The 50,231-nt window shown below is 40.3% G+C and carries 47 protein-coding genes, 2 tRNA genes and 4 pseudogenes; 32 read left to right on the forward strand and 21 right to left on the reverse strand.

What is annotated here, in order from left to right; translation table 11 throughout:
* Positions 1-76: transfer RNA gene (locus NO346_RS12890), tRNA-Gly, on the reverse strand.
* Positions 77-120: 44 nt separating this feature from the next.
* Positions 121-196: transfer RNA gene (locus NO346_RS12895), tRNA-Gly, on the reverse strand.
* A 189-nt stretch (positions 197-385) separates the two neighbouring features.
* Between NO346_RS12895 and NO346_RS12900 the strand changes: the two genes are divergently transcribed.
* The 5 genes from NO346_RS12900 to NO346_RS12920 all read left to right on the forward strand — a co-directional run bounded on the left by NO346_RS12900 (position 386) and on the right by NO346_RS12920 (position 3,221).
* Positions 386-694 carry a BolA family transcriptional regulator gene (locus tag NO346_RS12900; protein WP_004665260.1) on the forward strand — a complete coding sequence of 103 codons (309 nt, stop codon included), beginning with the start codon at positions 386-388 and terminating at the stop codon, positions 692-694.
* Between the two features lie 9 nt (positions 695-703).
* The gene (locus tag NO346_RS12905) at positions 704-1,096 is read left to right on the forward strand and encodes a SirB2 family protein (RefSeq protein WP_256415421.1); all 393 of its coding nucleotides are present in this window, start codon (positions 704-706) and stop codon (positions 1,094-1,096) included.
* Positions 1,097-1,176: 80 nt separating this feature from the next.
* The gene (locus tag NO346_RS12910; protein WP_004665257.1) at positions 1,177-2,019 is read left to right on the forward strand and encodes a ParA family protein; all 843 of its coding nucleotides are present in this window, start codon (positions 1,177-1,179) and stop codon (positions 2,017-2,019) included.
* Positions 2,020-2,028: 9 nt separating this feature from the next.
* Positions 2,029-2,421, forward strand: a complete 393-nt coding sequence (locus NO346_RS12915; protein ID WP_256415422.1) for a hypothetical protein — start codon at positions 2,029-2,031, stop codon at positions 2,419-2,421.
* Between the two features lie 209 nt (positions 2,422-2,630).
* The gene (locus tag NO346_RS12920) at positions 2,631-3,221 is read left to right on the forward strand and encodes a LysE family transporter (RefSeq protein ID WP_256415423.1); all 591 of its coding nucleotides are present in this window, start codon (positions 2,631-2,633) and stop codon (positions 3,219-3,221) included.
* A gap of 1 nt (position 3,222) precedes the next feature.
* Here the strand turns inward: NO346_RS12920 and NO346_RS12925 are convergent, their stop codons facing one another.
* Positions 3,223-3,861, reverse strand: a complete 639-nt coding sequence (locus tag NO346_RS12925; RefSeq protein ID WP_256415424.1) for a DedA family protein — start codon at positions 3,859-3,861, stop codon at positions 3,223-3,225.
* 253 nt (positions 3,862-4,114) lie between these two features.
* Here NO346_RS12925 and NO346_RS12930 point away from each other — a divergent pair.
* Positions 4,115-4,330, forward strand: a pseudogene (locus tag NO346_RS12930) (DoxX family protein); the annotation flags it as partial.
* A gap of 67 nt (positions 4,331-4,397) precedes the next feature.
* Here the strand turns inward: NO346_RS12930 and NO346_RS12935 are convergent.
* Positions 4,398-5,624: a DUF445 family protein gene (locus NO346_RS12935; RefSeq protein ID WP_256415447.1), complete on the reverse strand. Its 1,227-nt coding sequence runs from the start codon at positions 5,622-5,624 to the stop codon at positions 4,398-4,400.
* 443 nt (positions 5,625-6,067) lie between these two features.
* Here NO346_RS12935 and guaA point away from each other — a divergent pair, with 443 nt between their 5' ends.
* The 7 genes and pseudogenes from guaA to NO346_RS12970 all read left to right on the forward strand — a co-directional run bounded on the left by guaA (position 6,068) and on the right by NO346_RS12970 (position 11,867).
* Positions 6,068-7,636, forward strand: coding sequence for a glutamine-hydrolyzing GMP synthase (gene guaA, locus NO346_RS12940; protein ID WP_256415425.1), 1,569 nt, complete (start codon positions 6,068-6,070; stop codon positions 7,634-7,636).
* 57 nt (positions 7,637-7,693) lie between these two features.
* On the forward strand, positions 7,694-8,473 hold the full coding sequence (locus NO346_RS12945) for an aminoglycoside nucleotidyltransferase ANT(3'')-IIc (protein ID WP_004680079.1): 780 nt from the start codon (positions 7,694-7,696) through the stop codon (positions 8,471-8,473).
* Between the two features lie 229 nt (positions 8,474-8,702).
* Positions 8,703-9,230 carry a PadR family transcriptional regulator gene (locus NO346_RS12950; protein WP_256415426.1) on the forward strand — a complete coding sequence of 176 codons (528 nt, stop codon included), beginning with the start codon at positions 8,703-8,705 and terminating at the stop codon, positions 9,228-9,230.
* A 33-nt stretch (positions 9,231-9,263) separates the two neighbouring features.
* A complete protein-coding gene (locus NO346_RS12955; protein ID WP_004680077.1) occupies positions 9,264-9,569 on the forward strand; it encodes a DUF3861 domain-containing protein in 306 nt (101 codons plus the stop codon).
* A 195-nt stretch (positions 9,570-9,764) separates the two neighbouring features.
* Positions 9,765-10,712, forward strand: a complete 948-nt coding sequence (locus NO346_RS12960; protein WP_256415427.1) for a pirin family protein — start codon at positions 9,765-9,767, stop codon at positions 10,710-10,712.
* A pseudogene (locus tag NO346_RS12965) lies at positions 10,709-11,118 on the forward strand (OsmC family protein). Before NO346_RS12960 ends, NO346_RS12965 begins: the two are co-directional and overlap by 4 nt.
* Before the next feature lie 95 nt (positions 11,119-11,213).
* Positions 11,214-11,867 (forward strand): glutathione S-transferase family protein, encoded by a 654-nt coding sequence (locus tag NO346_RS12970; RefSeq protein ID WP_087536710.1) that lies wholly within the window; start codon positions 11,214-11,216, stop codon positions 11,865-11,867.
* 61 nt (positions 11,868-11,928) lie between these two features.
* Here NO346_RS12970 and NO346_RS12975 read toward each other — a convergent pair whose 3' ends face one another.
* From NO346_RS12975 to NO346_RS13005, 7 genes are all read right to left on the reverse strand, one after another.
* Positions 11,929-12,534, reverse strand: coding sequence for an SPOR domain-containing protein (locus NO346_RS12975; RefSeq protein WP_256415428.1), 606 nt, complete (start codon positions 12,532-12,534; stop codon positions 11,929-11,931).
* Between the two features lie 193 nt (positions 12,535-12,727).
* On the reverse strand, positions 12,728-14,527 hold the full coding sequence (gene argS / locus NO346_RS12980; RefSeq protein WP_256415429.1) for an arginine--tRNA ligase: 1,800 nt from the start codon (positions 14,525-14,527) through the stop codon (positions 12,728-12,730).
* A gap of 159 nt (positions 14,528-14,686) precedes the next feature.
* Entirely contained in the window at positions 14,687-16,564 is a 1,878-nt protein-coding gene (locus NO346_RS12985; RefSeq protein WP_256415430.1) for a M48 family metallopeptidase, read from the reverse strand.
* A gap of 129 nt (positions 16,565-16,693) precedes the next feature.
* A complete protein-coding gene (locus tag NO346_RS12990) occupies positions 16,694-17,614 on the reverse strand; it encodes a Dyp-type peroxidase (protein ID WP_005218850.1) in 921 nt (306 codons plus the stop codon).
* 164 nt (positions 17,615-17,778) lie between these two features.
* Positions 17,779-18,588 carry a zinc ABC transporter permease subunit ZnuB gene (gene znuB, locus NO346_RS12995; protein WP_005218849.1) on the reverse strand — a complete coding sequence of 270 codons (810 nt, stop codon included), beginning with the start codon at positions 18,586-18,588 and terminating at the stop codon, positions 17,779-17,781.
* A gap of 3 nt (positions 18,589-18,591) precedes the next feature.
* The gene (gene znuC / locus NO346_RS13000; RefSeq protein ID WP_042862439.1) at positions 18,592-19,380 is read right to left on the reverse strand and encodes a zinc ABC transporter ATP-binding protein ZnuC; all 789 of its coding nucleotides are present in this window, start codon (positions 19,378-19,380) and stop codon (positions 18,592-18,594) included.
* Complete coding sequence (locus NO346_RS13005; protein ID WP_256415431.1) at positions 19,353-19,850, reverse strand: transcriptional repressor; 498 nt, start codon at positions 19,848-19,850, stop codon at positions 19,353-19,355. The genes znuC and NO346_RS13005 overlap by 28 nt, the downstream gene beginning before the upstream one ends.
* Before the next feature lie 216 nt (positions 19,851-20,066).
* Between NO346_RS13005 and NO346_RS13010 the strand changes: the two genes are divergently transcribed.
* The 10 genes from NO346_RS13010 to NO346_RS13055 all read left to right on the forward strand — a co-directional run bounded on the left by NO346_RS13010 (position 20,067) and on the right by NO346_RS13055 (position 28,246).
* Positions 20,067-20,906, forward strand: coding sequence for a metal ABC transporter substrate-binding protein (locus NO346_RS13010; RefSeq protein ID WP_256415432.1), 840 nt, complete (start codon positions 20,067-20,069; stop codon positions 20,904-20,906).
* Between the two features lie 171 nt (positions 20,907-21,077).
* Entirely contained in the window at positions 21,078-21,476 is a 399-nt protein-coding gene (locus tag NO346_RS13015) for an ATP synthase subunit I (RefSeq protein WP_256415433.1), read from the forward strand.
* Between the two features lie 100 nt (positions 21,477-21,576).
* Complete coding sequence (gene atpB, locus NO346_RS13020) at positions 21,577-22,452, forward strand: F0F1 ATP synthase subunit A (protein ID WP_256415434.1); 876 nt, start codon at positions 21,577-21,579, stop codon at positions 22,450-22,452.
* An 82-nt stretch (positions 22,453-22,534) separates the two neighbouring features.
* Positions 22,535-22,780 carry a F0F1 ATP synthase subunit C gene (atpE, locus tag NO346_RS13025; RefSeq protein WP_000424060.1) on the forward strand — a complete coding sequence of 82 codons (246 nt, stop codon included), beginning with the start codon at positions 22,535-22,537 and terminating at the stop codon, positions 22,778-22,780.
* A gap of 39 nt (positions 22,781-22,819) precedes the next feature.
* The gene (locus NO346_RS13030) at positions 22,820-23,290 is read left to right on the forward strand and encodes a F0F1 ATP synthase subunit B (protein ID WP_004665208.1); all 471 of its coding nucleotides are present in this window, start codon (positions 22,820-22,822) and stop codon (positions 23,288-23,290) included.
* Positions 23,291-23,302: 12 nt separating this feature from the next.
* Positions 23,303-23,839, forward strand: a complete 537-nt coding sequence (locus NO346_RS13035) for a F0F1 ATP synthase subunit delta (protein ID WP_004905545.1) — start codon at positions 23,303-23,305, stop codon at positions 23,837-23,839.
* A 42-nt stretch (positions 23,840-23,881) separates the two neighbouring features.
* Positions 23,882-25,426, forward strand: a complete 1,545-nt coding sequence (gene atpA / locus NO346_RS13040; RefSeq protein WP_087544534.1) for a F0F1 ATP synthase subunit alpha — start codon at positions 23,882-23,884, stop codon at positions 25,424-25,426.
* Positions 25,427-25,503: 77 nt separating this feature from the next.
* On the forward strand, positions 25,504-26,373 hold the full coding sequence (gene atpG, locus NO346_RS13045) for a F0F1 ATP synthase subunit gamma (RefSeq protein ID WP_004665202.1): 870 nt from the start codon (positions 25,504-25,506) through the stop codon (positions 26,371-26,373).
* 30 nt (positions 26,374-26,403) lie between these two features.
* Positions 26,404-27,798: a F0F1 ATP synthase subunit beta gene (gene atpD, locus NO346_RS13050; protein ID WP_004798063.1), complete on the forward strand. Its 1,395-nt coding sequence runs from the start codon at positions 26,404-26,406 to the stop codon at positions 27,796-27,798.
* Between the two features lie 28 nt (positions 27,799-27,826).
* Positions 27,827-28,246, forward strand: a complete 420-nt coding sequence (locus NO346_RS13055) for a F0F1 ATP synthase subunit epsilon (protein WP_004905537.1) — start codon at positions 27,827-27,829, stop codon at positions 28,244-28,246.
* 75 nt (positions 28,247-28,321) lie between these two features.
* Here the strand turns inward: NO346_RS13055 and NO346_RS13060 are convergent, their stop codons facing one another.
* From NO346_RS13060 to NO346_RS13075, 4 genes and pseudogenes are all read right to left on the reverse strand, one after another.
* Positions 28,322-28,921 (reverse strand): hypothetical protein, encoded by a 600-nt coding sequence (locus NO346_RS13060; RefSeq protein WP_256415435.1) that lies wholly within the window; start codon positions 28,919-28,921, stop codon positions 28,322-28,324.
* A gap of 129 nt (positions 28,922-29,050) precedes the next feature.
* Entirely contained in the window at positions 29,051-29,596 is a 546-nt protein-coding gene (locus NO346_RS13065; protein ID WP_256415436.1) for a glutathione peroxidase, read from the reverse strand.
* Between the two features lie 116 nt (positions 29,597-29,712).
* A pseudogene (locus NO346_RS13070) lies at positions 29,713-30,485 on the reverse strand (helix-turn-helix transcriptional regulator).
* Between the two features lie 13 nt (positions 30,486-30,498).
* Positions 30,499-30,627: pseudogene (locus NO346_RS13075) on the reverse strand (MFS transporter); the annotation flags it as partial.
* A 136-nt stretch (positions 30,628-30,763) separates the two neighbouring features.
* Here NO346_RS13075 and NO346_RS13080 point away from each other — a divergent pair.
* Positions 30,764-31,672 (forward strand): DMT family transporter, encoded by a 909-nt coding sequence (locus tag NO346_RS13080; RefSeq protein ID WP_256415437.1) that lies wholly within the window; start codon positions 30,764-30,766, stop codon positions 31,670-31,672.
* Positions 31,673-32,075: 403 nt separating this feature from the next.
* On the opposite strand, the gene NO346_RS13085 is transcribed toward NO346_RS13080, so the two are convergent.
* Genes NO346_RS13085 through NO346_RS13095 form a run of 3 tightly spaced genes read right to left on the reverse strand, consistent with a single transcriptional unit; the run spans position 32,076 to position 34,974 of the window.
* Positions 32,076-32,645: a Sua5/YciO/YrdC/YwlC family protein gene (locus NO346_RS13085; protein WP_256415438.1), complete on the reverse strand. Its 570-nt coding sequence runs from the start codon at positions 32,643-32,645 to the stop codon at positions 32,076-32,078.
* Positions 32,646-32,678: 33 nt separating this feature from the next.
* Positions 32,679-33,809: a DNA-processing protein DprA gene (gene dprA / locus NO346_RS13090; protein ID WP_256415439.1), complete on the reverse strand. Its 1,131-nt coding sequence runs from the start codon at positions 33,807-33,809 to the stop codon at positions 32,679-32,681.
* Between the two features lie 13 nt (positions 33,810-33,822).
* Positions 33,823-34,974, reverse strand: coding sequence for a LysM peptidoglycan-binding domain-containing protein (locus NO346_RS13095; RefSeq protein ID WP_256415440.1), 1,152 nt, complete (start codon positions 34,972-34,974; stop codon positions 33,823-33,825).
* Positions 34,975-35,094: 120 nt separating this feature from the next.
* On the opposite strand from NO346_RS13095, the gene def reads away from it, so the two are divergent.
* The 3 genes from def (at position 35,095) to NO346_RS13110 (ending at position 38,250) form a co-directional block, all read left to right on the forward strand.
* Complete coding sequence (gene def, locus NO346_RS13100) at positions 35,095-35,625, forward strand: peptide deformylase (protein WP_005327719.1); 531 nt, start codon at positions 35,095-35,097, stop codon at positions 35,623-35,625.
* A gap of 50 nt (positions 35,626-35,675) precedes the next feature.
* Positions 35,676-36,086 carry a DUF2946 family protein gene (locus NO346_RS13105; RefSeq protein WP_087536731.1) on the forward strand — a complete coding sequence of 137 codons (411 nt, stop codon included), beginning with the start codon at positions 35,676-35,678 and terminating at the stop codon, positions 36,084-36,086.
* 73 nt (positions 36,087-36,159) lie between these two features.
* Positions 36,160-38,250, forward strand: a complete 2,091-nt coding sequence (locus NO346_RS13110; RefSeq protein ID WP_256415441.1) for a TonB-dependent copper receptor — start codon at positions 36,160-36,162, stop codon at positions 38,248-38,250.
* Positions 38,251-38,294: 44 nt separating this feature from the next.
* On the opposite strand, the gene NO346_RS13115 is transcribed toward NO346_RS13110, so the two are convergent.
* Together NO346_RS13115 and NO346_RS13120 are read right to left on the reverse strand one after the other, a co-directional pair.
* A complete protein-coding gene (locus tag NO346_RS13115; RefSeq protein ID WP_256415442.1) occupies positions 38,295-39,056 on the reverse strand; it encodes a hypothetical protein in 762 nt (253 codons plus the stop codon).
* 313 nt (positions 39,057-39,369) lie between these two features.
* Positions 39,370-42,864, reverse strand: a complete 3,495-nt coding sequence (locus NO346_RS13120; RefSeq protein WP_256415448.1) for a PAS domain-containing hybrid sensor histidine kinase/response regulator — start codon at positions 42,862-42,864, stop codon at positions 39,370-39,372.
* A gap of 185 nt (positions 42,865-43,049) precedes the next feature.
* Here NO346_RS13120 and NO346_RS13125 point away from each other — a divergent pair, with 185 nt between their 5' ends.
* Entirely contained in the window at positions 43,050-43,382 is a 333-nt protein-coding gene (locus NO346_RS13125; protein ID WP_005155260.1) for a DUF485 domain-containing protein, read from the forward strand.
* Position 43,383: 1 nt separating this feature from the next.
* On the forward strand, positions 43,384-45,099 hold the full coding sequence (locus NO346_RS13130) for a cation acetate symporter (protein ID WP_256415449.1): 1,716 nt from the start codon (positions 43,384-43,386) through the stop codon (positions 45,097-45,099).
* 51 nt (positions 45,100-45,150) lie between these two features.
* On the opposite strand, the gene NO346_RS13135 is transcribed toward NO346_RS13130, so the two are convergent.
* The gene (locus tag NO346_RS13135; protein ID WP_256415443.1) at positions 45,151-46,359 is read right to left on the reverse strand and encodes an oxygenase MpaB family protein; all 1,209 of its coding nucleotides are present in this window, start codon (positions 46,357-46,359) and stop codon (positions 45,151-45,153) included.
* An 85-nt stretch (positions 46,360-46,444) separates the two neighbouring features.
* Here NO346_RS13135 and NO346_RS13140 point away from each other — a divergent pair, with 85 nt between their 5' ends.
* The 3 genes from NO346_RS13140 (at position 46,445) to NO346_RS13150 (ending at position 49,912) form a co-directional block, all read left to right on the forward strand.
* Positions 46,445-47,041 (forward strand): TetR/AcrR family transcriptional regulator, encoded by a 597-nt coding sequence (locus NO346_RS13140; RefSeq protein ID WP_256415444.1) that lies wholly within the window; start codon positions 46,445-46,447, stop codon positions 47,039-47,041.
* Positions 47,042-47,086: 45 nt separating this feature from the next.
* The gene (locus NO346_RS13145; RefSeq protein WP_256415445.1) at positions 47,087-47,782 is read left to right on the forward strand and encodes an ion channel; all 696 of its coding nucleotides are present in this window, start codon (positions 47,087-47,089) and stop codon (positions 47,780-47,782) included.
* Between the two features lie 153 nt (positions 47,783-47,935).
* Positions 47,936-49,912: a choline BCCT transporter BetT gene (locus NO346_RS13150; RefSeq protein WP_256415446.1), complete on the forward strand. Its 1,977-nt coding sequence runs from the start codon at positions 47,936-47,938 to the stop codon at positions 49,910-49,912.
* Positions 49,913-50,231: the final 319 nt, after the last annotated feature.

Consider the following 50,231-nt stretch of genomic DNA (forward strand, 5'->3'; position numbering starts at 1 on the left):
TGGAGCGGGAAACGAGACTCGAACTCGCGACCCCAACCTTGGCAAGGTTATGCTCTACCAACTGAGCTATTCCCGCATATTGAGCAGTTTTTACTAAAACTTACACTTAAAAAACCAAACTGGAGCGGGAAACGAGACTCGAACTCGCGACCCCAACCTTGGCAAGGTTATGCTCTACCAACTGAGCTATTCCCGCGTGCCGCTTATAATACATTAAGCAAAACAAGGGTCAACAACTTTATGCAAATAAATTAATTAATTGCATAAAATTAAAGCATTTCTGTGATTAAAAAAGTTAAAAGGCAAGATTTTGTACAAAATTTTCTCTTCATCTAGGGTCATGTATACTAAGGCACTATCACAATCTGACTTTATAGAGTGGCTGATGAAATTAGAGCAACAGTTGATTGAGCGTTTGCAAACTTTAACACCGACCCATTTGGAGGTACTGAATGAATCGGCTGGGCATGGAGGCTATTTCCCAGGAAAAGAATCACATTTTAAAGTGATTGTGGTGAGTGAAGAGTTTCAGGGTCTACGTTTAGTACAGCGTCATCAAAAAATCTATGCTGTGGCGGCTGAACTAATGAGTCCTGGTAAAATTCATGCTTTAGCAATTCATGCTTATGTTCCTAGTGAATGGCAAGGTCAAGCGCCAGCCAGTCCTGAATGTGCACACGCACCTAAAAGTTAAGGATGGATCATGGACGCACATTTACTCACCAAAATTATTCATATGTCCGCTGTAAGTTTGCTGATTATTGCTTTTGTTTTTCGTGCAGCAGCTTTATTTGTTGGTGTTCAGGATCAGCAGCCAAATCCAAAGGGATTTAAAGCACTCGTTGGCTTACAACATTTATCACTGACGCTGATTATTGTGACAGGTGCTATTTTAGTGGTGATGAAAAACTTTGAGGTCGCGCCTTGGTTTTATGCCAAAGTGATTCTCTTTTTTGTACTTTGGTCATCTTTAATCAAAATTTATAAAAAAGACAACAGTGTGTTGTTACCACAGCGCCGTGCAGGTTTGTTGGTCGGTACAGTGGCATTGGTTGGTATTATTGGCTTAGTCATCATTAAACCTGTTTTTGCGTAATTGTTTGACATTGTTTTAGTAATTGTTTTTGCACTAGGTTAAACTGCGTGCAGTTTACAAAAATCTTGTAGAGGGAAATCATGTTAACTCGTGTGGTATTTAACCAAAAAGGTGGTGTAGGGAAATCAAGTATTACAGTCAACTTAGCTGCAATTAGTGCTAAACAAGGTTTAAGAACTTTGGTGATTGATCTTGATCCACAAGCAAATTCAAGCCAGTACCTTTTAGGTGAAGATGCAACATATTCTGCTGACAAAGCAGCACTAGAGCCAAACATTGAAAATTTCTTTGAAGATATTTTGGGAAGCACGCAGCAAAAGGGCCTGATTGGTAATGCAATTGGTTCAATTTTGAAAGCACCACGTGGTAAGGGTTTAGAAAGTTACGTTCATCGCTCATCTTTTGAAAACTTAGATGTAATTCCTGCAAGTCCAAGTCTTGGTGCTTTGGAGCATGCATTAGAAAGTAAGCACAAAATTTATAAGTTACGCGACTCGATTCAGTCCCTGAGTGCGCGTTATGACCGTATTTTTATTGATACTCCTCCAGCGTTTAACTTTTTTACGTTATCAGCATTAATTTCAGCAGACCGAGTATTGATTCCTTTCGATTGTGATGTCTTCTCGAAACGCGCGTTACAAACTTTGATTGAAAATGTACTCGAAACCCAAGATGATCATAATGATCGCTTGGAGATTGAAGGAATCGTCGTAAATCAATTCCAGTCTCAAGCAAAGTTACCGCGTGAAGTGGTTCAGCAATTAAAAGATGAAGGTTTGCCTGTTTTAGAAAGCATGTTACCGCCATCCGTGTTGATGAAAGAATCACATCAAAAGAATTTACCCTTGATTCACTTGGCATCAGAACATAAGTTGACCTTAGCTTACGTCACTTTATTTGGTGAGATTGAATCAAAAAAATAAGAGAATCTTATGAAACGCTTATATTGGATGCCTGTGGTAGCACTCAGTATGTTATTAGGTGCTTGCGCATCAACGGTTAAGCCGTCTTATGTTTCACCAACTCAGTACCAAGCTTTAAACTGCCAACAGTTGCAAGCTGAATATAATCGTATTCAACAATACATCGATAATGGTGTGCAGACACCTAAACGCACTGGGGTTGGTGTCGGTATTGGACTTGGTGGTGGTTGGGCAAGAGGCGGTGGTTGGGGAATTTCGCCAACAATCTCATTAAATATGGGCCAGTCGATGAACACCAAGAACACCGAGCTCGCTAACTTATTAGGTCAGCAGGATGCAATTGTGCAAGCTGCACAGTTCAAAGGTTGTACAATTGTGGTCAAGCCACGTTCAAAATCATAAGTTGAAATTCATTTATCACTGTAATTTACTACAGTGATAAATAACTAAATTTTAGCAAAATATTTCAAGATAAAAATATATAAAACAATATCTTAATAATATTTATATTCATTTCTTTAATTTTTATAGCCTAATTTTCTCCTCTAAATTTGTTTTTTTACTTCAAATTCGTTTAAGGTGACGAGCATATTTTGTCATCTGGTCTGTCTATGATTGAAAGTTGGTTTTTTGTTTTGGCGATGTTGGCGGTGTTATTAATACCCGGTCCAACCAATGCATTGCTCGCCAGTGCAACTCATCAACAAGGCGCTTTTAAGACGATAATCTTCATTCCAATTGAATGGTTGGGATATGTATATGGCATAAGTTTGTGGGCATTATTTATTCATCTCTTTGAGCCGATTTGGCCAGCTTTAGATGTGATTTTACATACGGTGAGTTTAGCAGTGGTACTTTGGATGGCATTTCATCTTTGGAAAAGTGCGCATTTGCAAAAATATGATCAACGCCATCAGAAGATACGTAAGACAAAATTGTTTAGCGCTACTTTAAAAAATCCAAAAACAGTGCTTTTAGCGGCAGGTATTTTTCCTGTTGAAACATGGAATTCGATTGAAAATGCAGTGCTGGTTTTTGCGATTTTTAGTGTGATTTTAATCCCTGTAAGTATTTTTTGGATGTACTTCGGACGAGCACTTTTGGTTGGGAGTATCAATGGAATTACAGCCGACCATTTATATAAAGGGTCGGCAATGTTATTACTGATCTGTATGTTGCCAATGATTTTTCGATTATTTTAATTTATTGAGCTTTACGCTCATTGAGTTTTTGCCGAACAAAACCAATAACACCCGGCAAGATACTGATGATAATAATGCCAAAAATTAAATGGGTGAAGTTATCTTTAACGATTGGCATATTACCAAAGATATAACCTAACGTAATAAATGATGCGATCCAACAAAAAGCACCAATTACGTTATAGGTGAGGAAAAATTTATAATTCATACTGCCTGCACCTGCCACAAATGGTGCAAAAGTACGTGCAAACGGAACAAAGCGGGCAAAAATAATGGTTTTACCGCCATGACTTTGGAAGAACTGCTGTGTTTTGAGTAAATGTTGTTGATTGATGAATCGTAAATTCATTTCGAATACACGTGGGCCGATATAACGCCCAATATGGTAATTTACGGTATCACCTAATACTGCGGCAATAAATAATAAAATACCGAGTACCCACGGATCCATCGCACCAGTTGATGCTGCTAGTGCACCCGCAGCAAATAATAAGCTATCTCCGGGTAAAAAAGGCATCACTACGAGACCCGTTTCCACGAAGATAATTAAAAATAAAATGGCATAAATCCATACGCCATAATTGGTAATAAATTCTAAAAGGTGTTCATCAACGTGCAGAATAAAATCAATAAGTTCCATGAAGCTGTTAACAGTATGAATTTGAGCTAAATCGTAGCAGTGCCTCTGGGGAAAGTCAGTATAAAAAGCAAAATAATTGGTAACTTTACAATGTGGTTGAAAAATAGTGCGGATGCGGCTAAAAAGACTTTTTTGTTGCAAATATGGAATGATGTATTCAAAAATATGCTGTTTATTGCAAAATAAAATATTCCTACACTGGTGTCATGTTAAAAAACAAACAGTATGGAACTGATCATGTTTAATCCGAATGTTATTATTTGGTTTTCAGGCACGCTTTGCAGCCTTTGGACTGGCTATTTTCAGCATTATCACTGCATTTATCTTCCACAGTGCCGATGATCAGGCGCAACACATCAACTTTATGAAAAATCTGGCCATGTCAGGTGGCCTGTTTTATTTAATGCTGCATGGCGCAGGCCGTTTGAGCCTTGACCACGCAATTGAAAAGGTTGCCCATACCCATTAAATAACTTCAATTGATATAAAAACAGGGAGCCAATTGCACCCTGTTTTTACTGGTATGGATTTTAGATTTACAGCATAAAGTGAATTTGCATTTCCCCAACAAGGAAGCCGAGTACTGCACCGACAATAATCAATGACCATTCATCTTCTTTAAATGCAGGGCGGAGCATACCTTCAAATTCTTCAGGACTGAGCTGTTGCATCCGCTCTACCAAGGTATTGCGAACATCCATGGCATCTTCAGCATAGGACTCTACATAACGCATGGTTTCTGGTAGTTGCTGTAAGATACGCTCAGCGACTTCTGCCTTGATATTTTGATATTTTTCACCACCAATCGCATAAACAACCAATGGACGAACAATACCTGCCTGTAGGTCAATTTCTTGTTTGACATGGCGACTGACAAGTTCGATGACTTTATCTGAATTTGTTCCAGAGAAAAGCTCTTCCATCATATTACGGGATGTGAGTAATTGTTTAGAAATGAGCGCTGCATAGTCTGCCGCGACTTCATTTTGACGCTTGATGAACAAACCTTGCCATGTGTAGCCCAAAATCTTCTTTGGGTACAATGGTCTAAACATCATTTGTAAAGCCATCCAGTCACTGAAAAAGCCGACAAAGCCACCGAACATTGGCAGCATCCAAGGATATTTTCCTTGAGTGACCACCCAACACAACATTTGTACAACACCGATCGCAAAACCAAAGACAAAGCCGACATTACTAAAGAACTTAAACTCTTGCTTACCGACTTTTTTGAAAATTTCGTTGAGAAGACGCTTATCTTTGAGGAGATTGCTAATCACCATGTGTTTGATGTCAAAGTATTTGATCACATCTTTTTGCACTTCGCCCATGATATGTTCAACAATCTCAGGGGCTTTGGCTTGAACTCGCTTAATTAATTTCTTTCGTGCGAACTCAGGCATACCTTCCCATAAACCCGGTTGATATTGCTGTGCAACTTCACGGGTAATGTCTTCGGCAGCAGCCATTAATGGTTTTTCAATTTCTTGAGCAATCCTTTTCGGATCCAGTCTGGCAAAAATTTCTTGGGGCTGAATTAACTTTGAGGTCATTAACTCAACGGCTATGGTCGCCATTTTTTCAGCTTTTCGCGGGACGATGCCTTGCCATCCGATTGGAAGACCAAATAACCTGAGTCCCTTAAATTCAAGTGGTGCAAACATCATTTGAATGGCAATAACTTTCGTTACATAGCCAATAAAGCCACTAATAAATGGGATCGAAATATATAACCAGAAATTCTGTTGAAAATCCGCAATCATTTCTTGAAACATTATTTTATTGGTCCTTCAAGTCCTAATTGTTGCTCGTGATAGGGCAAGCCATAGATGATAGTGAAATATTTTAGAATATTGACTGAGCCAATATCTTTTAGGCTTTTAGTTACCTTTTTATTTTTCCTCTTTCCAAGGATAGTGCAGTCGCACAAAAAGGAAACGATGATGCCGACTGCATACCTTTCCGTGGTAATGCATATTTTCGACTCATCATCTTAGCACCAATTTTTGCTTTTTGTTGATCAGAATCAGCAAGAATTGTTGATTTAATTCTCTTTTCCAACACGTGCTTGGGGAATTTTAGTTTAAATATCAGTCGCAATTGATCATACCTGCTAAAAAATAAGATAGATGATGAATTGCGGTGCGCCAAAGCGTGAAAAATGTTAGAATATGGCGCTTAATTCATTTGCCTTTAATGTTTAGCCATGACGACCAATACTCAAATTACTGAAGATCGTATCCTTATTTTGGATTTCGGCTCTCAATATAGCCAGCTGATTGCACGTCGCGTACGTGAAGCGGGTGTTTATTCTGAAATGTATGCTTTCGATATGTCTGAAGAAGACATTCGTGCGTTTAATCCGAACGGGATTATTTTGTCAGGTGGTCCTGAGAGCGTACATGAAGAAGGTAGTCCACGTGCGCCACAAGTTGTATTTGAACTTGGTGTACCAGTATTGGGTATTTGCTATGGCTTACAAACCATGTCTGAACAGCTTGGTGGTAAAGTAGAACCAGGTACGGTTCATGAATTTGGTTATGCTGCTGTTGATGTATTGGTACGCGATCAATTGTTGGGTGATCTCAATGATGGTGACGACAAGCTTAATGTTTGGATGAGTCATGGCGATAAAGTCAGTGTGATTCCTGAAGGTTTCTCTGTTACTGCAAGCACACCAAGCTGTCCATTTGCCGCGGTAAGTGATGAAGCACGTCGTTTCTATGGCGTTCAATTCCACCCTGAAGTGACCCATACGGCGAAAGGTGAAGAATTACTTTCTAACTTTGTTCATAAAATTTGTGGTTGTCGTGGTCTTTGGACACCTGAGCACATCATTGATTTACGTGTAGAACAATTACGTAAACAAATCGGCGATGAAAAAGTTCTTTTAGGTTTATCAGGTGGTGTTGATTCATCTGTAGTCGCAGCATTGTTGCATAAAGCGATTGGCGATCAGTTAACGTGTGTATTTGTAGATAATGGTTTACTTCGTTTAAACGAAGGTGATCAAGTTATGCAAATGTTCGCAGAGAACATGGGTATTCGTGTGATCCGTGCTGATGCTGAACAGCGTTTCTTAACGGCATTAGCGGGTGAAGTTGATCCTGAGAAAAAACGTAAAATTATTGGTCGTGAATTCATCGAAGTTTTTGCTGAAGAAGCACGTAAACTTGATGGTGTAAATTTCCTTGCACAAGGTACGATTTACCCAGACGTGATCGAATCTGCTGCAACTAAAAATGGTAAAGCACATGTGATTAAATCACACCACAATGTGGGCGGTTTACCAGAAGATTTAGCTTTTGAATTGGTTGAGCCGATTCGTGATTTGTTTAAAGATGAAGTACGCCGTCTAGGTACAACTTTAGGTTTACCACATGAAATGCTTTATCGTCACCCATTCCCAGGTCCAGGTTTGGGCGTGCGTATTTTGGGTGAAGTGAAAAAAGAATATGCGGATATTCTTCGTCTTGCGGATGACATCTTTATGCAAGAGCTTCGTGCAAGCGGTTGGTATGATAAAACTGCGCAAGCATTTGCGGTATTCCAACCTGTAAAATCGGTGGGTGTTGTTGGTGATGGTCGCCGTTATGCATGGGTGATTGCGCTTCGTGCGGTTGAAACAGTTGACTTTATGACAGCTCGTTTTGCACATCTCCCTTATGATCTTGTAGATAAAATCTCAACGCGTATCATGAATGAAATCAAAGATGTTTCACGTGTTGTATATGACGTTTCATCTAAGCCACCAGCTACGATTGAGTGGGAATAAGACCAAGGGCAGGATGAAAATCCTGCCTTTTTTATGCGATTAGCAAAGAGGTAAAGCATGTCCGAAACCTTGCAACTGGAACAGTTAACAGGATATTTACAGCAGCTTTTGGGTGAATCTCTCTTTGCCATTTATCTATATGGATCAGCTGTTGATGGCGGGCTAGGTCCAGAAAGTGATCTGGATATTTTGGTTGTGGTGAGTCAAGCACTGACACTTCCGCAACGACAGCAACTGGCAGAAACCTTATTACAAATTTCGCATCCGATTGGTGCTGCGCAACGTGCACTTGAAGTCACCATCGTACGCAAAGACCATATTCTTTCGGGAAGTTATCCACTCAGCTATGAACTACAGTTTGGGGAATGGTTGCGGGATGAGTTAAGCCAAGGCGATATGCTTAGCGAACATGCAGACCCAGATCTGAGTATTTTACTGAAGAAAGCACAACTACATCATCGTAGCTTGTTTGGACCAAGTTTGACGCAGTGGTCAGTTGAAATTCCGGATCAGCAACTCTGGCAGGCGATGGCAGATACCTATCCATCGATAGTGGCACATTGGGATGAAGATGCGGATGAGCGTAACCAGATTCTGGCCTTATGCCGTATTTATTTTAGTTTGGTGACGAATGAGATTGCGCCTAAAGATCAGGCTGCGCAATGGGTGATTGCTCAGTTACAACCGCAACATCAGCCTGTTTTGCAGCGAATGGTGCAAGAATATAAAGGTGAGATTGAAAAGCAAAACTGGCAACAACAGCATCATGCTTTACAGCCTGTTGTTGATTTCCTGTCTTCAAAAATTGATGAACGGTTTAAACAGAAAAAAGTTTGATCAAATAATAAGATTTGAAAAAATGAATCTTATTGGAAGTAAAGTCTATTGTTAAAGAGTGCTGATGCACTCTTTTTTATTACTTAATCTTTCTGAAGATCTATTTAAAAAAATAAATAAATTATTCAGTATCAAAAGCTTAAAAATTAAAGATATATCTTAACTTGCTATAAGACTATTTAAGATATATCTTAATATGCATAAATTGTGCAATATGAGAAAAATAAAGATGAGACATCAATCAAATCATCATGAAAGCGAACGTGATACACATCATCGGGAACATCACCGAACAGGCCGTCGTGGACGTTTGTTTGAATCAGGGCGAATGAAGCTTTTGGTTTTACATTTAATTCAGCAAAGCCCCAAACATGGTTATGAAATTATTAAAGAAATTAGTGATTTAGTGGGTGATGGCTATACACCGAGCGCAGGAACAATTTACCCAACTCTCACCAGTTTACAAGAAATGAACTATATTTCTTTGCTCGATGCCGAGCGTAAACAATACCAAGTCACTGAATATGGCGAAACCTACCTGAAAGAGCAGCAAGAAATGTTGACAGCCTTATTGGAAAAACTACGGATTCGACGTGAAATCCATAACAACGATCAACTGATAGAGATCCATCGAGCAATGGAAAATCTAAAAACAGCATTACGATTAAAACTCAATATCGCCGATCTACAGCAAGAACAAATTTATCAAATTGCTGAAAAGATTGATCAAGCCGCAATTGCGATTGGACGTTTATAAACACCTTATCCAATATTAATTTAGAGAAAACTTATGAAACAACATCAATACCATGTCACCGTACAACATTTAAAAGATGCGAAAGGACAAGCATCAACTTATACCGAACGTTTAGAGTTTTATACTGGAAATCATGATGATATTTTTCAGATCGTTGGGCGTTTGAAAAAAGCTGAGTTGTTCGATGATCAAACCACAAAATCTTTTGCGGTGGGGCTAAAACTTTTTAGTGAAGTGATGCTCGAAAATAAAGATCATCCACTATTCGAAGAATTCTTGCCGCAGTTCGGCCAATTTATGAAGAATCTAAAGCAGCATGTAAAGAAACAGGCTGAATGAGTATGGGGACAAATGGCATGCAACAAACAAAGAAGAATTTCTTTACTAAATTACCCGCAAAAGTTGAATAATAATACAGATTGTCTCATGCATAGCACTCTGCGTATTACCAAAAGACTATATTGAATACTGTTGATATTGTTAAGATCAATAAAACAACTCATTGCAATAGCATAGGTAAAAGAGAGTAATATCATGAGTAATAATAACAATTACGATATTTCTGATTCAAAAGATTGTGAAACTTATATCAATCAGTTTATTCAAGAATTTAGGATTCGCTCGGCGGAAATTGGTAAGGGCACAATCATTAAGCGAGCCTTGCCGAGTCGTCAGAAGCGTTTGGTGGGGGCATGGTGTTTTCTGGATCATGCAGGGCCAGTGAGTTTTCCCGCTGGAGATGGTTTGGATGTAGGACCGCATCCACATATTGGTTTGCAGACTTTTACATGGATGATTGAAGGCACCATGATGCACACCGATAGTCTTGGTTCAAAACAACTGATTCGTCCTAAGCAAGTGAATTTAATGACGGCGGGGCGAGGAATTTCTCATACCGAAGTTGCACCAGATACAGAAACCAAGATGCATGCAGCACAGCTTTGGATTGCTTTGCCTGATGACAAGCGCAATATGGAGCCAAAGTTTGAGCATTATCCAGAACTACCGGTGGTCAGTAAGGATCAGGTTGAATTTACCATTTTAGTAGGGGATTTTCTTGATATGGTTTCTCCTGTGCAAGTACATACACCTTTGGTTGGTGTGGACTTAACTGCACAAGCGAATACTAAAACCCGTATTCCACTCAATCCAAACTTTGAATATGCTTTTATGGCACTTGAAGGCATTGCTCAGGTCAATGGGCATGAACTCAATGCCGATAATATGGTGGTGTTGGAAACGGGGCTGACTGAAATCGCAGTTGAACTGACTGAAGGTCATCGTGTGTTACTCATCGGTGGTGAACCGTTTGAGTCGCCAATTTTGCTGTGGTGGAACTTCGTTGGACGTACGATGCAAGATTTACAGCAAGCACGAGAAGATTGGATCAATCATGATGCCCGTTTTGGTGAAATTCCTGATTATCAAGGGAAGCGTCTCGAAGCACCTGTATTACCAGAGCAAATAAGGGCTTCAAAATGAGTGTGATTGCGAGTGCAAAAGTTCAGGCTTTAGCCGAATCGTGGAAAGGAGTGGAAAGGAGAGGTGACAAGTGCCTCACATCAATTTCTCACAGATAAACCAGAATCTTTTGGAGGGCATGATACAGGGCCGGCGCCCTATGATTTTTTGACCGCAAGTTTAGCATCGTGCACGATGATTACCTTACGCATGTATGCGCAGCATAAACAAATAGACTTGGGCGATTTTCGGTGTTGAAGTTGATTTTCATACCAACCGCGAACAGCAAGAAAAGATGATACGTCGTATTATATTTGAGCAGATTCCATCACCAGCGTTACAAGAGAAGTTGCTGAATGTATGTAGTAAAACACCAGTGACGAAAACTCTGTTACGCAGTTTAGACATACACACCGTGATTGTTTGAGACTAAAATGCTATTGTGCTTGGGCAAATCATAATTCTAAACGTAACTGTGAGAGGGATTCATACAGCAGTTGCGTAGACAAAGCAGGCACAAAAATGATTACCTTACATTACCTACAATGCTCACGTTCGTTCCGTATTTTGTGGGCATTAGAAGAGCTTGGTATGGACTACCAAGTTGAGTATTATCAGAGATTACCTAGCTACGCAGCTCCTGAAAGTTTGAAACAGATTCATCCGCTAGGTAAAGCACCAATTCTGGTGGATGATGAGAATGTCATTGTGGAGTCGGCTGTTATTTTGGATTATCTGCAACAGCAGTATGATGTTAAACAACAGTTCAAACCGCAGCAATTCAAAGATCAGCTCCAATACTCGTATTGGATGCACTACGCTGAAGGCTCTCTCATGCCTTTATTGGTGATGACTCTCGTCATCAATAATGTGAGTAAGCATGTTCCGTGGATTATTCGACCTGTTGCTGAAAAAATTACCGATGGCGTGAAAGCTGGCTTTGTGCGCCCTCGAATGAAAGAACATATGCTATATCTGGAGCAGTATTTGGGAGAGCATGATTATTTTGCTGGAGCTTTTTCTTTTGCAGATATTCAAATGGCATTTCCACTGATTGCGATTCAAAATCGACTACACGGGAAATATCCCAACATTCAGGCTTTTGTCCAGCGTATTCAGCAGCGTCCAGCGTTTCAGCGAGCTGAGCAGAAAAGTTTAAATTCACAGTGCGCATAAATTTTCAAACATGAAAAAAGGGAGAACAACTGGTTCTCCCTTTTTTCATTCATGAAGATTTTTATCGTTTAATTACAATTGAATCAATGCCACTGTGTTGTAAGGTTTGTTGAGCAGCAAGTGCTGCATCTTGGCTATCATAAGGACCAGAGAAAACACGATACCATATTTGCCCATTTTCAACCGTTTTTATAACATCGGCAGATAAACCATTCAGAATAATTTCTGCACGACGTGCATCAGCACTGTCAGGATCAGGATAGCTACGTACTTGTAAGATATAACTGGCTTGATCTGGTGCAGTTGGTTCAGTCGAGGTGATCGTTATTGGATCTTCAGTGGTCGTTTCAGGTTTTGGTGATTCAATAATCACGACATTACCTTGTTGTTTGGTTTCAGGGACAGCCTGTTCAGGGATTGGAGTAACTTGTTGTTGTGGCAACAAATCGTAGAAACGATAATCTTTGTTGGTATCTTCTTCTTGATAATGATCGGAGGTTACCTGATTTTTTGCTGGAACAGGTTGCCATGGTTGCCATAGCATGAGCATGACACCAACACATAGAATCGCAAGAATCGCGACAAGCATTCCCAACCACTTTGGAATAAGTGGTTTTTTCGGCTTGTTTGGTCGTTCAGATACACCACGTTGCGTTTTTCCAAACACCTGAAATTCCTCTTGATCCTATTAGATTATTTGTAACTTGAATCTGGTTAAAAACAAAGCATTATGTTTGAAAATAATGCTTTGTTTAAGATATTGCCGACCAATGATAAGCTAAGTTTAAAAGTAGATCTGTATAGCGTTGTTAACAACAGGATTTCAGATTCAAACTTTTTATTGCAACTGTGTGTATTGATTACATCGCTTCAGGAGCAGATACACCCAGTAACTCTAAGCCATTACGTAAAACTTGTTGTACGTTAATTGAAAGTAATAAACGCGCTTGTGATAAAGGAATATTTGTTTCATCAACAAATTTAACGCCATCTTGAGCATACCATCCATGAAATAGCGCAGCTAAGTCTTTTAGATAATTACCAATTTGATGTGGTTCGTAGACATTCGCAGCACGAATCAAAATTTCAGGATAAGCTGCTAATTTAGCGAGAATCTCTGTTTCAGTCTCTAATGCTAAGAGATTAGCAACTTGGCGAGCAGATGCGACATCAAATGTAATGCCTTTCTCTTTCGCGCGGTTCAAAATGCTATTTACACGTGCATGGGCATACTGAATGTAGTACACCGCATTGTCTTTGCTTTGAGAAACGGCAAGGTCTAAATCAAAGTCGATATGTTGTTCAGATTTACGCATCACGTAGTAGAAACGTGCCGCATCGTTGCCGACTTCTTTACGTAGATCACGTAAAGTCACGAATTGACCTGAACGAGATGACATTTGTACCATCTCGCCACCACGCCATAAACTCACGAATTGAACTAAAAGAACAGTCAGTTTCTTGGAGTCGTAACCCATTGCATCAATCGCAGCTTTTACACGTGAAATATAACCGTGGTGATCTGAACCCCAAATATCAATCAGATCAGTATAACCACGTTGTAGTTTATTCAAATGGTAAGCAATGTCAGATGCAAAATAAGTGGTTTGGCCATTACGACGTTTGACCACACGGTCTTTCTCATCGCCAAATTCAGTTGATTTAAACCAAATATTGCCATCTTTTTCATAGAGAAAGCCACGTTGATCAAGCGTCTCAAGTGCTTCATCAATTTTTTCGGTTAGCGAAGCTTCGCTAAACCATTCATCAAAAGTCACGCCAAAGTCAGCAAGGTCATCTTTGATATCATCCAAAATGGCATGTAAAGCCGCTTGGTGAAATACGCGATAGCCCGCACCCAACTGTTGTTGTGAATTGGCGATTAAGCCATCAATGTGTTTTTCTTTATCACCAGACAGAATAACTTTATTGCCTTCGGCATCGAGTTCTTCAGCATATTGAACATCTTCAGGCACATCGTTGTAAATGTCAGCAACTGGACGAACGTGTGCATCGCCATCTTTATCAATAATGCTTTGTGCGATTTCTTTAACATAGTCGCCTTGATAGGCATTTTTAGGGAAAACAAGCGTTTGCCCAGTCAATTCTAAATAACGTAAATAAGTTGATGTTGCCAAAATATCCATTTGGCGACCTGCATCATTGACATAGTATTCACGGTCAACTTGTGCACCTGTTGCTTCTAAAAGGTTGGCAACAGTCATGCCGTAAGCTGCACCACGACCATGTCCCACATGCAGACTAGATGTTGGGTTTGCAGAAACAAATTCGACTTGGATTTTTTTAGCTGCATTGGCTTGGCTGCGTCCATATTGGTCTTTTTGTGCTTGAATTTGATCAAGTACAGCGAAGCGTTGGTCTGCGTTTAGAAAGAAGTTAATAAAACCAGGCCCTGCGATTTCTGCTTTTGTAATGTCAGCGACTTCAGGTAGTGCTGCTAAGATTTTTTCAGCTAAATCACGTGGTTTCATTCCCGCCGCTTTGGAACCAATCATGGCGATATTTGAGGCGAAGTCTCCGTGACTTCGGTCTTTGGTACGGGTTAAATGGCTCGTGTTTGTCCAATCTGAAGGAAGTACCCCTTGTTGTTGAAGGGATTGTACCGCATGATCAAGAGCTGCTTGTATTGCCGTATTCATAGTTACCGAAATAAATGTCGCGGAAAAACGTCAAATATAGCAAATTTTAGTGGCTTAAGGGGAGAGTCATTGCAGCTGAATTAACATATTCCTATAAATCTTTCGAGTTTATTGATTAGAGATGTTGTACTTACAACACCTCTTCTCTTGTATTATCAATTAAAGAATACGAGAACCTTTAATCCATCGCATTTTGCGACCAAATTTATAATTATCACCTTCAATACTTAAAATTAAGACGGCTTGATCTAATGGCATCTTACTTTGAATTTGTTGTAAAACATCCTCAATTCGCTTTTTATTGGTGAACTGGTACCAACGAGTCGTTGAAAATGCCAAGACATAACAGGGTAAATGTGTCAAATAATCAACTTTCTTTTTGACGAAATATGCTTTCTTTAAATCCTTAATTTTGCTTAACGCATCTATGAGCTGTTCTAACTCGATTGAGCTTAAATCATGCGGAGTGAACTTATTGTTTAAGTGAAGTTGATTTCGCTCTTGCTGTGCAAAACTCTCTAATTCAAGACGTTCTACAAGTAAGTGGTGATAATGTTGTGCTTGATCTGGTTGTCCTTGTTGCCAATAAAAATCACGTAGTCTTTCATAGCAAGTTGTCATCATGAATTCATTGAGTTCTGCGGCACGAATCATGTAGACACAACCTTGATCATCATTTTTTTCTAATAATGCTCTGCCATATTCCAAACAAATTTCAGCATGTTCTGGTGCTTTTTCATGAAGTGCTGCCAATTGTTGACATGCTTGCTCTGTTTGTTTGGCAATAAAGAGCGTGAGTTGAGCACGTTCAAATGCTTCATCAATATTCAAATCATCGGTCTGTTGTTTTTGATCAAGTTCGATAAGGCGCTGTTTGCCACCTTGAATGAACTGGTATCTTTCTTGCCATGAAGACGAAATATTATTTTGCCACATTTGGTCAAAAGTGGCGGTTACTTTTTCGAGTTGCTTGCCAAGTAGGCGATCTGCACGTTGTTCAGCAGAAGGATATTTAAACTCAGGAACTACCCCGATTGCTTTTAAACGATCTTGTAATGATGGATGCGTATCAAGATGCGTTGTCATTTGTTGCATCGACACTGACAACCATGCTGTAGTATTTTCTTTCTCTAATTCATGTGTCAGAGCATGGGTGAGATTAAAGAAAGGTGTCATCACTGGTTGTGGCATATCATCCGCATGTTTATAAATTTCAGTCCAATATTTTTCATCAAGATATTGGCTAATAATACTCACAGTGATTAATGCCTCGGCTGTAGATTGCGAAGAGGTTAGTTGAACTGCGATGGCATCTGCTTCATATTCATTTGCCTGTGCAAGAGGGAAAGAATAAGCCGTAAAGTACGGGACAAAGCGATTGAGAAAAGGTCTAAATAAGAAGTCTCCGCGGCTTTGATTCTGTTCTAATACCTCGACTAACTGCGTCCAACGAATACGTTGACGATAAATCCAGTTTGAAAATTGTGCATGATTTTTCGCGAGATGACCAAATTCATGAGCTAGAACCGCAGTAAATTGAGCTACGGTTAAGGACTTAAGTAATGGCAACCCTAACAATAAATAATTTTGAGAAGAGCCTAAACCCAGAAAACGCGGGATTTGAACAACGCCAGCATTTAAGTCTTCTACGATAAGCACTTTATGAAAATCAGGTGCATTGAGCTGTTGTTGTAATTTATGAATAATCTCAAATAATTCAGGAGCATCTGTAGCAGTAATTGCATAACCCTGAGGTGGTATTTGCTTAACCCACAAAGATCGTAAAATGACCCAAATAAAAAAACCAACGATTAGAATGAGTTTAATTGCAAAAGCTTTTAAAAATAGAATCGACATCAGTAATAAGGGAATGAGGGCTAATAAGAATAAAATCATGATTCCTATATATAAATTTCCTAAAATAGCCAGCATAAATACTTTTAATTGATAGGCTTTAGGATTTTTTTTGATTTTCTCTTGTAGCTTGAGAATGAGCTTTTCAAATCTTTCATTTTCTGAATATTGCGTATTGTTCATATTTTTTCTTTAAACTGATTATGATTTAAATAATTCTCTTTGCAGCATATTAGATCGAGTTGGATGCGATTTATGCTGCAAAGTTTTTTTATTATATTGAAGAAATTTTATTCTTTTCAATTCTAAATTTTATAATTCAATAACTTCTTCGAGTAATTCATCACTTGGTGCGAAATAATATGCCCCATCAATCGCAGTAGTGAAATGCAATAAACGGTCATGAATACCATCACCTGTGGTACCAAACATTCGTTTTAACATGACATCAATAATGCTCAAATTGTTGGTATAGGCAACAAAAAATAGACCTTGTTCACCTTTACCATCACCATAAGGCAAACTGTGACGCAAGATTTCCATTTCTTCGCCATCCTCATCTTCTACTACAGTACGTGCGACATGCGAATTTTGGGGTTTGATGTCATCATCAAGTTCAATAGATTCAAGTTTGGTACGTCCAAAAACATGTTCTTGAGCATCGACTTTGAGTTGTTGCCATTTTGCTAAATTATGAATATAGCGCTGTGCGAAAATAAAGCTGCCATCTGCAAAAGCCCCTGCTGTTTCTGCAAGGAGGGCAGCTTCAGCACGGTCATCTGGAAATTGAGGATTCTCTGTACCATCAATAAAGCCTGTCATATCACGACCATCAAAGAAACGGAAGCAAGCACGCTCATCTAAAACATCGACTTTGCTTTGAATGCCATTGAAGAAAGCTTGACTGATCGCAAAGCAAATATCAGCACGAGCACTCGCAATGTGTATAAATACATCCGCGGGAACCACAGGCATGTCAAAAGCCCCTTGTTGAGGGTCAAGCTGTCTAAAGTCTTCAGGTGTCTGAGAATAAAGCTTTGACCAAAGCTCAGGACCAAAGGCAATCGCTGTTTTAATTTGATCGTTAGGATGTTGGGTAATAAGACGATCACGGGTTGAGAGCAGAGCTTCAATCTGCTGTTTGAGTTCAGAAATACTTAAATCTTTTAAACGCAAAACAATAAAACGGGCATGATCAGAAGGTAATGGAAGAATGACGGATTGAGCAGTCATGAAGCTCTCCTTAGTTCGTTATTTTTAAATGATACAAAGATATGATTTTGCCCGATGTGAGCAGTGCTTAATAGCTTATTTTTTTACGATTTTTACGATATTGGTGATCGTTAAAATAATAGTCGACATAGCATCCAAGTATTGGATGCTAAGATTGGAAACATTTAATTGGTTTTAAAATTCGGTAAGAATTTTTGTACTGCAAAAATAACTGCGAAGCAAAGCGCCATACATAAAACGATACTGAGACCTGTGGCAATATTTAACGCCGCACTAGACCATAAGCCAACCGTCACACCCAATTGAGCCAGTAAAAATGCCCAAATCACCATTTGTTTAGGTGAATGTGCAAGTAAGCGTGCACTTAGTGCAGGAATCACCAGTAATGCACCCATAAGGAGTGAGCCGACAGCGCGGAGCGCAAGTACCGTAAATAGCGCCAATAACAGCATGAAAATCAAGCGTTGCCAATTGGCTCTTACCCCTTCACTCATTGCAATATCGGGATCAATTGCAATTTGAATTTGTGCAGACCATGAGCGATACAAAACGATAAGTGAACCTACAATCACGACCGCAAACATGGGTAAATCAGACCATTCAATACTAAGAAGATCGCCAAATAAGTAGCTTAATAATTCGGGACGTAAACTCGGAATATGCTGAATTAATAACAAACCAGAGCACAGTAATGTCGCTGAACTTAATGCGAGTAGGGCATCATTAGGGAGGCGAGAGTCATGCAGTACCCATAAAATACCAACCAGTAAAGCAGCCAGAAAGGCGACCCCTAACCAAAAGGGTAGGTGTAGTAAGGCTGCAATAGCGACGCCTAGTAGCGTGCCATGTGCCATGGTGTCAGCAAAAAAAGACATTCTACGCCAAAGCATTAGACAGCCGAGAGGTGCTGTCAGAAATACCAACAGTGACCCCATAATCCAAGCAGGTAATAGTAGTTGTAACCATTCCATCATTGCTTAGACCTTTGGTTCAGGGTGAATGTGTGGGCGTGGATCATGAGAACAGGGTTCCGCATGATCGCTATGTCCACAATGATTGTGATGATGCTGATAGAACATTCGTTGCGTACCAAAAATCGCTTGGTATTCGGGATGCTGCTGAATACTTTCAGGTAGACCACTACAACAAATGTGTTTATTCAGACAAACGACGCGATGCGTGCCTTGCATTACCCATTGTAAATCATGTGAAACCATCAATACCGCACAACCGTAGCGTTCAGGTAGGCTTCTAACATAGTCGTAAAGCTCAGCTTCTGATTGAATATCCAAACCTTGCATGGGTTCATCAAGCACTAGGATATCGGGTTGGCGGAGTAGTGCACGTGCCAGTAAAACCCGTTGTCGTTCGCCACCTGAGAGTTGTTGTACTTTAGAGGCTTGTAATTTTTGAATGCCCGTATCTCGGATAATTTCTTCGCGTAAATCAGCGGCACAAATTTCTAAATCCAGTAAATCTTGAACCCGTAATGGAAGACTGGCAGACGGATTAAATTTCTGTGGAACGTAAGCGAGTTTTAATTTCTTAGAAAAGTGTACCTTGCCTTTATTGGGTGACATGATGCCGAGCAGCACTTTAATTAAAGTTGATTTACCTGCACCATTTGGACCAATTAGCGTAACAATTTCTTTTGCCTGTAATGCAAAATCAATATTTCTTAAAATATCTCGTTCGTCACGTCGAACAGAAATATTCTCCAACTGAATCAGTGGAGTGCTCATTGGCGTGTGTTGCACTGATGACATTTTCCAGAAATTTCAATAATGCTGTGTTGGGCAGCAAATTGGTCAGAAGCAGCAAGTTGATCGAGCTGTTGAATTAATCCTTGCGCTGAAGCCTCTTTCACTGAATGACATTCAGTGCAGATCAGAAAAGCAGCTTGGTGTCCTTCACGTGGGTGGCAACAAGGAATATAGGCATTGATCGAGGTAAGTCGATGAATTAAACCTTTTTCTAATAAGAAGTCTAAAGTTCGATAAACTGTAGGTGGGGCAGCAGGGCGGTCTGCTTGACCTTTTATTTTAGCCAATAAGTCGTAAGCGCCCATTGGAGCAGAAGCATTTAGAATGAGTTCAAGCACTTCTTTACGTAAGGGTGTTAAGCGAGCGCCAACTGCAGTACACAAAATTTCTGCTTCAGCAATGCGAGCCTTAATATCGTGATGACCGTGAACACCATGTAAAGCATTGTCATGTCCATGTGAACAAGAACTCATAGGTAGACCTCATTGTTTTTGTAGAATCTATTGCTTTTCATGCGCTCATCGCCTTTATGATATTGCAATAGACCCATTATCATAACATGCAATTCAATTTAACCATCTATATAAGTTGAACCTCGGCAGGCGAGTGCGACAAATCTAAAAAAGACATAGGTGTTTTTTAACTTTTGTTATATTATAACACGGTTCGCTGAGTTGAGTAATGTTGTGATGTCCCGCCTAATTGTATTTGTTTTCTTTTCAATGTTAAGCACATGGGGATGGACTCAAAGTTTAGTTGTTTCAACGCATCCAATTTATTTAATTGCTAAAGAGGTTACAGCAGGCATAGAAGAGCCTGTTCTGTTACTTGGCGATCAAACTGGGCATGATGTACAACTCACACCCGCTCATCGTAAGGCGATTCAAGATGCTTCGCTGGTATTGTGGTTAGGTAAAGTACATGAAGCACCTTTAGATAAGTTGCTTAATCAAAACCCTAAAGCAATTGCACTTTTAGATTCCGGTATTTTAACGATTTTGCCTCAACGTAGTTTACGCGGTGCTGCATTGGCAAACACTGTAGATAGCCATGTCTGGTTAGAGCCAAACAATGCAGTGCGAATCGCTTTCTTTATTGCAACTTTACGTTCACAACAATATCCAGAAAATAAAGCCAAATACATGGCGAATGCAAAACAGTTTTCGCAACAAATGCTGCAGGTTTCACAGCAATATGAAAGTTCCAATAAAGCAAAACCTTATTGGTCTTATCATGATGCCTATCAATATTTAGAAAGAGCGCTCAATTTGAAATTTGCTGGAGCATTGACTGATGATCCTCATATTGCACCAACAGTAGCTCAAATTAAATTCTTAAAAGATAGTCGCCCTAAAACACAAATGTGCTTGTTGGCTGAAACATCAGCAAGTCGTGGTCAATATCAAAAGCTAAATCCAGTCGTGTTCCAACCAGTTGATGAAAGTATGCGTGGTGAAGATAATTTTGTTGCTGCATGGAAAAAATTGGCTTTAAAAACCGATAAATGCGTATTAAGTACACAAAACTGATGAGAAAAATAAAAAACCAGTTGACTCTATCGTCAAAAAATGGACCAGCGAAAAAAACAGACTTAAGTCGAGAAAAGATTGCATGTTCAGGGGTGTAACTCTATAATGCCTGCGATTCGAAACAATCATGATTAAAACTTGTCAAGCAGTTATGCTGTAAGTGGGTAAAAAATGAGCCGAACTAGTCGCTTGATTGACCGACGATTAGCAAAAGCTTTGGTCTTCTTACAGGCGTGTATGATTCCTGTTGCAGCTTTGCTTGCATGGATGATGAAAGACACTACTGCTGCCCTGAGTGCTGCGCTTGGAGCGCTGGTTTGTTGGTTGGCGCATTGTTATTTTGCCTGGCAGTCGTTTAGGACAGCAGGCGCAAGAGCATCAAAACAAGTCATGCTGAATATGTATCGGGGAATGCTCGGTAAGTTTGCAATTGTGATTGTGGGTTTTATTTTGATTTTGAGCAATGTCAAGCCGTTGTCAGCGGTGGCATTGTTTTGTGGATTTATCCTCGTTCAGGCCATGTCGTGGGTCGCACCATTCTGGGTGTCACGTCTCCAGCAACGAGAATGAAACACATTTTTGAGATTTTTGGAAGTAGAAACGAGATTATTGCAGTACGCATGGTTCGTTTAACTTCTTTTTAATGATTGACATTGACCAGGTGTGATTTATGGCTGCTGAAGAACATGCCCTGACTTCGACCGAGTATATCAAGCATCACTTGACCAATATGACCTATGGCAAAATGCCTGATGGTACATGGAAATTGGCTGAGACTGCTGAAGAAGCTCAATCGATGGGGTTCACTGCAATTCACTTGGATTCAATGGGTTGGTCTATCGGACTTGGTGTTATTTTCTGTTTGTTATTTTGGACAGTTGCGAAAGCTGCAAATGCTGGCGTTCCAACTAAATTCCAATCTGCAATCGAAATGATTATCGAGTTTGTGGACTCAAGTGTTCGTGATACTTTCCACGGCAAATCACGTTTAATTGCTCCTTTATCATTGACCATCTTCGTGTGGATTTTCCTCATGAACGCAATGGACTTGATTCCTGTAGACTGGATTCCTTTCCTAGCTCAAAAGATTGGTGCAAACGTGTTTGGTATGGACCCTCACCACGTTTATTTCAAGGTTGTTCCATCTACAGATCCTAACATTACCCTTGGTATGTCATTGTCTGTATTTGCACTGATCTTGTTCTATAGTATTCGTGAAAAAGGGATCGGCGGTTTCGTCGGTGAATTGGCACTTAACCCATTTAACCCAAGTAACCCAGTTGCAAAAGCGTTATTGGTTCCAGTGAACTTGATTTTGGAATTAGTAACTTTTCTTGCTCGACCAGTTTCGTTGGCTCTACGACTGTTCGGTAACATGTATGCGGGTGAGTTAATCTTCATCTTAATTGCGTTATTACCGTTCTGGATTCAATGGGCGTTATCTGTGCCTTGGGCTATTTTCCACATTCTTGTAATTACGTTGCAAGCATTCATCTTTATGATGCTGACCATCGTTTACTTGAGCATGGCAAGCGAAAAGCATTAATGGTATTGCCTAATTATCAATCGATGGTTAGGCTTAAATTTTAGTTTAATTTGGTAATAACCTAACCTCTGAGGAATTTTTCATGGAACTCACTTTAGGTCTAGTTGCAATTGCATCTGCTATCTTGATCGCTTTTGGTGCTTTAGGTACTGCGATTGGCTTCGGTCTTTTAGGTGGCCGCTTTTTAGAAGCTGTTGCTCGTCAACCGGAATTGGCTCCACAACTTCAAACTCGTATGTTCTTAATTGCGGGTCTTCTTGATGCTGTGCCTATGATCGGTGTTGGTATTGGCTTGTTCTTCATCTTCGCTAATCCATTTGTAGGTTAATAGCTTAATTCCTAAATCCACATATTGAGGAATAGCGAAATGAATATCAACCTCACATTGATTGGTCAAGCGATTGCATTTGCGTTCTTTGTCGCATTCTGCATGAAGTTCGTTTGGCCACCACTAATCAATGCGATTAGTGAGCGTCAGCGTAAAATCGCTGATGGCTTAAATGCTGCTGAAAAAGCAAAAGCTGACCTTGCTGATGCGCAAGCACAAGTTAAGGCAGAATTAGACGCAGCAAAAGCACAAGCGGCTCAATTGATCGAACAAGCGAACCGTCGTGCAGCACAATTGGTAGAAGAAGCGCGTACCCAAGCATCTGCTGAAGGTGAGCGTATTCGTCAACAGGCGAAAGAAACTGTTGATCAAGACATCAATGCTGCTCGCGAAGAATTACGTCAACAAGTTGCTGCTTTGGCAGTTGCTGGCGCAGAAAAAATTCTGAACCAACAAGTTGACGCAGAAGCTCATAATGCCATGCTGACTCAGCTGGCTGCTAAACTTTAAGCGAGGCGAAATATGGCTGAACTCTTGACGTTAGCACGCCCGTACGCCAAAGCAGCATTTGCTTATGCATCTGAGCAGAATGCAACTGACGCTTGGTCAAATGCGTTACAACTGCTCAGTGCTGCGGTGCAAGACGAAGCATTTTCCGCTTATTTAAATCGCCCTGAGCTGACTCCTGCGGAACAAGTAGGTCTTTTTGCGAAAGTTTTAGGTGAAGATCAATCTCAATCAGTGTCTAACTTTTTGACACTTCTTGCAGATAACGATCGTTTAGTTTTATTGCCTGAAATTGCTGCAGAATACGAATTACTTAAATCGCAGAACAACAACACGTTGGAAGTGGAGATTGAATCTGCTTTTCCAATGGATGCGACACAAGAGCATATTTTAGCTCATGCGCTTGAAAAACGTTTTAACAGAACTGTACATGTGACTGTTAGCGTTAATCCAGCGTTAATCGCAGGTGTTGTGATTCGTGCAGGCGACCAAGTGATAGATGACTCTGCGCTTAACAAGCTTGAAAAAATGCGGACTCGTCTTCTTGCCTAACAGCAAAAAGACTGAACTTAAAAAAGATTGAGGAATAGCGCAATGCAACAACTGAATCCATCCGAGATCAGTGCGCTCATTAAACAGCGTATCGGCGATCTGGACACCAGCGCGACCGCTAAGAATGAAGGTACCATCGTTATGGTATCTGACGGTATCGTGCGTATTCACGGTCTTGCGGATGCAATGTACGGTGAAATGATCGAATTCGACGGCGGCTTATTTGGTATGGCACTGAACCTAGAACAGGATTCAGTGGGTGCCGTTGTTTTAGGTAACTACCTAAGCCTTCAAGAAGGTCAAAAAGCTCGTTGTACAGGTCGTGTATTAGAAGTTCCAGTAGGTCCTGAACTTCTTGGCCGTGTCGTAGACGCTTTGGGTAACCCAATTGATGGTAAAGGCCCTATTGATGCAAAACTAACTGATGCTGTTGAAAAAGTAGCACCAGGCGTAATTTGGCGTCAATCAGTCGACGAACCTGTTCAAACTGGTTATAAATCAGTTGATACCATGATCCCTGTAGGTCGTGGTCAGCGTGAGTTGATTATTGGTGACCGTCAAACTGGTAAAACAGCAATGGCGATCGATGCGATCATCGCTCAGAAAAACTCTGGCATTAAATGTGTATACGTTGCGATTGGTCAAAAACAATCAACAATTGCAAACGTTGTACGTAAGCTAGAAGAAACTGGCGCTATGGCGTATACCACTGTTGTCGCAGCTGCGGCAGCTGATCCTGCAGCTATGCAGTATTTAGCTCCGTACTCAGGCTGTACAATGGGTGAATACTTCCGTGACCGCGGTGAAGATGCGTTAATTATTTATGATGATTTGTCTAAGCAAGCTGTTGCTTACCGTCAAATTTCATTGTTATTACGTCGCCCACCAGGTCGTGAAGCGTATCCAGGTGACGTATTCTATCTTCACTCACGTCTTCTTGAGCGTGCTTCGCGCGTTTCAGCTGACTATGTTGAGAAGTTCACGAACGGTGCAGTAACTGGTCAAACTGGTTCTTTAACTGCGTTACCGATTATTGAAACTCAAGCGGGTGACGTATCTGCATTCGTACCAACCAACGTAATTTCGATTACTGACGGTCAGATCTTCTTAGAAACATCATTATTCAACGCAGGTATTCGTCCTGCTGTGAACGCGGGTATCTCGGTATCGCGTGTTGGTGGTTCTGCTCAAACTAAGATCATCAAAAAATTGTCTGGTGGTATCCGTACTGCTTTAGCACAATACCGTGAATTGGCTGCGTTTGCTCAGTTTGCTTCTGATCTTGATGAAGCAACGCGTAAGCAACTTGAGCATGGTCAACGTGTAACTGAGTTAATGAAGCAAAAACAATATGCTCCTTACTCAATTGCTGACCAAGCTGTGTCTGTTTATGCATCTAACGAAGGCTATATGGCTGACGTAGAAGTGAAGAAAATCGTAGACTTTGATGCTGCGTTAATTGCTTACTTCCGTTCAGAAAAAGCTGCGTTAATGCAACAGATCGATGAAACTGGTGATTATAACAAAGACATCGAAGCAGCAATCAAATCAGGTATTGAGAGCTTCAAAGCGACTCAAACTTACTAAGTTTACCTTTAGTTAAGTTTGGTTCACGGATCAACCTTCGAAAGCTCGAAAGGGCTTTCGAATACTAGGTTAAGCGTATGGCAAATTTAAAAGAAATTCGCGCCAAAGTAGCTAGTATCAAGAGCACGCAAAAGATTACTCGCGCGATGCAAATGGTAGCTGCTTCTAAAATGCGTCGTGCGCAAGAGCGCATGGCTCAGGGCCGTCCGTATGCCGATAATATGCGCCGTGTAATTGCTCACTTAGTTCAAGCAAACCCTGAATACAAACACCGTTATATGGTTGACCGCCCAGTTAAGCGTGTTGGCTATATCGTAGTGTCTTCAGATCGTGGCTTGGCGGGTGGCTTGAACATTAACTTGTTCAAGAAAGTTGTGCAGCATGTCAAAGCACAACAACAGCAGTCAATTGAAGTTGAATTTGCTTTGATTGGTCAAAAAGCGGTTTCGTTTTTTAAGAATTACGGCGGTAAAGTGCTTGGTGCAACGACCCAACTTGGCGATGCGCCGAGTTTGGAACAGTTAACTGGCTCTGTACAGGTTATGCTTGATGCATTTGATAAAGGCGAATTAGATCGTATCTACCTCGTTTCAAATGGTTTTGTCAATGCAATGACTCAACAGCCTAAAGTAGAACAACTTGTTCCTTTAGCACCAGCGCAAGCAGGCGATGATCTCAACCGTACTTATGGTTGGGACTATATCTACGAACCAGAAGCAGAAGAATTGTTAAATGGTTTGTTGGTTCGCTATATCGAGTCTATGGTTTATCAAGGTGTGATTGAAAACGTTGCATGTGAGCAATCTGCTCGTATGGTCGCGATGAAAGCAGCGACGGACAACGCAGGACAATTGATTAAAGACCTACAACTCATTTACAACAAGCTGCGTCAAGCCGCGATTACTCAGGAAATTTCCGAGATCGTTGGCGGTGCCGCTGCCGTTTAACATTATTAAGTTTGAATTGAGGAGACAGCAATGAGTAGCGGTCGTATCATTCAGATCATCGGCGCGGTTATCGACGTCGAGTTTGAGCGCAATAGCGTTCCTAAGATCTATGACGCTCTCCAAGTTGACGGTACTGAAACTACATTAGAAGTTCAGCAACAGCTTGGCGATGGTGTTGTTCGTACCATCGCAATGGGTTCTACAGAAGGTCTTAAACGTGGTCTTAATGTAACCAGTACAAATGCACCGATTTCTGTTCCAGTTGGCCCAGCTACGCTTGGTCGTATTATGGACGTTTTAGGTCGCCCGATTGATGAAGCAGGTCCTGTAGCGACTGAAGAACGTTTGCCGATTCACCGTCAAGCACCTTCTTATGCTGAACAAGCAGCTTCTACTGATCTTTTAGAAACAGGTATTAAAGTCATTGACTTACTTTGCCCGTTCGCGAAAGGTGGTAAAGTTGGTTTATTCGGTGGTGCGGGTGTTGGTAAAACCGTTAACATGATGGAGTTGATCAACAACATCGCGAAAGCACACTCAGGTTTATCTGTGTTTGCTGGTGTTGGTGAGCGTACTCGTGAAGGTAACGACTTCTATCACGAAATGAAAGATTCTAACGTTCTTGACAAAGTAGCAATGGTCTACGGTCAGATGAACGAGCCACCAGGTAACCGTTTACGCGTAGCGTTAACTGGTTTGACTATGGCTGAATACTTCCGTGATGAAAAAGACGAAAATGGTAAAGGTCGTGACGTATTATTATTCGTCGACAACATCTACCGTTATACACTTGCGGGTACTGAAGTATCAGCATTGTTAGGTCGTATGCCATCTGCGGTAGGTTACCAACCGACACTTGCAGAAGAAATGGGTGTTCTTCAAGAGCGTATTACGTCGACTAAGTCTGGTTCGATCACATCGATCCAAGCTGTATACGTACCTGCGGATGACTTGACTGACCCATCACCTGCAACAACGTTTGCTCACTTAGATGCAACAGTAGTATTGAGCCGTGACATCGCATCTTCTGGTATTTATCCAGCGATCGATCCACTTGACTCAACTTCACGTCAGTTAGATCCATTGGTTGTTGGTCAAGAGCATTATGAAATTGCACGTTCTGTACAGAACGTATTGCAGCGTTATAAAGAGCTTAAAGACATCATCGCAATCTTGGGTATGGATGAGTTAGCAGAAGAAGATAAATTGGTTGTTTACCGTGCGCGTAAAATCCAACGTTTCTTCTCTCAACCATTCCACGTAGCTGAAGTGTTTACTGGTGCTCCTGGTAAATTAGTACCACTTAAAGAAACGATTCGTGGCTTTAAAGGTCTATTAGCTGGTGAATACGATCACATCCCAGAACAAGCATTCTATATGGTTGGTGGTATTGACGAAGTGATTGCTAAAGCCGAGAAACTTTAATTAGCAACTCTAATTTAAGGAGATTCTCATGGCGACTATGCAATGTGATGTCGTAAGTGTTAAAGAGTCTATTTACTCTGGACAAGTGACGATGTTAATCGCAAAAGGTGCGGGTGGCGAGCTAGGTATTTTACCAGGGCATGCGCCACTTGTAACTTTACTCCAACCGGGACCGATCCGTGTTCAGTTGGAAAATGGTACAGAAGAAATCGTGTATGTATCAGGCGGTGTGTTAGAAGTTCAACCTCATGTTGTTACGGTACTTGCAGATAGTGCAATCCGTGCAGACAACTTGGATGAAGCTGCAATTATGGAAGCTCGTAAACAAGCTGAACAATTGCTAGCAAATCAAAAGAGTGATTTGGATTCTGCTGCTGCACTTGCTGCGTTGGCTGAAACAGCTGCTCAGCTTGAAACGATCCGTAAAATCAAGAATCGTGCAATGTAATTGTAGATTTAAGATTGAAAAAGCCACCTTCAGGTGGCTTTTTTATATGGGATCGAAAATTAAAATAAACGGACTTTAAGCGTTTGAATCATCTTTATTGCCGAGTACTAAGGTTGCCAGTTTAACCATATCCATTTGAATGGCGTTGAACTGCTTTTCAATTTTTGCAAAATCTAGCTGGGCAATGTCCAGTTGACCATGCAGCAAAGGAATGCTCAGAAGTTGCTGGTTGGCTGTAAGTAGGCTCTGGCGAATCTGGTCAACCTCATCACTTTTTAGGTTTAGTGAAAGTAAAGTTTCATGCAGTCCGTATAATTCCTGTTTAAGCTCACCTGTGGTATTTTGCAGTTGCTGAACATTTTGATCCCGAATTGCCTGTCCAAGACTGCTTTGCGACTGTTTTAACAGGGCCACATAATCATCGGTCTCAAGCTGTAACTTTGCAATATCGCGTGCAATGTTGAGCATATTGCCGCGACTCAGGTTTTGGGTGTCCTGCGCCTTGATCATTTCGGTGCTGTTATCCTGATTCGCTGTTGTAGCAGGCTGTTCAAATTTAGATTCTTGTTCCATCTGCTGATGGTCACGGGGAACTTGATCACAGCCTGTCAGTGTAAATGCAGCAGCAAGTGTCATGGCTGAAAGGATGGCTTTGATCGACTGGTTTTCCATCATGGCTGAACTGCACCAAAATATGTGAAAAACGTCACTATAGTGAAAAAATATGAATAAAAAGTGATTTTTGTAAGGCTTTACATTTTACATAAAAAAGAGCGCTTAAGGCGCTCTTATAATTGTTCTGAATTATTTAGTCAGCTCAGCTTCAATCGCACTGACGATACGTTCATCATCTGCGGTAATGTCAGGTGCAAAACGCGCTACGATTTCCCCATTTTTATTGACTAAGAATTTCTCAAAATTCCATAGTACTTCAGGTGGATTGTTTGGTGTTAAGCCATAATCAACGAGGTCTTTCCACCAAGGTCCTTCACCAATACGTTCTGGAATTGCTTGTGTGAGTGTTTGATATAAAGGATGTTTGTCTTCACCTGCAACAGAGATTTTTGCAAATAAAGGGAAGTGGACGTCATAGTTGAGTGAACAGAATTGTTCGATTTCATCATTTGTCCCTGGTTCTTGCTCTAAGAAGTTATTTGCAGGGAAGCCTAAAATTTCTAAGCCCTGATTTTTTTTCGCTTGATAAAGTTTTTCTAGGCCTTCGTACTGTGGTGTTAAGCCACATTTTGAGGCTACGTTAACAATTAGTAGAACTTTACCCTGATATTGATCAAGATCAACGTCTTGACCTTTAATATCTTTAACTGGAATGTGATAAACCGACTGGCTCATGGAATACGTCCTAATGTTGTTGTGACAAGACTTGTTTGTTTTAACTGCTAATTTCGTACAGTGCAATCCTCTTGATATGAATCCATACAAATTATGAGCAAAAGTACGTCTTGGATTTATATCGAGGCATTTTTGAGTTGAATAGGAGTTTGTCCTGTATAGCGCTTGAAGAATTCAATAAAGCTAGAGCTATGGTGATAACCTAAAGTATATGCCAATTGTTTAATGGTCGTGCCTTGACGAATTTGATTGATTGCAAAAATAATTTTGGCTCGATTGCGCCATTCTGACAGGGAGAGTTGCAATTCTTGTTGGCTCAGCCGTAACACATGGCGCTCACTGACCGTAAAGTTATACAATACTTGTTGTAGGCTCATATGAAATAATTCAGGATTCGCAAGTTGATCGAGGATCGGAGCTAAGGTTGGATGCGTGCTTTGCGGTAAATAATGTGTATATGCTGGGGCTTGCTTTAGTTGATCGAATAACACTTGTAATAAATGTTCAAGATATTCAGGCGCAAGATTTTGCTTTTGTTGCTCTAGAATTTGAATGACCAAAGAGCGAAAAAAGGTTGAATACTAAAACAGCGGCAGACATCGCCTAATGCATCTCCGAAACGAGGATGAAGTCGGATGCAAATATAATGAATTTCATGTTCAACAGGCAGTGATTGGTGTTCTGTGCGTGGTGGTAGCCATAGCCCATAGCTTGGCGGTGATAAATAATATTTTCCTTCAATATCAAATTCTAAAGTGCCATTGAGACTGAAGTTAAAATCCCCCCAAAGTGAAGAATGAGGGCTGACAATATCATCTTTCTGATAAAGAAATTCATGTACTTCGATACCATTTAAAAAAGATAATTTTTCAGTCTCATCATACTTCATTCAGGGTTCTCATTTAATTTTCACAAGTGACTTTGGAATTGTTCAAACCTTTTGCTAAGGTGAAAAGATGGATACAGACGGAGGTAATAAAGCTGATTACAGCATAAATTAAGATATTTTTATTGAAGTGATCAAGCGTATAAGTCTTAAGTTGTAAAATTGGATCTGCTTTTAGATTTGATGTCGACATAGCGGTATAAATGTCTGAAATACGATATTTCAATTATTTTAGACATCTTTCAGAATAATCCTAATCTAGAAATATTGTGAGATGGCTGATGACTCAGTTAAGTAGATACCAAAAATGGGCATTTGTACTGCCATTGATAGCAGTCTTAATTTGGTCGTTAAATATTGCAGTGACTCGTTATGTTGCGGACTATATTTCACCCGTCAGTATTAGTTTTTATCGCTGGTTTGTTGCCTTTCTCATTTTGACACCATTGATGTTGCCCAAAGTATGGAAACAGCGAGCTTTGATTCGCCCATATATTGCTAAATTAGCAGTTCTAAGCGCTTTCGGAATGGTTTTATATCAAGGGCTTTCTTATACAGCAGCACATTATACCACTGCAACAAATATGGGTATTGTAAATGCTTTTGTTCCAGTTTTTACCATTTTTATCTCTTATATTATTTTAAAAGATAAGCCAAATCGATTTGCGATCTTTGGCAGTTTCCTATCATTTTTCGGCCTACTTTATGTAATGAGCCAAGGGCATTTCTCTCGCTTATTTGATCAAGGAGGTCATTGGGGAGATGCTGTTATGGTCTTGGCTGTAGGTTTTTATGCATTTTATGGCGTCTTTCTAAAAAAATGGCAAGTACAATTGCCATTGATGACCAGTCTCTATATCCAAATCGCTTTTGCGTTGCTTTACCATCTTCCATTTCTACTTTGGTTGGGCTTAGATGCAATTAATGTAGATAATATAGCAAGTGTATTGTATGCAGGTATTTTTCCATCGCTGATCGCACCTTTATTATGGATGATTGCTGTACAAAGCATTGGTCCAAACCGTACTAGTATTTTTATGAATTTGATGCCTGTATTTACTGCAATTATTGCAAGTCTATGGCTATCTGAGCATTGGACGATCTACCATACCTTAGGCGGTGTGACGATTTTGGTCGGTATCATTTTAGCGCAAAAGAAAACGGAAAAAGCACCTGTAGAATTGATTTAAAGCGCCACTTAAATATGAAATGATCGTATAAAATTGGTTGAAATAGCGACAAACACATCAAAATTTTTATTTAATGAAGATTATTTCTATATGATTTTCAAATATATTTTAGATATTTATCAACTTTGTGACCAAAAAAATTTCAATAAAAATAGAAATATAATTTTATTGAAATTTTAAAACTGACAAAAATGGTACGCTTTTCACATTTTTTGTTAGAGAAATAATATATTTGTATAAATCAAATGATTGATCCATAATAGCTTTCAGAGTAGCTAGATTCATTTTTAATGATGAATATACTCAACCTATTTGTAGACCCTCTGGATGTGATTATACACATCCTTTTTATGCTCAGTTATCCCTATATAACTGAGCTTTTTTTTATTCACTATTTACATAATCAAGCGCGAATTACTTCACCTGTTAAAGCGTTGAGAATTCGACTAGGTTCTTGGCTAAGTCCTAAATCACCCTCTAAATAATTCAGGGATGTACCAAAATAACCTTGAGCTTGTTCTAAATTTTGTGCTGGATTTAGTCCCGCGGGATTGGCACTGGTCGATACAATAAAACCGCTAAAAGCATTACAGAGTTCGACGCACAAAGGATGGGTGGTTACACGTACAGCAACCAATGGATGTTGACCTTTAATCCAAATAGGAATGTGCTCATCAGCGGGGAGTAACCATGTAGTTGCTCTTTCAGTTGCTACACGATCCGTCCAACTATCAATCACTTGCTTACGTATCTTTGGAGCTAAGCTTTGTAACAAATGCTCAACTTGCCCTAAGTGACCTGCTAATAAAATGACTCCTTTTTCAATTGGGCGATGTTTTAGCTCAAGAATGTTTTGAAAAGCTTGTTGATTGAATGGATCGCAGCCTAAGCCCCAAACAGCTTCTGTTGGATAAGCAAGAACTTGTCCCTGCTTCAAAAGCTGTGCTGCTTCCGAAATTGATGAGGTAATCATGAGATTATGTTTAGCGACAAAGATAGGGTTATTTTAATGAATTGGACGACAACGTAAATAGCGACCGCCCTGTTGTATACAGAAACCGAGTAATTCTAATTCCATCAATTGAGCTGTGAGTTCTGCGATCGGAATTGGATGACGTTGAGCAAGTTCATCCAAGTCTTGTCCAATCCAGTCGAGACTTTGATAAAGAGCAATCAAATGCGTTGGTAAGCTTGGCGTGATGGTTACAGGTTCTTCTGGAATTTGTTGTTGTACTTGCCATTGAGTAGGTAAGGCTAGATCTTCAATAATTTGTTCTGGATGATCAACTAAAGTTGCACCTTCACGAATTAATTGATGACAGCCTTGATGATACTCACTGTAAATATGTCCGGGAATGGCAAATACCATTTTCCCTTGATTGGCTGCTTCATTTGCTGTGATCAGTGAACCACTTTTCAAAGCGGCTTCTACAACCAAAACACCAAGACTTAAACCACTAACGATGCGATTACGGCGTGGAAAATGCTGCTGTAAAGGTAGGGTAGTCGGAAGGAACTCAGTTACAAGAGCACCTGTTTGAATAATTTCTTGGGCTAGTTTGCTATTTTGCGATGGATAAACTGTGTCTAAACCTGTTCCAGTCACCGCGATTGTCCGATGATGGGCTAAACCACCACGATGAGCGGCTTCATCAATTCCGTGGGCTAAACCGCTGCTAATATAAAAACCTTTTTCACTTAAATAATACGCAAAATCATAAGCAACTTGTCGTCCATGAGGGCTCGGCTTTCGACTTCCAACCATAGCAATCTGGGGCTGTAATAATGCTTGTGGCTGACCTTGACCAAATAAAATAGGAGGATGATCAGAATAAGGTAAAAGTTGAGTAGGGTAGTCGATATCTTCAGGGGTTAAAATAAAATCAGTGTGCTTACAAATTAATTGAACCATATGGTCAAATTGCTGTTTCCCATTTGGGGTTTGGAATTCTTCTAGACGTTTTAAATGATTTTTGTGTAAACCGAGCTGTTGCCATTCAGAAAGTCGATGTGTTTGGACTGCTTCCGCACAACTACCGAAATAGTTTCGAATTTTTTGAAAACTAGAAAGCGAGTGTTGAACCAGATACCACACCAACACAGTATGATAATGATGGGGTAGTAACTGATTCAACATTTCTAATTAGCGTTTAGTTATCAAGACGAGGCGGCTTGATATTTGAACCAATTTTAATTGGCAACTCACTCTCTAAAACATAGCCGTAGCTGATGCGATCAAAACTTTTGAAAATCATAATACTACCAACATATTGACCTGGTAATTTTATACTTTCTTTGGTCTTTGGATCACGAACAGTTTCGCCATCTTGGTACGTACTAAAAACTTGTCCGATTTCAATGCCATCTGCTGTACCACGGTCAACAGTGACTACACCATTTTTCGCAGCTGTACCTATCGACCCCATGACACGGATGACTTTACCGCCATCTTTCACCTGATTTGGTTCAGTTGGGTAGAATAACGTAGGTAACATGGCCTCTTGTTCAAGCATGATACGATCACCACGACGTACTTCACCATTATAACTATCAGTTAATTCAAAGGTTGTAATGTCTTTTTCATTGGTAATCGCAACACCAGAAGCGACTTGCATGAGCTCAACACCTAGATTCTGTTTCTTCCCTTTTTCATCAAGCACGATATATGGTTCACCTTCACGGTATACGCCATAACGTTGACCATTTTCGATACCTTGACCACGCACATAAATGCTCTGACCTTTGCCTGCAAGTACACGATTATCTGCTGTACCCAAGACATAAGGTGTGTTGCTAATCGCACTCGCTGGAAGTACCGAAGTTCGTTCTAACCATTGTTGAATATCAGCTAATGGAATAACAGGGACGCTATTATTTAGAGCTTCAATACGAACTTTTGGACGTAAAGTAGAAGTATTGCCAGAGTAACGACGAATAATACCGTCACAACCATCACCTTCATCTTTACCAATCAGTGGTTTACCGTTCAAACTACAAAGTAGCAAGCGATCACCAGGATAAATCCAATGTGGATTCTTGACATGTTTATTGCTTGCCCAAATTTCAGGCCAGCGCCAAGGCTTGCTTAAAAATTTGCCTGAAATATCCCAAAGCGTATCCCCTTTTTTCACCACATAGACATGTGGTGCACCCGCTTTTACGGATGGTGGGTTTGCGTTAGGGCTTGCTGCATGAGTAAGGTTTATGCTCATGCCTAATCCTGCACAAATTGCAGCAGCAATCAGTTGTTTTTTTAACCCCAAGGCATGAAATGATGGTATGCCGTTTAAAACCTTTTTCATTATCATAATTCCTAAAAATTATGTGTGTAGTTGCGTTATAATAACGACTTTACACACAATTTTTTGATCAAGCATTCCCTTCAGTTGGTTTTCTGATCAATGGCATAAATGAGGAACGGTATGGCCTTATTACCTATTTTAAGTTTTCCTGATCCCCGTCTTCGTACCATTGCTAAGCCAGTCGAAGAAGTCACTGATGATATTCGTCAGCTTGCAGCAGATATGTTTGAAACCATGTACGAGGCACCGGGTATAGGTTTAGCGGCAACTCAGGTTGATCATCATATTCAGCTTATTGTTATGGACATCTCTGAAGAGAAAAACCAACCGATGGTGTTCATTAACCCCAAAGTCACTCCACTGACTCAAGAGACTCAGCCCTACGAAGAAGGCTGTCTCTCTGTGCCTCAAATATACGATAAAGTTGAGCGTCCGTCACGCGTAAAAATCGAGGCAATTAACCTTGATGGTCAAGCATTTGAATTAGAAGCTGACGAACTTCTCGCAGTTTGTATCCAACATGAAATGGATCACTTAAATGGCAAACTTTTTGTTGATTATTTATCGCCATTAAAACGTCAGCGTGCACGTGAGAAAGTTGAAAAAGTTGTACGTCAACGCGATAAAGAAAAAGTTGCGGTTAAACGTTAACAAATGTTTTTCGGTTATTAAAAGTGCCCTTATTCTTTCGTAGTGGTTTAATGCTTGCATTCACCGCAGTCTGTTTACAGATTGCGGTGTTTTTGCAGCCACTGCTGCCGAAGCAATATCAGATTGCACCTGTCTGTGAAACGATTACCCAAGCGTTATTGTTGCCCAAATTAAAAGCTGAACAGCAGTCTGTATCGCACAATATGCGTCATCATTCACATCAGCTTGAACAACATCAAAGCTTGATGTCGAAACATGATCATCACGATCCAAATCACCAGTGTCAATACTGTACGGTGTATGCCAATTTGGTATTACCGCCTGAATTCGGCGTGAAAGAGGTTTTAGTTCGAATCCAAATCCGTTTAGTCGCGTATCAACAGGCATTTAAGCATGTTTATTTTGCACTGCAACGGCTATTCTTATTACCTCAAGGGCGAGCACCGCCACTCTTTGCATAAATTAAAACGTCAATTTCATTAGGGTTTTCAAAACTCTAGCCTAGTTTTACTTATGTTTTAAGAGAGACCGATCATGGCTCAACCTAAATTTTTATTACAGCCCCTTACGGTTGCGATTCTTGCTGCCTCAAATAGCACATTATTATGGGCAAATATGGATGTCCAGTCCGATAAAACCCCTATTGTATTAGCACCTATTGTCGTTACAGCACAGCAGCCAAATGATGCAAATGGATTGATTATTCACGCTGATCCTAAGCAAGCAATTCAACCTATTCCTGCAACGGACGGTGCAGATTATTTGCAAAACATTATGGGATTTAGTGCCATTAAAAATGGTGGAACCAATGGCGATGTCACCTTTCGTGGCATGTTTGGTTCACGGATTAAAATGTTGGTTGATGGTAGTGAAAATTTAGGTGCGTGCCCGAATCGTATGGATGCACCAACTTCTTATATTCAGCCAGAAAGCTTCGATAAAATTACGGTGATTAAAGGGCCGCAAACTGTTCAGTACGCAACGCCTGGTTCGGCTGCAACTGTCATTTTTCAGCGTCAACCTGAAAATCTCAGCAAAGATCAGCCTTATCGTGGCCAAGCCAGTATTTTGATGGGTTCATATGGTCGTCTAGATCATAATATTGAAGCGGCAATTGGCGATGAAACCAAATATGCTCGTTTAAATGCCAATCGATCTGTTGCAGATGATTATAAAGATGGCGACGATAAAAGCATTCATTCAAATTGGGAGCGCTGGAATGCTGACTTGGCATTGGGTTGGAAGCCAACAGATGATTCTTGGTTAGAATTACGTGCAGGTAAAGGTGATGGTGAGGCTGCCTACGCTGGTCGTAGCATGGATGGTTCGCAATTTAAACGAGAAAGCCTTGGTCTACACGCTGAACAGAAAAATATTACAGAGGTGATCAAGAAAGTTGAAGCCCAAGTGGACTACAGCTATAACGATCATATCATGGATAATTTTAGTTTACGTACGCCGCCAATGACGACCATGAATATGCACGGAATGAATATGACTGTGCCAAATAAAATGTCGATGCGGGTTGATCGTCGTACTTTAAATACCCGTTTAGCTGTAACGACAGATTGGGATAAATTTAGCGTCATTTCAGGTGTAGATACGCAGCAGAATAAGCATGGTGGTGATATGGTCATGTATGCTATGCCATCAATGAATTCGCCTTATGCGGAAGATTTGAAATTTCAATCTTATGGTGCATTTAGTGAGTGGACTTATGCGATTGATCAAGATCAAAAAGTCGTAGCAGGAGCGCGTGTCGATCAAGTCAAAATAGACAATCTGCAAAATGCGAAAAATCGTAAAGATACTTTACCAAGTGGTTTTGTACGCTTGGAAAAGAGTCTCCCAGAACATGGTTTAAAGACTTATCTAGGTTTGGGATATGTGGAACGTACACCTGACTTTTGGGAGTTGTATAGCACCACGACAGATCATGGTGTAGGTTCCACAGATATGATGGGTAAAACCACATATAAAATGGTGGATAATCTAGACAATCTGAACAATGAACGCACTGCACAATTGGATCTCGGTTTGCAAGCAGAGCATGGTGCATGGAGTGCTTGGGCATCAGTTTATGCTGGATTAATCAAAGATTTCATCCTACTTGAATACAATACACCAGATAAAAGAAAACCACTTGCGCGTAATGTAGATGCCACAATTGCTGGGGCAGAGGTCGGGGTGGGTTATCAATTTAATGATCATTTCCAAGCGGATCTTTCAACCATGTACGCTTGGGGAGAAAATACTTCGGATGATCGTGCATTACCACAAATTGCACCTTTAGAGGGTCGACTAAATTTACGCTATGTTGATGAAAAATATAGCTTAGGTCTATTGTGGCGTGCTGTTGCAAAACAAAATCGTATCAGTTTGAATGAGGGTAATGTGGTGGGTTATGACATGAATGAAAGTAAAGCATTCGATACCCTAGCTGTAAATGGAACTTATAAGCTAACTGATGCAGTCGATGTTTCAGTCGGAATTGATAACCTTTTAGATAAGGCTTATACAGAGCACTTAAATAAAGCGGGTGCGTCTATGTTTGGTTATGCTGCAAGTGAGCAGTTTAATAATATTGGACGTAATTACTGGATGCGGATGAGCATGAAGTTCTAATTAACAAAAAACAAGGTGGCTGAGCCACCTTGTTTTTTCTGAGTTTAAGCCAAACAGTCTTGTTTTGGCATTAAGCTATCGCAATACAATGGATTTAGTGCGCACTGTAAATCATCAATTTGTTCTTGAGTTACATAGTTTTTTGCGATGAGATATTCGGCGACTCGATCATCACGTAAACTTAAGAAAGCAGCGTCATAAACACCTAAATCTACAAATAAAGCCGCTGTTTCCAAGCTATTGAAATGATCTAAAAATACATCGTTTTCATGCATCAAAAAAATGTGTGTCAGTTCTGCATTGGCATCTACGTTTAAACGTTGTGCTAATTGCTCTGGGCGAGTTTTAATAAATAATAAATCTGATAGTTCATCGAACTGACTTTTATCCAGTTGATTTTCGCCATCTTTGACATGACCTAACCATGCTTTAAAGACCAACACGGCACCACCACGAAGTAGCATACTCCACATTTGATGACGAGTTTCATGATCCAAATGAGCGGATTCTGTTTCTAATACATCCAAGAATTTTTGTTCTTGTAACGCTAGTTTTTCAAATAGTCCTAGACCTTGTGGTTGATAAGCTGCTGGTGCAAATACATCAAAATTCATCTCATGGAATACATTGAGGGCAAGGGGGACGGCTGCTTGATAAAGTGTATTCAATGCTTTTAGATGAGTATCATCTAAGTTGCTCTGTACAAAAATATCCTGCCAGTTGAGCTCTGGTAATAATGCATTTGCACTGTATTGGCGATAAAACTGTAACTCGTTATGTTCTGAAGTGGCTTGATTGCTATTCATGATCATGTCCTTTATGGCGATTGTGTTAGAAACCTAAAACAGCAAAGACATAGGTTCCTATCATTTTGATCAATTTATGCGTGATTCAGAAAACAAGTAGAATACGACTAAAGTTGTATATGTGGTTTTTGTGGTAATATTTATTAACAAAAACAATATCTTAATTAATTGTAAGTAAGTGTACAAACGTTCACTAGTGTAAGTGAACGTTTTTGCCATAGCCAATAAATTTTTGAGCATTTTGGTCAATTTATTGTCATTTTAATGCGCTTTTTTTGATGGTTTTTGCCTATGTTTCAAAATATTTTGCCATTTAGCTCATTGGCATAATTTTTAAACCAGAAAGCCATGCACGTAAACCCGCAGGTTTGAGCGGTTTTTTCAATAGAACAATATTTTGCTGTTTCAAATATTGAGGCAACTCAGGATCAGAATCTGCTGTAATTAATGCGACTGGAATGTGTGCAGGGCGATATTGTTCAATAAAATCTAATCCCCGTTGATCATGATTTAAATGCTGATCGATTAACCAGACTTGAATATCTTCTTGTTCAATTAGTTTGAGTGCTTCCGATGGCTCAGTTGCTGTAAAAATTTGATAGCCCCACTTACTTAACAAGGTCCGCATACCTTGTAAAATAGTTTCATCATTGTCTAAACAAAGCACTTTATAGGCTGTATGTTGCAGTGCGGTCACATGCGATGTAGTCGCTTGAATTTTTGGTGCTTCGGCGAGCGGTACTTCGATCATAAAGCAAGAACCTTTACCTAATTCTGAGTAGACATGCACTGGGAAATCCAGCAGGCTGGTCATACGTTGAACAATCGCGAGACCAAGTCCAAGTCCTTGTTCACCCCAAGGTGAGGTATGCCCGCAACGCTCAAATTCTTGGAATAATTTCACCCGTTGTTGTTCATTGATGCCCGGTCCTGTATCCCAAACACCGATTCGAATATGGTTTGGTCTTTGTGCAGAACGTAATACTCCAACAACGACACGACCTTGTGCTGTATAACGCAATGCATTACTAACGAAATTTTGAATAATTCGTCGCATCCATTGTGGATCGGTATCAACCCAGAATTGAGTATCGTGTACAGACAGTTGAATATTACGCTGCGCTGCAATTGATTTGAATTGAAGTTCAAGATCACTCAATAAGTCGTGTAATGAATACGCTTGGCGTTTTGGTTGGATGGTTCCACCTTCTAAACGGGCAATATCGAGTAGGGCAGAGAGCATGCTTTCAGCACCATACAGTGCGCGATCAAGTTGTTGTAAGGTTTGTTGATCTTCAGTTGAGCTGACACTCTGTTCCAATGCCGTACTGAACAAACGTGCTGCATGCATCGGTTGCAGCAAATCGTGACTGGCCGCTGCTAAAAATCGACTTTTAGATTGATTGGCTTTATCGGCTTGTTCACGGGCAAGTTGCTGTTCAGCTAGTGCATTTGCAAGCTGTTGAGTTCGATCACTCACTCTTTCTTCAAGAATCGCTTCATTTTCGCGGAACGCAGTAATATCGGCGAAGGTGGTGACGAATCCTCCACCCTCAATAGGATTACCGCGCATTTGAATGACCAAGCCATCTTTACGAATCCGTTCAAATTCATGGGCGCTGCCAACTTTCATCCAGTGAATTCGTTTACGGACATGCTCTTCCACAGGCCCAGGTCCACATTCACCCCGTTCTGCGTTATAACGGATTAAATCTGCAATTGGACAACCGACATAAACAAGGTCTTTAGGATAATCAAATAAGGTAAGATATTGATTGTTCCATGCAACCAAACACATATTTTTATCAACAACACTTACCCCTTGAGTCATGTGGTCGATCATGGTCATCAAAAGATTTTGGTTAAAGCGTTGCCATTGTGAAGCTTGATCGAGAATATTCGCGACTTGCCCCAGTGCTAATCCATTGTTGATCATGGCGGTGGTGAGCAAAGTACGTGCTGATGCAGCACCAATAATGCCTGCCAAGTATTGTTCAGTGAAGCGCCACCACATGCCATTTGCAACATGATTTTCATTGAGTACGACATGGTTTTGCTCACAAAATTGCTGGAATGCTTGAGTCGTAGGACGATCACCTGTAATCCGTTTTGCCAGTGCCAGCAGGTCACCCACCTTAAGGCGAGCCGCATTCTGATGCAGGTCAGTTAGGTCGGTATTGGACTGGGCAGAGGGCAGGGGCTTGCTTTCATAGTAGAAAAAGCTTTCAGCCTGAATCTGTTCCGCAACACTTGGGCGGTACAAACGAGACCCCCAAATATAGCAAATAATATTCAGTCCCAAAGACCACATGACACCATGGGTCAATGGTGCAAAAGATTCAAAACCAAGTAAAGCTTCTGGACGTAAGCTATTAATATCGAAAGGTCCAAACAATAATAAATGTTGTGCGAACGCTTGATATTGTTCTGGGAGACTACGTAACAAAGTAGGAAAGAGCAGTGTGTAGCTCCACATTATGAAGCCTACGATCAGACCGACATAGACACCTTGACGGCTTGCACCACGCCAATATAAACCACCGATGAGGGCTGGCGAAAATTGCGCAACTGCGCTAAAAGCCAATAGACCAAATACTGATAATTGATTAATGTCATTAAAAAAGTGGAAGAATAAAAAACCCAGTAACATCACACTGATAATACTAATTCTTCGAGTCAGTTTGAGTACTTTGGGTAATTGTTGATCATGTCGAGAGATAATCTTAAAGTGCCATAAAGCAGGCATAATTAAATCATTACTGAGCATGATAGAAAGTGCGACTGAGGCAACCAGTAACATACCTGTTGAAGCAGAGAAACCACCTAAAAAAGCGAGTAATGCCAACCAATCTTGCTGATAACTTAGAGGCAGGGCCAATACCGCAATATCAGGTGTACCTAATGTATCAGGGAGGGAGTGTAAGGCCCAACTGGCGATAGGAATAATCGCCATAATGGTTAAAATTAAATAAGCTGCAAACCAGCGTCTAGCCCCACGAATATGTTTTTCATCACGTAATTCGACTACGGCAACATGAAACTGTCGTGGTAAACAAATCATAGCTAGCGCAGCGAGTAAGGTTTGTACCCAGAAGGTTTCAGGTACGCCAAGCTGCTGGAGGTCATGAAAATGCTGGCTGACATCGCTGCTGACCTGCCTGATGTTTTCAGGTGACTGCAATAGAAAGAAACCTGCGACGCAGAGCAGTGCGAACAGCTTGACGAAAGATTCAAAAGCGACTGCAAGCATTAAGCCGCCGTGCTGTTCAGTATGTGCAATATGCCGCGTGCCAAAAATCATAGCCAAAATCGCAAGTACTGCTGTAAGTAATAACACACTATTTGTGCTGGTATGAACATGTGCATTCTGTTCGAGTACAACGGAGGCACTCAATGCAATCGCTCTTAATTGCAAAGCGAGATAAGGGATAATTGCAATCACTGCAAGAATAGTGACTAAGGCTGCGAGACTACCGCTTTTGCCATATCGGGCAGCAACGAAATCGGCAATTGAAGAAATGGCATGATGCTGACGAATCCGTCCTAACCGTTTCCAAATGTCGTAACCAAACCAAATAAAAAGTAATGGTCCTAAATAAATTGGTAAGAAAATAATACCTTCACGGACAGCTGCACCTGTTGCGCCGTAGAATGTCCAAGATGAGCAATATACGCCTAAGGTTAAGCTGAACATCAACATGCGACCACGTGTACTTAAGCGACTGGCATGTTTTTCTCCAAAAAAAGCACAGCCGAATAACAGCGCGATATATAGGGCAAGTGCCCCAATAATAAGCCAATTGTTCATATTGCTCACGTGATCAAACTCCATTTTCTATCATACCCGAAGCATCAAAAAGGTTATGAGCAGAGATTTGTATTTAGAGACCAAAGTCTAAGTTACGAGTCAAGCATAATCTTGTTAATTTAAATAATGAAAAATCCCTAGTAAAAAAGGGGTCCACGGCTGGACACAAAAATAAGGAGTTAATGATGGATGACTCACAGGTAGAACGCATTCTACACAATCCAAAGTTTCAAGAAATGGTCAGCAAAAAACGTACATTAAGTTGGACATTAACAGCAATCATGTTGTTTATCTATGTCGGATTTATGCTTTTAGTTGGCTATAACAAAGAGTTCCTAGCAAGTTCTTTTAGTGGTGGTGTAACAACATGGGGCATGCCCCTCGGTTTAGGCATTATCGTACTGTCATTTTTATTGTGTGGTGTCTATTCATACATCGCCAATAATAAACTGGATCAGTTGAATGAAGAGGCTCTCAAGGAAGTTGAGGCAATCACACATGAAAAAGGGATGCACTGAGATGAAAGGGACGTCATTCAAAGCGAAACTGTTCGCGCTTGCAAGCCTATGTTGTTCTCAAGTTGCATTTGCTGGCCCTGATTTAGGTGCAGCAGAGCAACAAGCAACGAACTGGCATGCAATCATCATGTTCACCATTTTTGTTGGTTTCACTTTGTTTATTACTAAGTGGGCAGCAAAACAAACCACGAATACAGCTGATTTCTATACCGCAGGTGGTGGAATTAGTGGCTTCCAAAATGGTTTAGCGATTGCCGGTGACTATATGTCAGCCGCATCGTTCCTCGGTATTTCAGCACTTGTGTTCAGTTCAGGCTTTGATGGTTTGCTCTATTCACTTGGTTTCATGGTCGGTTGGCCAATCGTACTTTTCCTTGTTGCTGAACGTTTACGTAACTTAGGTAAATATAATCTTTCAGATGTAGTTTCTTTCCGTTTGGAAGAAAAACCAGTTCGTACCTTAGCTGCATTAAGTTCTTTAGTTGTGGTTGCATTTTATCTGATTGCTCAAATGGTAGGAGCAGGTCAGTTAATCAAATTACTTTTTGGTTTGAACTATAATATTGCGGTTGTAATCGTCGGTTTATTGATGATGGCATACGTAATTTTTGGTGGTATGTTAGCAACTACTTGGGTACAAATCATTAAAGCCGTAATGTTACTCAGTGGCGCAACATTCATGGCATTCATGGTGATGAAAGCTGTTGGCTTTAGTTTCTCAAACATGTTCAATCAAGCGATTGGTGTGTATAGCCAATCTCACAGCATTAGCTGGGATGAAGCTGCAAAAATCATGGGACCTGGTAAATTGGCTGCAAACCCGATTGATGCGTTATCACTTGGTCTTGCATTAATGTTTGGTACAGCAGGCTTACCACATATCTTAATGCGCTTCTTCACTGTTAAAGATGCTAAAGAAGCTCGTAAATCAGTTGTAGTTGCAACAGGTTTCATTGGTTACTTCTATCTATTAACTTTCATTATTGGTTTCGGTGCGATCTTATTCGTTTCAAACAACCCACAGTTCCTTGATGTCGCGAAAGCAGCGGTAACAGGTAAATTAGAGTTGGTTGGTGGTAACAACATGGCTGCGGTTCACTTAAGTGATGCAGTTGGTGGCGACTTGTTCATGGGCTTCATCTCAGCAGTTGCATTTGCAACAATCCTTGCTGTAGTGGCTGGCTTAACACTTTCAGGTGCTTCTGCGATTTCACATGACTTATATGCAAACGTATTCAAAAAAGGTCAAACTACGCCTCAATCTGAATTACGTATGTCAAAAATTGCGACTTTAGGTTTAGCAATCTTTGCCATGATTCTAGGGATTTTGTTCGAAAAACAAAACGTTGCATTCATGGTTGGTTTGGCATTCTCAGTTGCATGTTGTGCAAATTTCCCAGTACTCGTATTGTCTATGTTCTGGAAAGGTTTAACGACTCGTGGTGCAGTAATTGGTGGTATTGTTGGTCTAGTGACTGCTGTAACCCTGATCATTCTTTCTAAAGCAGTTTGGGTTGACACGTTGAAAATTTCAGATACCGCAGTGAATCCATTCAATGGTCCTGCAATTTTCGCGATGCCATTATCTTTCCTTTGCTGCTGGTTCTTCTCAGTAACTGATAAAACTGCGCGTGCAGAGGAAGAACGTAAAGCGTTCGATGCTCAGTTTGTTCGTTCACAAACAGGTATTGGTATCTCTGGTGCATCTGATCACTAAGTAGATCGAATCCTAAGAATTAAAGCCCTCAACATTTGAGGGCTTTTTCTATTATTGATGCATACTGGCCAGTTGTTGCGCTTGATTACGATAGAGTGACAAACCGATTCGTTGTAAATGCCGTCCTTTTTCTTCAAGCAGTTGATTTAATTTTGGGATATGTTTGGCAGCTGTATAGAGTGCTAGATTGCGACCAATTAAATAATAAGCAAACCATGAAGCCGATTGCGGTGCCAAGCCCAGCTTCTGCATTTTCTTGCGACCAATAAAGAACTGGGTAATTTCCAGATGCTGCTTATAGGCCAGTTTTTGCTGGAAAGAACGCAGATAGCGATATTTCCGTTCAAAGGGTTCTTTGGAAAGACTAGAACCAAGACAAACACTGCTCTCATCAGATTGAGGATGTGCAAACTGCATCCAGTACATGAGTTTCCAGCCATCAGCTTCATTATCCACTAACCATTTTTCTTCAACGCCCATCAACCAGCCCGCATATTTCCAAAAATGTAAAAAACTATCAATCTCTTGTGCGCTAGGGAAAATTCCCAATGCCCTGATACCAATCAATACCACACCGCTAAAGGCAATATTGGTCATGGCCTGATCATATTGATTGATAGGCAAACCCCAAGTTTCAGCATCCCATTTTTCAGATTTTTGCAGTTGATGACGCACCAGCGAATGAATAAAACGCACAAAAATAGTAGAGGTGAAGCCTTTGCTAAAACGTTCAAAACCATCTTGTTCAGTGATATCGACCCACCATTTAGTTGTTTCGGCTAAGCGTGTTCCCGCCTGTTTTTTTAGTGCACCTGTCAGGACTAGAGGTTGATTAAAACCAGGGTACAAATAACCTGTCATTAGCGATAGATCTCGTAGGATCAGTCCGTTATTGATGCCTAGGCGATAGGTAAATTTAAGTGCTTCATCGACTTTGGCTTGGTCGTACCAATCAGGTTTTTGTTCCACTAACTGGAAGAAGGTGGTCAGTTCAGCAATCTCATGTGGTAATTTCTCAAGACCTTGATATAGCGCAGTTTCAAAGTACTTACGATGCAGTTTTGGATTTTGAAGTATCCAAAGCAGTAGTTCGTCCATGGGCGCGTCACCACTTTGCAACGCTGTGTTCAAGGAGAGATATTCTTGATAATTCGGTTGAATTTGTTGATGCGTCATATAACCAAGAATTTTGGTTTTAATATTTGATTGAATCATGTCTTCAAACGCTGCTAAGCGTTTAGGTTTAACGATGCTTTGCATTGCATAAAGCCCCTGATTGTTATTTAATCAAAGCTTAATATGAATAAATATTCGTATTCAATTCGCGTTTTAATAAAGGCTGAACATGAGAAAAAGACCCCAGCAGCAACGTGCAAAAATGATTGTCGAAAGTATTCTGGAGGGAACGCAAAAATGCATTTCTCAATATGGTGTATTGCATGTCACTACACCGAAAATCTCTGAAAAATCAGGGGTAAGTGTTGGATCAATTTATCAATATTTTGAAAATAAAGAACAGATTGTTGCTGAACTATTGTTACGTAAAAGCGAAAATTTAGGGCAAGCACTAAAGCAGTTAGTGATGCTCCAACAACAAACAGCTATTCAAGACATCATCACATTAAGTATCGCTTTTGGTTTTGAATCATTGAAATCGGATCATGGTTTCTTTATCGAAATCTTAAAAAATTGGCATGCCTATAGTGATTCAGAAGCGGCACAAGTATTAGAGCAGCATTTCTTGGAAGTGGGTATGTACTTATTTGGACGTTATTACCCCCATTGGGATTTTGAGACTTTAAAACACAAGTCTTTTGTGATTATTAACAGTACCTTATTTACCATGATGCGTTATGCCAGTAAAAATACCTTTTTAATTGAAGAACAACGTTTGCAACAAGAACTCTCTAAAATGATTGTTGCCTTTTTAGATACGGTGTGATGCCATTAACTTAATGAAAATCATAACAATCACATGGAAAACAACATGCAAAGCTTAAAACAATTTTGGGGCAGTTTTCGTTTATTACCTTCTGCGTGGTTGTTGTTGGTGCAATTGGCATTATTAGTTATGGCGATGTTGACTTATGGAGATAGTGAATATCGTGCCTTAACTTGGTCATTAGGTGTTTTAGCTCTCTTAATTATTGCCAAGGTCATTCGCCAAACACCAGTATTCACATTTTGGGGCTTAATCTTTGTCAGTGGTGCTTTTCTATTTTCAATTTTAATTTTTATTGGCTATGACAATTCAAAAATCCAAATCATCGCTTATAGTTTTGAAGCATTAGCGTATTTTTATGCGGCTTATGGATTATTACGTTATATGTTTGCAGATCGTTATCTCACCAAAGATGAATTATTTGCTGCAGGTGCAGTTTTTACCCTCATCGCTTGGGCATTCGCCTTTTTATATAGTATTTGCCAGTTGCTTTTACCCCATAGTTTTCAAAACCCAAATCAGCCACAAGATTTACAAGTTTGGCTCGATTTATTATTTCTGAGTTTTAGTCTGCAATCAGCAACGGGTTTATCTGATTTGATGCCAATTAGCCCAGCCGCTAGAGTATTAACCATGCTACAAATGTTTGGTGGGGTGATGTATCTCGCTGTCGTGGTTTCTCGATTAATTGCATTACAATACATTGCCCATTTACCTAAGCAATCGAGCGATAAAGAATAAATACAGTTACAGCATTACAACTGCTTTATTTTTCACATTTTTTATAATCAGTATCGAGTTTTACACCGCTGAACTCGCTTTTATTCACTATGTGAATGTCTTATTTGACCCTTAGGGGCTGTCATTATCATTAAAAAAAAATATGGGGGAATTATGCCTTCCAAGCCATCTTCGCAGTTTGCGAATGTGAATCCAAACGTGTTTTTAAGCACGGTGATTATCATTGCGATTTTTATCGCAATCGTCATTATCGCACCCAGTTCCTTTGAATTTCTGACACAACAACTGAAGCAATGGATTACAGATTCCTTTAGCTGGTTCTATGTCCTCTCTGTTGCGGTGTTTTTGATTTTACTGATTTATATTGCCTGTTCGGCCAGCGGCAAAATTAAATTAGGACCAGATCATAGCCAACCTGAATATAGCAATGGTTCTTGGTTTGCTATGCTGTTTACCGCAGGTATGGGCATCGGTTTGATGTTCTTCGGTGTTGCAGAACCTGTGATGCACTATGTCAGCCCACCGAGTGGTGATCCTGAAAGTATCGCATCTGCACAACAAGCCTTAAGGATTACCTTTTTCCACTGGGGTTTACATGCATGGGCAATTTACGCCGTGGTCGGATTGGCTTTGGCCTATTTTGCTTATCGTCATAATCTGCCGTTAAAAACCCGTTCCGCCTTATATCCAATTATTGGTAAGAAAATCTATGGCCCTTGGGGGGATGGGATTGATACCTTTGCCACCATTGGCACGGTTTTCGGGGTAGCGACCTCTTTAGGTTTTGGTGTTACTCAGATTAATTCTGGCTTACATTATTTATTTGGAGTGGAGCAAAGTAGCCAAGTCCAAGTGGGTTTGATTGTCTTTGTCAGTATTCTCGCTTCAATGTCAGTATTTCTCGGTTTGGATAAAGGCGTAAAACGTCTTTCTGAGCTGAATCTGGTCTTGGCTTTGCTACTTTTAGCCTTTGTATTTATTGCTGGCCCAAGTATCTATCTACTACAAACGACCATTCAAAACATGGGTTCGTATATGTCGAACCTATTTGGTATGACCTTTAACCTCTATGCTTATCAACCGAATGGCTGGATTGGCGGTTGGACCATTATGTATTGGGCATGGTGGATTTCATGGTCGCCATTTGTGGGGATGTTTATTGCCCGTGTATCGCGCGGCCGAACCATCCGTGAGTTTATTGTGGGTGTATTACTGATTCCGACTGGGTTTACCATTATCTGGATGGGCTTTTTAGGTAATGCTGCACTGTTCAATATTATGCAAGAGCATAATCACAGTCTCATTCACGCCGTACAAAGCGATTCATCTGTAGCTTTATTTGAATTTTTGAATCATTTGCCATTTTCAGGAGTGATGAGTTTATTGGCGACGGTATTGGTGATGCTCTTTTTCGTCACATCTGCGGATTCGGGTGCGCTGGTTACCGATTATCTCACCGCTAAAACCGAGAATTCTCCAACATGGCAAAGATTGTTTTGGACGGTGTTGATGGCAGCATTGGCCATTATCCTGCTGTTGGTTGGTGGTCTGTCTGCATTGCAATCCTCTATTATTATGAGTGCATTGCCTTTTACTTTTATTATGCTGCTGATGAGTTGGGGCTTACTCAAAGCCTTGAAGTTAGATGTCACTAAAATGAAGGCCATTCAAGAGGCGCGTATTACTCCACGTGCCATCAATAATCCACGCAGTTGGCAGCAGCGTTTAGGTTTAATTATGCATTATCCGCATAGTGAAACTGAAGTTCAGCACTATATCGACACGCAAGTTCGTAAGGCTTTTGAAAGTATTCAGCGTGAATTCAAACGCCGTCACTTGGAAGTGGAGATACGTGAAATTGAAAATGGTCTGCAACTGCATGTCGATCATCACCATGAAATTAACTTTACCTATAAAGTGGTTTCGCATGCAACTGTTCCACCTAGCTTTATGTTAGGGCGGGCAGATGAGGATGAATCGAATTATTTCCAAGCAGAAGTGTTCTTAAGAGAAGGTGGTCAAAATTATGATGTGATGGATTGGACGCAAGAAGATTTAATCCAAGACATTATTGATCAATATGAACGTCATCTATACTTCTTGAATATTGTGAGAGGGAGTACTCCTTAAGAGAAAGTACGTATTGCAATACTGAGAACAACGGTTTTGAGCGATCAAAGCCGTTGTTTTTATTTTGGGTGGTGAAGTTTCAAACATCAATCGAATAGGAGACAAATTTTTGCATGGAGTAAGGTGCTTAAAATAAAAGCTAAACATAAAGATAAAGTTGTTTTTTGCTGATAATTAAAGCGTATTTATTGAAAAGTTGCTAAATTACATATACTTACTTTGATTAAATTCACTTTTAAGATAATTAATAAATTTTAAATTATATAAATCAGTAAATTAGGTGGGTTGAAGTTTAAAAAAAAAACAACCGAATTTTAAA

This window comes from Acinetobacter sp. 5862 (assembly GCF_024494585.1).
Classification (GTDB): domain Bacteria; phylum Pseudomonadota; class Gammaproteobacteria; order Pseudomonadales; family Moraxellaceae; genus Acinetobacter.

Bases quoted from the DNA above. Each gene is read 5' to 3' on its own strand.
- NO346_RS12900 (WP_004665260.1), top strand. From the start codon at position 386: ATGAAATTAGAGCAACAGTTGATTGAGCGTTTGCAAACTTTAACACCG.
- NO346_RS12905 (WP_256415421.1), top strand. From the start codon at position 704: ATGGACGCACATTTACTCACCAAAATTATTCATATGTCCGCTGTAAGT.
- NO346_RS12910 (WP_004665257.1), top strand. From the start codon at position 1,177: ATGTTAACTCGTGTGGTATTTAACCAAAAAGGTGGTGTAGGGAAATCA.
- NO346_RS12915 (WP_256415422.1), top strand. From the start codon at position 2,029: ATGAAACGCTTATATTGGATGCCTGTGGTAGCACTCAGTATGTTATTA.
- NO346_RS12920 (WP_256415423.1), top strand. From the start codon at position 2,631: ATGATTGAAAGTTGGTTTTTTGTTTTGGCGATGTTGGCGGTGTTATTA.
- NO346_RS12925 (WP_256415424.1), bottom strand. From the start codon at position 3,861: ATGGAACTTATTGATTTTATTCTGCACGTTGATGAACACCTTTTAGAA.
- NO346_RS12935 (WP_256415447.1), bottom strand. From the start codon at position 5,624: ATGATTGCGGATTTTCAACAGAATTTCTGGTTATATATTTCGATCCCA.
- guaA (WP_256415425.1), top strand. From the start codon at position 6,068: ATGACGACCAATACTCAAATTACTGAAGATCGTATCCTTATTTTGGAT.
- NO346_RS12945 (WP_004680079.1), top strand. From the start codon at position 7,694: ATGTCCGAAACCTTGCAACTGGAACAGTTAACAGGATATTTACAGCAG.
- NO346_RS12950 (WP_256415426.1), top strand. From the start codon at position 8,703: ATGAGACATCAATCAAATCATCATGAAAGCGAACGTGATACACATCAT.
- NO346_RS12955 (WP_004680077.1), top strand. From the start codon at position 9,264: ATGAAACAACATCAATACCATGTCACCGTACAACATTTAAAAGATGCG.
- NO346_RS12960 (WP_256415427.1), top strand. From the start codon at position 9,765: ATGAGTAATAATAACAATTACGATATTTCTGATTCAAAAGATTGTGAA.
- NO346_RS12970 (WP_087536710.1), top strand. From the start codon at position 11,214: ATGATTACCTTACATTACCTACAATGCTCACGTTCGTTCCGTATTTTG.
- argS (WP_256415429.1), bottom strand. From the start codon at position 14,527: ATGAATACGGCAATACAAGCAGCTCTTGATCATGCGGTACAATCCCTT.
- NO346_RS12985 (WP_256415430.1), bottom strand. From the start codon at position 16,564: ATGAACAATACGCAATATTCAGAAAATGAAAGATTTGAAAAGCTCATT.
- NO346_RS12990 (WP_005218850.1), bottom strand. From the start codon at position 17,614: ATGACTGCTCAATCCGTCATTCTTCCATTACCTTCTGATCATGCCCGT.
- znuB (WP_005218849.1), bottom strand. From the start codon at position 18,588: ATGATGGAATGGTTACAACTACTATTACCTGCTTGGATTATGGGGTCA.
- znuC (WP_042862439.1), bottom strand. From the start codon at position 19,380: ATGTCATCAGTGCAACACACGCCAATGAGCACTCCACTGATTCAGTTG.
- NO346_RS13005 (WP_256415431.1), bottom strand. From the start codon at position 19,850: ATGAGTTCTTGTTCACATGGACATGACAATGCTTTACATGGTGTTCAC.
- NO346_RS13010 (WP_256415432.1), top strand. From the start codon at position 20,067: ATGTCCCGCCTAATTGTATTTGTTTTCTTTTCAATGTTAAGCACATGG.
- NO346_RS13015 (WP_256415433.1), top strand. From the start codon at position 21,078: ATGAGCCGAACTAGTCGCTTGATTGACCGACGATTAGCAAAAGCTTTG.
- atpB (WP_256415434.1), top strand. From the start codon at position 21,577: ATGGCTGCTGAAGAACATGCCCTGACTTCGACCGAGTATATCAAGCAT.
- atpE (WP_000424060.1), top strand. From the start codon at position 22,535: ATGGAACTCACTTTAGGTCTAGTTGCAATTGCATCTGCTATCTTGATC.
- NO346_RS13030 (WP_004665208.1), top strand. From the start codon at position 22,820: ATGAATATCAACCTCACATTGATTGGTCAAGCGATTGCATTTGCGTTC.
- NO346_RS13035 (WP_004905545.1), top strand. From the start codon at position 23,303: ATGGCTGAACTCTTGACGTTAGCACGCCCGTACGCCAAAGCAGCATTT.
- atpA (WP_087544534.1), top strand. From the start codon at position 23,882: ATGCAACAACTGAATCCATCCGAGATCAGTGCGCTCATTAAACAGCGT.
- atpG (WP_004665202.1), top strand. From the start codon at position 25,504: ATGGCAAATTTAAAAGAAATTCGCGCCAAAGTAGCTAGTATCAAGAGC.
- atpD (WP_004798063.1), top strand. From the start codon at position 26,404: ATGAGTAGCGGTCGTATCATTCAGATCATCGGCGCGGTTATCGACGTC.
- NO346_RS13055 (WP_004905537.1), top strand. From the start codon at position 27,827: ATGGCGACTATGCAATGTGATGTCGTAAGTGTTAAAGAGTCTATTTAC.
- NO346_RS13060 (WP_256415435.1), bottom strand. From the start codon at position 28,921: ATGATGGAAAACCAGTCGATCAAAGCCATCCTTTCAGCCATGACACTT.
- NO346_RS13065 (WP_256415436.1), bottom strand. From the start codon at position 29,596: ATGAGCCAGTCGGTTTATCACATTCCAGTTAAAGATATTAAAGGTCAA.
- NO346_RS13080 (WP_256415437.1), top strand. From the start codon at position 30,764: ATGACTCAGTTAAGTAGATACCAAAAATGGGCATTTGTACTGCCATTG.
- NO346_RS13085 (WP_256415438.1), bottom strand. From the start codon at position 32,645: ATGATTACCTCATCAATTTCGGAAGCAGCACAGCTTTTGAAGCAGGGA.
- dprA (WP_256415439.1), bottom strand. From the start codon at position 33,809: ATGTTGAATCAGTTACTACCCCATCATTATCATACTGTGTTGGTGTGG.
- NO346_RS13095 (WP_256415440.1), bottom strand. From the start codon at position 34,974: ATGAAAAAGGTTTTAAACGGCATACCATCATTTCATGCCTTGGGGTTA.
- def (WP_005327719.1), top strand. From the start codon at position 35,095: ATGGCCTTATTACCTATTTTAAGTTTTCCTGATCCCCGTCTTCGTACC.
- NO346_RS13105 (WP_087536731.1), top strand. From the start codon at position 35,676: ATGCTTGCATTCACCGCAGTCTGTTTACAGATTGCGGTGTTTTTGCAG.
- NO346_RS13110 (WP_256415441.1), top strand. From the start codon at position 36,160: ATGGCTCAACCTAAATTTTTATTACAGCCCCTTACGGTTGCGATTCTT.
- NO346_RS13115 (WP_256415442.1), bottom strand. From the start codon at position 39,056: ATGAATAGCAATCAAGCCACTTCAGAACATAACGAGTTACAGTTTTAT.
- NO346_RS13120 (WP_256415448.1), bottom strand. From the start codon at position 42,864: ATGAACAATTGGCTTATTATTGGGGCACTTGCCCTATATATCGCGCTG.
- NO346_RS13125 (WP_005155260.1), top strand. From the start codon at position 43,050: ATGGATGACTCACAGGTAGAACGCATTCTACACAATCCAAAGTTTCAA.
- NO346_RS13130 (WP_256415449.1), top strand. From the start codon at position 43,384: ATGAAAGGGACGTCATTCAAAGCGAAACTGTTCGCGCTTGCAAGCCTA.
- NO346_RS13135 (WP_256415443.1), bottom strand. From the start codon at position 46,359: ATGCAAAGCATCGTTAAACCTAAACGCTTAGCAGCGTTTGAAGACATG.
- NO346_RS13140 (WP_256415444.1), top strand. From the start codon at position 46,445: ATGAGAAAAAGACCCCAGCAGCAACGTGCAAAAATGATTGTCGAAAGT.
- NO346_RS13145 (WP_256415445.1), top strand. From the start codon at position 47,087: ATGCAAAGCTTAAAACAATTTTGGGGCAGTTTTCGTTTATTACCTTCT.
- NO346_RS13150 (WP_256415446.1), top strand. From the start codon at position 47,936: ATGCCTTCCAAGCCATCTTCGCAGTTTGCGAATGTGAATCCAAACGTG.